Origin of the sequence: Ensifer sp. NM-2 (assembly GCF_003024455.1) — a bacterium.
GTDB classification, from domain to species: domain Bacteria; phylum Pseudomonadota; class Alphaproteobacteria; order Rhizobiales; family Rhizobiaceae; genus Ensifer; species Ensifer canadensis.
Map to the genome: position 1 here is coordinate 57,672 of NZ_PVZR01000024.1, position 50,172 is coordinate 107,843.

Below are 50,172 nucleotides of genomic sequence, written 5' to 3' on the forward strand. Positions count from 1 at the left end.
CGTCGCCGTCGCGTCCATATACCCTCTCGATCACAGTCAAGAAGGTCCCGATGGGATGGATGTCTAATTGGTTGTTCGACAACATGGTCGAAGGGTTCGAGTGCGCCATTAGTGGCCCAGCCGGCAAGTTCACCTGCTTCGACCATCCTTCAAAGAAGTTGCTTTTCATGGCCGCCGGCAGCGGCATCACACCGACCATGTCCATGCTGCGCTGGTTGGTCGATACGGCGTCGGACGCCGATATCGTTTTCATCAATAACGTGCGCACACCAGACGATATCATCTTCCATCAAGAGTTGCTGCATCTGAGCACGCGCCTGTCCGGTAAGCTGAAGCTGGCGATCGTGCCTGCCGCAGCCTCGCCGGCACGGCCGTGGCATGGACCGACGGGCAAGCTCGATGAGATGCTTTTGAGGACATATGTTCCTGACCTCATCGAACGGGAAGCGTTCGTTTGTGGGCCGCCCGGATACATGGCCGCTGCCAAAGCTCTGCTGATGCAGATGGGGCTACCCTCGGAAAAATATCATGACGAGAGTTTCGGCGGTGCGCCGGCCGCCGCTCCAACGGTAGTAAAGGTTTCGGCAGAACCTAGCGCTGCGATGACGCCATCGTTGGTGAAAGACAGCTATGTTTCTAGCAGGCTCGGAACGACTGCGTCTTCCAGTCAAGCGCGGTTGGAGGCAGCGATCGAAGACTTATCGCCGTCATTGCCGCGCGCTGCTGCAAACGCCGCGACGGGCGTGAACGTGAAACCCAAGGCTTTTACCGGGTCGTTGGAACCGTCGCCATCTAATGTGACGCCAATCGCGCGCGCAGTCGCTGCCCCGATATTGGCTTCACCATCCGCCTTCGCCAAAACCGAGATTTCCATCGAGGGAACCTCCAAGGAATTCAGTGCGTCGTCTGGTCAGACGATTTTGGACGCTGCAGATGCCGCAGGTGTGAACTTGCCGCACTCGTGTCGGGCGGGCGTGTGCGGAGCATGCAAGATGAGAAAGGTTTCGGGCGACGTGCAAATGGACAGCCAGACAGCCCTGTCTCCACAAGATCTGAGTGCCGGATTTATCTTGGCCTGTGTCGGAAAGGCGAGAGGAAAGGTGGTTATTGCGTTGTAATCTACAGTTGATCCTTTCTAATCAATCTCAACGACCTTTGCTTGCAATTCGGAACAGCGGACGATTACAATAGGCATGTAGAGCCGACGCCGTAAGCAGATCTCGCATCGGGGATATCTACGGTTGCTAATCAAGCGTTCCCCATTTCGCAACACAGTGTCACGTAACGGAACACTACCGAATTGTGAATGGGAATGACAGTCTCCGTTCATCGTAGAATACTTACCGCCAAAACAATTCAACCTCGCCCCTATAAAGAGCGGAGAATGTATTGATGACCTTTCGCAATGGCCTGCCACGCTTCTGCGTCCCGAAGACCGTGTACTCGAGAACAATTATCGGCCCTACCAGCTCACAAATCTAGACAACTGAGGTCTTCACAACTCCGGTCACCATCTGCAGTTCCACTCAAGTTTTTCCGCCAGCGCGACCATCCTTCTATTTCGGCCGCGATCACGGGCTGAACGGCAACCCGGTGTACATCGACCGAAACGGCGTCGGATTTATAACCCGACGGTCAGGCCTCAGCCTTTGCATAGCTGTTTGACCACAGGACGAGCGCTCGCTTCTTTAGAGATACAGGCAAAAGGCAAGAGATCGGGATGGGAAATAAAAGTGATTCAGGGCATATCGATAATTTACCATTATCGAATGATGGCAACAAAATAAAGCCAGATATGAATCTTAGCGGCGTTGATCTCAATCTTCTCGTTGTGCTGGAAGCAGTTCTGTTGACGCGCAACGTTACGCATGCTGCTCGTCGATTAGGCCAGGCTCAGCCCGCGGTAAGCCGCGCATTGGCTCGATTGCGCGAAATCCTTGGTGACGACCTGGTCGTGCGCAGTTCCACCGGTCTGAAATTGACCAGTCGCGGCGAGCGGCTGGCAGAAACCGTTCCTCTCGCCATGGCGCACATACGCGAAGTTGTCTCCTCGAGGCAGGCCGAGCAGGGTGTGCGCGTGAGCATCAACGCGGGATTGACGCCGGCCCTCCTGCCGCATCTTCTCAAATCTACCGCCCGTGAAAACGAACCGTTGAAGGTCAATACTCACAAGACACCCCGAGAAGGTCTCGGGCAGCTACGCGCGCGCGCTGTCGAATACATGCTTGGCAGTGTACATGAGGCTTGTGACGACATTGAGCATGAGTTGATGTTCTCGGAGGAGTTCGTGACGCTCGTGGCGTTCGAGCGTCACGATCTGGGTGGCGTCCGGCCGAGCGAAAAGGCATTTCTCGATCTCACTCACATTCATCTCGTTGAAAACGGCACGGAAACCTATCCTCAGGTCGTCGATGCTTTGATGAAATATGGGCGCCGTCGCACGCAGTTGTTCGAGGTGCAGGACATCACGTCGGCCGCTTTGATGGTGTCAGAAAGTGGACTTGCGCTCACCGTGCCTCGCTCCATTGCGGGATGGTTGACGAAAACGCTTCATCTTTCAGCGTTGGTCCCGCCTCTTGCGATTAAGCAGCAGGAAGTTTCCATGTACTGGTTGGCGGGAGGCTCTGCCCTGTCCAGACGCCGGGTCATCGGCGATATTGGCGCTGCGGCGAGATCTGTTGTCGAGCAGGAACAGGCCCATGCCAGGTTGCTCCGGCCCATCGCGGAAGCGTGATCTCGATGGCGTCCAATCTCGCCATCGAGATCGAGTACCCGGATCGTAATATTGATCTTGGCGCCTTTGACCTGAACTTGCTTCTTGTCCTCAATGCCTTGCTGCGCTTTCGAAACCTGACGCATGCAGGCAATGACCTTCGCCTGAGCCAGCCAGCGACAAGCCGGGCACTGACGCGACTGCGCGAAATGTTCGGCGACGATCTTTTGACGCGCAGCAACCGGACTTTTGAATTGACACCGCTGGCAAAGGTGCTGGCGCCGAAAGTCGAAGCGGCCATCGGCAATATATCCAACATCTTCGGCGGGCAGGTCCAGGCCCCCGAACGGTTTGCAGTCGCCATGGCCGATCATCTAGCACTTTTGCTGGTCAGCAATCTCACCGGATATTTTCGAGAGGTATCGCCAACCACGGTATTCGTGCCGATGATCGGCCTTTCCAATGTCATCACTCAACTCGAGAGCGGGGGCGCGGATCTCGCCCTCGGGATCACCGACGATACACCGACCGGTTTTTACTGTCGCGCCTTGCCGCCTGTTGCGACCGTGTGCGTGGCCCGCAAGGGCCATGTGGCGGCGAGCGGCAAGACCACCTATGAAGAACTCGGTCGCTTTCTCTCATTGCGTATCGGTAGCACCTATAACACAGGCTTCGGCGAAGCTTACGACGGGTTGGAAGCGCTTCGTCCACGCGGCCGTGAGACACTGACCGTGCCAGATATCCATACAGCCGCGCGACTTGTTCAGGAAACCGATGCCGTTTTGGTTCTGCCTGCTGCGTCTGCGTATTTCCTCGCCGCGCGCTATGGCCTTCAAACCTTCGTGCCCAAGAAAGGTGTGATGCCGACCTATCAGATTTCCATGATCTGGCACGAAAGATGGCATCGAAACAGCATACACGCAGGTGTTCGCAGTATGATTGCTTCCGGTATCCTGGAGGCAGCCTAAGCGTCGCTAAAAGGTGCGGCGCCGGGTCGGAAAGTGGGGAGCATGAACTGTTACACCTGTAATCTTTATATGAAATCTTTACCGCAGCATCTGCTTGAGAATCTGTCTGCGGTACTAAAAGATGCTTGGAGTCAAAAATGCATGATAGTGCAGAAAAGGTACCGAAATGTTGGAAAACCGCCATTGCCGTGCTGAAAAGAAGATGGCCTCGTCGGTCCAACGGGCTCTGCAGCTGCTTGCTGGAAAATGGAAGTGTGTGATCCTTTTCCATCTGCTGGACGGAACCGCTAGGTTCAGCGAACTTCGTCGCCGCGTCCCGGCAATTACGCAAAGAACGCTCACCAACCAGTTGCGCGATCTAGAGCGTGACGGACTGGTGGAGCGCAGGGTTTATGCTCAGGTGCCAGCGCGCGTCGAATATACGATCTCGCCTTTTGGGCAAACGCTCGCGCCTATCCTACGGGCGTTGCAGGGGTGGGGCGAGCATTTTGAAGAACGCCTTTGCGATCTAGAGCCTCAGTCGCCGTGCGGTGATAATCCGCCGGCGCCGAGCTCGGCAGGGCCCCTGCCCCTATTCGATAGTTCACAGACGCGGTGATCAAATGTTCGCAGAGCGCCTCCGGATCACGGAGCGCCTGAATGGCAAAAGAGAAAACGCGAAATGAAGATGAAATGAGAGGACATTAATCCGCAAAAGAAAAAGGCCCCAACGTTTGCCGATGGAAGCCTCATCTCATTCTCTAGCCAAGAACGAGAGTCGCACTTCCACCCCGCATAGTCAAGCGTTTGAACACCTTCGGGTGAACGATTTCTTTTGCCTTTTTGAAAGGTGAGAAACATGGAAGTGGGAAATGTAACGACGCCCTTCGGGCGGCGGGCGGTGACGCTTGCGCAGGTGAAGGGACAGATCGCGGTCGGCAGAGCGCCCGTGCCGCAACCAGTCGACAAGTGGAAGGTGCTGCGTGATGTCTGCGACGCGCGCACGCAACTCGGCCTGCGCGATCGCGCGATCGCTGTTCTGACGGCGCTTCTGTCTTTTCATCCGACGATTGAACTGTCCGCGGACCAGAACCTCACGGTCTTTCCGTCCAACGCCCAGCTCTCCGCGCGCGCCAACGGAATTGCCGCGACCACACTGCGTGAAAACTTGAACGTTCTCGTGCAGGCGGGGATCGTTCATCGGCGCGACAGTCCGAACGGCAAGCGCTATGCCCGCAAGGGCCATGACGGGCGCGTGGAGACGGCCTACGGGTTCAGTCTGGCGCCACTTCTTGCGCGCGCAGGAGAATTGGCCGCCCTTGCAGAAAAAGTCGCCGCCGAACGCAGGCAGATACGAATCCTGCGCGAACGCATCACACTGTTGCGTCGCGATGTCCGTAAGCTGATTTCAGCTGCATGCGACGAGGTTTCCTCCATCGACTGGCCGGGCATCGAAACGGATTTCCGCACGCAGATCACCACGGCTTCCCGAGCCCGATCCATCGAGGACTTGTCGGATGTGGAGCAGGTGTTCTTGAGGATGAAACAGAACATAATCAAACGCCTGGAAAATCATTGGAAAACAGAAAAAAGCGACGCCAATGCCAGCGAAAACCGCGTCCACTTACAGAATCAAAAACCCGAATCTAATTTTGAATCTGAACCGGCTTTAGAGAACAAGCCAGGCAAAGACGAGCGATGGACTGCTCAGCCTAAAATGCCGGCTGCAGAAAAAACGTCGGGTGAAGGAGAACAGAAGATCCCGCCGCTTGGAATGGTGGTGCGATGTTGCCCAGATATCGTCGCCTATGGCCCGCGGGGCCAGGTTTCCAGCTGGCGCGAACTGATGGCGGCAGCCGTCGTAGTCCGATCGATGCTGGGCGTCAGTCCCTCTGCCTATCAGGAAGCCTGTGAGGTCATGAGGCCGGAGGGCGCGGCGACGGTGATCGCTTGCATCCTCGAACGGGCGGGCCAGATCAATTCCGCTGGTGGTTATCTCCGGACATTGACGCGTAAGGCCGCCAGCGGCCAGTTTTCGCTGGTATCGATGGTGATGGCCGTAGCGCAGGAGCGCAAGAACGTTGGCGGTTGCCTGCAAACGTAGCCGAATTTGTGCCGGTCGTCAGGATGAAACGTTAAACGATGTCATCGAGGTGTTCACGTGGTAAAGCCCATGATTCAGTTAGGCAAGAGGAAGCGCTCTGACCAAGGCGTCGAGCAGGGCCGACCTGATACACCAAGCCGATCTCTGCGCCTTGCCGGAAGGGAGTCGAGTATAAGGGGCTGGAGACGCATCGCCTGAAAAGGAAGAGGTCGAGCGCCGATGCCGCCGTTACGGACGACAGTACCGCAAATCGTCCTACTGTGGACCTTGCTGCGCGACCGGAGAGTTGGAATATCTGATCGAAATGGCCTTCATGCGTCTCATCAAGCGCTATGTCGGATGGCGCACCGCCTCCATCAGAGTCTGGCAAATTCGATATTTCCGTGGAGAGTTCCGCGATTGCCTCGTGATCTGCACCTAATACCAACCCTCATTGATCAGAACCCATTGGCCCATTTGCGTCGACCGATGGACATGATCTTCCAGGGCCGGTCCTGCAATGTCCGCCAAGCATGGCAGCAGTGGTCGACGATATCCTCGTAGGATTTGAAGACGCGGTTGGAGAGCCAGTTTTCGCGGATGAACTGCCAGATGTTCTCGACAGGATTGAGTTCGGGCGATTTCGGCGGCAAGGGCAGTATCGTGATGTTTTCGGGGACCGCCAAATTGTTGGACATGTGCCATCCTGCCTGATCCATGATGAGAATGGCGTGCGCATCATCGGCAACGTTTCGGGCGATTTCGATGAGATGCTGGTTCATGGCATGAGTATCGCACCACGGCATGACGAGGGCTGCGGCCTTGCCCTGTTTGGGGCAGATCGCGCCGAAGATATAGGCTGAGCGGGTACGCTGGTCATGCGGTTCGGATGGTCTCGATCCACGCTTGGCCCAACGGCGGGTGATCTTATCTTTTGGCCGATACGCGCTTCGTCCTGGAACCAGACTTCGATTACTTTGCCCTTGGCAGGGCCAAGGGCGATCTCTGCCACTGCGGCGGGGAAGTTTTTTTAAACGCCTCGGCCGCCTCGGCATCTTGCGCATGATGTTTCGGACGAGCCGAGAGCTTGCGATAGCCCATCGAGCGCAATTCGCGGCCCAGGGTCTGCTCGCTCACCGAGACACGGAATTCCTCCCACAGACACTGGACCAGATCACACAGACGCCAGCGCACGACACCATCGAGATAGGGTGTAGGACCGCGCTCGATGGCTTGCGCCAAGGCCGCACGTTGATCGTCATTGAGCAGCGACGGCTTGCCCGGGGCCTTGCCGTTGATCAGACCCTCGGGACCGCGCGCGTTGAACCGCACCACCCAATCGCGCACGATCTGCACGGTGACACTGCCGAGCCGCGCAGCATCACCGCGAGAGCCGCCATCGTAGATGGAAGCAAGTGAAAGAAGCCGCCGCCCATCGCAAACCTCCAGTTTGCGTCATCGATTCAGATTCGTCGGCTCTTGGGAATCCCGAGAGTCAGCTTCAGTGAGGGCTGGTATAAGCCTCAAGGTATGATGAGCGTGCCGCGCATTGCAAATGAAGTCATAATGAACGTTACGCGTCTGCAACATGACGATAGACTTTGGTCTGCAATCCATCGGCTTTTCACTTATGACTTCCTTAATTTATACTAGGTATCTTATGCAAAAAGAAAGTTACTACGAGATGAAATCCGCTCATAAGCCTCAGGCAGAACTATCTCCGCTCACGACCGAAGAAGAAATGCTGCTGGCGTGCTACCGCAGCGGCCAAATCGAAGCTTGGGCGTTTCTCGAGCATCTTGAAGAACATCCTAATTTTCGCAACCATCTTCTATCTGGGGCTATATAATAGCAGGTAATTGGGAAAGGCCAGAAACCTATCTGGCACGCGCCAACTCGGAGCACATCTACTGGTAGATTGAAGCAGTGCCGGAGCTCTACAAACCTCACACCAACGCTCAATGAGCCTGCATCGAAGCAGTGATCGACGATGTCGTCGTAGGATTTAGGGAGTTGATCCACGTTGCTGCCGCGCGGAAACTTGGCGATCCACTCCTCCCCATCATTTTCGATCAGCATCTTGGGGTGGACGCCACCCATGCTGCCCGCGCTAGCAATGAGCTGTCTTTCTCGTTCGCTGAGAGGTTCACGATCGAGGACGCGTGCAATCAGCGCCTCCGCTTCCTGAAGGGAATCCACACTCATGAGTGGCTGTTCATCGACGGGACGATACTCCTCGATGCTGGAAGACATCCCAAGCGCACCGAAACGGCGGTCGCCCGCATACCAGAGCTTGTCGAGGGGACTCATGCGCGACGGTCGTGAGACGACCCTGATCATGCGCTCTCCCCAGCGATCCGGCATGGCGTCTTCGACTGCGCCGGGAGCCACCATGTCCTTTAAGGGGGCATGCACCTTCATGTCATGGGTGAGATCCGGAGAGAGAGGGAATCCCGAACGCCTCCACTCGTCATCCAGTTCAAGAAGGCATCTCCGGTTGCTTGCCTCGAGCTTCACCCGGCCGACGAGGCGCGGCTCGAGCGGATTTTCGAGATACCAGACCGCAAGAGAGTTTCCTCGGAAGTCGTTCATACTATCTTCTCTTTTGGCTCGCCCGGTTCACATCGAGCATCGTGGCATACTCGTCATCGCCAGGTTTGAGAATCTCAGCAAGCTTTTCGGACTTCCCAAAAGTCCAAAGCGCCGCGGCATAAACACCTATCGACACCTTTGCATCGCCCGCCTCCATCCTGCGCAGCGTCGGGATCGAAGTCCCCATCCTTGCGGCCATCGTCTTCAGGCTTTCTCCTCTGCGTTCGCGAGCTGTGCGCAGATGAGAACCAAGCGTTTCCAGCGCAATCACCGTTGCGTCGGTAAGAACTTCAAGTGATGTCGAACTCTTTGACATAAACTCAAGGTTTCTCGCATTGGCGTATGTGTGAACACAATGTTCTTTTCCAGGCCGATACAAGCGTCACTCATCCAGCGAATGTAGACTCATGCAACCGTCATGGAGCCTCGCGGATTGGAAGACGAACCCAGTGATGTTGAGGTGATAGTTGGTGGCAATTGCTACCGATACCGCAATTCAATTGAACAAAGGTGGAGTTGCCCCCAAAAGACCGGACATGCTCAGGTTTGAGATTGCGAGCTGATGAACTCGCGCGGCGATTGATATCCTAAAGCACTGTGCGGGTGAAGATTGTTGTAATGCTCGAACCAGAACGGCAGTTGAGCGATGACGGTTTCAGCGTCGGGGGTTGGATTGACCGAGACGTAATCGCGCTTGAAGGTTTTGACGAACGCCTCGGCCATACCGTTCTTTCAAGTCCAGGACTGCAGTTCGTACTGACACTCAAGCGCGGATAGAGTTTGAAGTCACGCATCCCTTTCATCCCTGGCGCGGCCGGCGTTTCGTTCTCGCGACACGAAAGCAGAACTGGGGCGAAGACCGCGTCATGTTCTACGACGCTCAAGGACGACTGCGTTCGCTGCCGGCCTCGTGGACCGATGTCACCGATGCTGGCGTGTTCAGCCAGGTCGCCGCAGGTCGGTCCTTTTCGCGCCCCGAGGATCTGTGGGCGCTGGCGTCACTGATTGATCACATCAAGTGTCGGCAGGAAGAGTGAGGATGCGTCAAGTAAATTATGCCGCGAATGTCAAGGTAATTATGCCGCTCCTGCAATGTTTTCGGCGGCTTCCTTATGAGAAGCATCATGATAATGCAGATATTTTGGCTAAAGGGTCGGTATAATCCAATTGACACTCAACTTAATCGCGGCATAATTGACGTTACACACAGGAGGCGCCTATGACCAAAGAAAGCAAGCGTGATCGCCTGCGCCAGATGGGCGCTCTCAACCCTAGACCCGACGTCGTCCGCGCCCCCTGGTTCCGGGAAGCAGGTTTCTTCGATCCGCTCGATCTCGTGCAAGTGAAGTACGAGATGCTTCGTCACGCCCGCCAAGACGGCACCAACAAAGCGGATGCCGCCGCGCTATTCGGGGTGTCTCGGCAGACCTATTATCAAGCGGAGGCCGCGTTCGAGCGCGATGGCATTGTCGGCCTCTTGCCGCGCACCCGCGGGCCGAAGTCAGCCCACAAGCTTACTGGCGAGGTCATGCGTCTCGTCGAGCAGCATCTCGATGCCAATGGTGAACTACAGGCCCGTTCGCTGGCGGAACTGGTGCAGACGAGACTGGGCGTCAGCGTCCACCCTCGCAGTATTGAACGCGCAGTGGCGCGTAAAAAAAAAGAACGGTGACGAGCGGACGCACGCATTCGCCATGCCGGCGAACGGCAAGGATGTTTACGAAGCGCTCCGCGCCGATGTTGTTTGTGGCACGGCTTGCGCCAGGCGCATGGGCGCCATCGTCTTTCACGGACTGTGGCGCGGCCTGGCAGTGCTGATCGCGCCACATGAACCCGCGATAGCGCGACAGCAGTCGGCGCCTCGGCTCAAGACAACTTCACTGGTCGCGCACGATCGCCAGCTCGTGCACATGCTCGCCAATATGGTGCTGGCAGCAGAGACAGGAGGAAGCCATGTCTACTGATAATGCCATGAAGATTAGTGCTAATCACCTGCAGCGCGATGCATTTCTCTACGTCCGCCAATCCTCCCTTCGTCAGGTGTTCGAGAACACCGAGAGCACGAAGCGGCAATATGCATTGCGGGACCGGGCGGTGGCGTTGGGTTGGCCGATTGAGCGCGTCCACGTCATCGACAACGACCTCGGCCTTTCCGGTGCACAGTCGCAGGACCGCGACGGATTTCAGCGCTTGGTGAGCGAGGTCGCGATGGGCCACGCAGGGATCGTGCTGGGACTGGAAGTGTCTCGCCTGGCTCGCAACAATGCTGACTGGCACCGTCTTTTGGAATTGGCCGCCATGTCGCGCACGCTCATCATGGATGAAGATGGCGTCTACGATGTGGCGTCGTTCAACGATCGTATGCTGCTCGGCCTGAAGGGTACGATGAGTGAGGCCGAACTGCACATCCTGAAGTCTCGACTGCAAGGGGGCATTCTCAATAAGGCGCGTCGTGGCGAGCTCGAGTTACCGTTGCCGATCGGACTGGTTTACACGCCTGATATGCGCGTGGTGCTCGATCCGGATCGCCAGATCCAGGACACGGTGCGCATGTTGTTCGATACCTTCCGGGAGGCGGGATCAGCCTGCGCGGTCGTGCGCCGCCTGCGTAGCGAGAAGATCCTGTTTCCTCGGCGCATCCGGCGCGGTATCGGCAAAGGTGATGTCCTTTGGAGCGAGATCGACCACTCCCGTCTGCTTCAGATCTTGCACAATCCCCGATACGCTGGCGCTTTCGCATATGGACGCACGCGCACGGGCTATAATGCTAAGCTCAAGTCCGTACAGCAGAAGATGCCGAGGTCCGAATGGCAGGTGCTCATCCCTCAGGCCCACGAAGGCTATATCTCGTGGGCTGAGTTCGAGCGTAATCAATCAAGCCTCCAACAAAATGCAGTCGGGTTTTCTGCGGGCCTGCGGGGTCGTATGCCTCGCCAGGGCAACGGCTTGCTGCAAGGACGAGTTTTGTGCGGCCGCTGCGGCGCCCGCATGCGGGTCCATTATGAACAGTTCGAGGGCAAACTCCGTCCCTATTACGTCTGCAACGAGGCCGTCGTTCGTCACGCTGGAAAGACCTGCCAATGGGCAAGGGGACCAGCGATCGATGACGCGGTCAGCGCGTTGCTGCTCGAAGCAATGGCACCAACGGCGATAGAGGTCGCGCTGGCGGTCCAGGAGGAGATCTCACAACGTGTCGAGCAAGCTGCCTCGCTGCGCGCAAGCAGTTACAACGCGCCCGCTATGAGGCTGAACTCGCACGCCGTCGCTATCTGAAGGTCGATCCCGACAACCGCTTGGTTGCCGACGCACTCGAAGCGGACTGGAATGGCAAGCTACGCGACCTCGATGCGCTTCAGCGCGAACATGAGCGTCAGCACGAGAAAGACCGATCATTGCTGGACGGCCCTACGCAGGAACGGATCCGGGCGCTGGCCGCAGATTTTCCTAGCGTCTGGAGCAACGAACGCACGAGCGCGGTCGAGCGTAAACGCATGCTTGGTCTCCTCATCGAAGACGTGACACTGTTGGTTGATCAGCAGATCAACATACATATCCGCTGGCGCGGAGGTCGCACCCAAAGCCTGGCAGTCGCTCGTCCCCGCCCCATGGCAGTGATCCGCAAGACCCCGGAAGCGGTCGTAGCGCTGATCAACGAACTGCTAGAGACCGACAACGACCAACAGATTGCCAGTCGTCTCAACGCACTCGGGCATCGCAATTGGCGCGATGAGCCATTTACGTTGAAGAAAGTCATGCTCGTTCGTCGAGCATATGGGTTGAAGACCCGGTTCGAACGGTTACGTGAGAGCGGCATGCTCACCGGCGAGGAAGTGGCTCGTCAACTTGGCGTCAGCGCCACAACCGTCCACCAACTCGGTCGCGATGGCGTTCTCAAGCGCCACCGTTATGCGACCAACCATCGTTACCTGTATGAGCCTCCAGGAAACGTCAGACTCGCAAAAGGTATCGGCGGTCGCTATGGTAGCCGCAAACCCAGGCTAATTGACGCTCAACCAATCCAACAAGGTGCACCGTGATGTCTGCTCCTTCGATTGCGGGCTGCGCACCGGCGTCGTGCACGGCTCCATGCCGATGTCGCGCAGCAAGGATGCGGTGTCCTTGGCGATGAAGCAGGAGCCGTTGTCGGTGAGCCATTCGATGGGTTCGGACAGCATGTTGATGCGGCCGAAGCGGTTCTCGACAGCGGTGATCACGAGGTCCTGCACGTCTTCGCTCTTGATACCTTCGGTGGTGGCGACATGGGCGATTGCTTCACGGTCGCAGCAATCGAGGGCGAAGGCGACACGGACCTTCTCCTTGTTGTCGCAGCCGATCTCGAAGCCATCGGAGCACCATCTGATGTTCGAACGTTCGACGGCGACCTGGCCGTCGTGAAGGCGATCATCGACCGCTCCGGTATGACGCACCAACAGCAGATTGTGCAGCTTCATCACCCGGTAGACGCGCTTGGCATTGGGCCATGATCGCCCCAGTTTCCGGGCGTTGCGGCGCAGGATGGCATGCACACGCCGATAGCCGTAGGTGGGCGTATCGGCGATGACGGCCTTGATGTCCTCCACCAGCTCGCGATCAGGTAGTGGCGGGCGTCCTCTGGCTCTGGAAGGGGAGCCTGCGGCACGCGCGGCGATATTCGAGCGGGCGACACCCAAAGTTTCGCAGACGGTCTTCATTCCAAAATCCCCCGCGGAAGAGAGAGCGAGCGCAACAGATGTTTTTTTGGGCCGCCGGCGATTTCGAGGGCTTCCTTGAGGATTTCGCTCTCCATCGTCTTCTTGCCCAACAGGCGTTGCAGCTCCTTCACCTGGGCCTGAAGCGCCCGGTATTCGGAAGCCGGAACGACCTCCTCTTCGGCGGCCGTCGCCGTCAGTGCCCCTTGGGACGCCAGTTTGCGCCACGCGAACAACTGGTTCGGCTGGATGCCGTGCCGACGCGCGACGATGCTCACCGTCGCGTCCGCCTCATAGGTCTCGTGGATGATCGCCAGCTTCTCTGCCGTGCTCCAGCGCCGCCGACGTTCCGGCCCGGAGAGGACTTCCATCTTAAAATTGCTGCTAGTCATATTACCAACATTACTCCTACCCACTTAGTTAAGTGGGGGAGCATGTCCGGGCCTTTCGGGGGCTAATTCAAAAGGCGTCGATATGAGCAAATGCGGGAAATGAGTGAGAGTGGTGGCCGACGAGCAAAAGCGCTAAACCGCTAACTCCGGCCCTCGCCTTGACCATAGCAAAAAATGGGTCGACGCACGCCGTGCGTTCACCGGCGAGTTATCGGACGGACGATCGTTCAGAGGAACGGTCGTCAAGGCGGCGTGGGCTTCGCCCGTTGGATAGGACCTCCCTCGACCAGTTTACCAGGGCTCGAGCAGCGATGCCGGCGAAGGAGTTGATCATTGGGTCGTTACTATCACTATAACCATAGGCGCGGTTAGCCTGATCCTTGGCGGTCTTGATTACATTTGAGATGTCATGAGCCTTTAGGAACTTTGCGTTCTGGGCGATGTCTAAGAGGGTGTTTACCGCCTCGGCGGACTCTGTCCGAACGAAATAACGAAGACGTTCATTCACCAAATCTGTTCGCTGGCCACCTTTAAAATCTCTCAGTTGTTCGTTGAAGTTGTACCTTAGCGCCTCCTCGACGAAGTGCCCCCCTTTAGTTCTGCAGACATGATCGACGTAAATCTGTTTTTCTTCCGGTAAAAGGTCTTTCACTCGAAGCGTCAGGGCGAGGATAACGCCTATCGACTTCTCGTGTATGTCGTTTGGTGCCACATCTGTGGGTTCCTTCGTCTTCAGGGCATTGCCAACGAAATTTCTACGCTGGTTCTCGGACATGTGCGAGATGAGTTGCGCTTGCGCCGGATAGGCTTCCACTTCCTTTTTGTTGAGAATCTTTTCAATGTGGGCTTTCACATCTTGGATATCTTTGTCGTCAAGCAGAATCCTGTGGGATGAAAGGTGATGAACCGCTTCAATCAGGCAGAGCGTGGGCTCAGTATGCCACTGTGACGGGCCTTCGGGGACGTGCTCGCCCGGCGATTGGGAGCGCTCTGATTGCGACTTTGACGGGTCTCCGAGAATGTCCCGTGCGACGCCGAGGATGTCCCGTGTGACCTTCCTGCGCAGAGGTTCGGCTGCTTCGCCGAGATAGCTCAAATTTGCTGCAACCTGGCTCATCGCCCACATCCGACCTGGATCATTATAGGGAAGTTTAGTGATGTTTCTGATCAGAAGGGGTCGATTGTCAGGCGAGAGTTTACTAATATTCTTTGCAAATAATCCAAGGGAGTAGCCCTTACCATCGCCATCTTCGTAGATACGCGAAAGGACGTTTAGCTCATCGTGATGATTTGCCAGAAGGTGCGTCCGGCCTGCCCAGGCATTGAGGCATTCCCGTCGCTTGTTGGCATCAATACCGCAACTCGTCTCGGCGAGGAAGGCTACATCTTCCGCGGTGAGATGCTCTGCCCTTTCAATCAATTTCTTGACCAGATCTTCCGCGCCACCATACTCACGTTGTACATCACATACGTATTTTACAATCCCGGATCCGCTCCTCCTGGGATCGATGTAATCGATGTTGAAAATTAGACTCTCGACAGAGTCACGTTTAATAGGAATATGACTACGCTTTAATACATCACTAACAGTATTGTGGCGCTTGTCCGCCGTTTGAAACGCGATGAAATCCGCGTTCATTGCAATATTCTCTACGATGGATTCTTCTCTATTTCTAGCATATATACGTCGTTCGATTTCATCTACACCTTTAATGCCTTGTCCAAGGCGTTTTATAAGCGAGGTAATCCTCCTGTTTCCTCCGATTACATTGCCTTCGACCTTCTCAGTACTAAATTCGCTTTCTGTAACCTGATGAAGAGGCCGGCTCGTGCGCCGGAAAGCCGCGACATGGCGCAGGACTGTTTGCGGATCGTCCAGATCCGGAATCACCAAATCTTGGAGAATCTTGAGCTGTAGCTCCACGGGTAGGCGCTCAAGAGGTGCCAACGCATCCTTTTCAATTGCGGCATCACTTGACGTTTTCAAGCGCATCCGTTTGGCATCCGGCTCCTCAACGTCGTCCGCACGTCTTTTGTTACTGTCCTGCCGTAAAGGGGGGATGGGCATCTAACTGGCTGTAGATGCGCGATGCTGCAAGGCATTTGACGTTATGGGCGTTCTAGACTGTAATAGCATCTAAACCTCACGATGACTTGGTGATAGAGTGCGAAGGGCGAGTTAATGCGGACACGGATACTTCGCCGACCTTCGCGCGCACTGCGCCTTTTGAACCTCCAGCATTACGCCCGTCATGATGGTATAAATTGCAGGACGAAACAGCAGATTTTCTGGAAAATGAAGTTACATTTGAAGTAGTCTAATTGATGGAGTCTATTTTAAAAGTCGTGCGTGTTCGCAACTACGCGGATGAGCAGTCTCACGGAGCCGAAACGATCAAGATTGAATGCTGCAATGTTCTCCTTGACTGGATCATATTCGATGGACCCGTCATCAAAAGAGGCGCGATTGGACAGGAGAAGTCAGATTATAATGTTTCCGATTTGATAGAGGTGACGGCCGGCATGGGCTCTCACACTGGAATCGGCAACATCCCTAAGCTCCTACTTGCGAGAGTGGATTTGCCGATTTGAAGAGTTCACATTCATTGTGGACGCGGTGTCATTCTCCCTCAATCCAAAGCCGTCTTCCGCTAGCCAGAAGCAAGTGGAACCTTTGAGTAGGCGAAGTAGGCGGAGCTCGTGATGCTTAGGAGGCGATCTGTTGCTAGGCTTGCACTGCATTCGTATGTGATGAGGATGAGACGGTTGATGAGGTCGAACCGAAAAGCATCATGGTTTTTAGGCTCGATCTTGGTCTGCATCGCACGTTTTCTACCTTTCTACCTCCGCTCTCGTGTAAAAAAGCTAGCCAATGCCGCCGTTGCGAGTTTGAAGCCGAATGCGCGGCGGCTCTCCAGGCCGACGGGATCGAAATGCGCTCGCGCGATCGTCAGCAACGATGTCGGCATCATGCGCGATGTTAGCACGAGAGCGTCGGCTTCTTCGCTGCTCTGATAGTTCGCCGGTTGTTTCTGGAATGTGCCATCGCTCAGCATTTCCTCGTAGTCCTCGAGTGCCTTGCGCAGGATCATCTGAAGCGCCTTTTGCGGCGGATATTGCCTGACCAAGATGTCGAAGACGGGCGATGTGTTAGGCGCTGGAACGAGCGCGGAGACGAAGACCTGAACCTTTTTCACCGGCTTGCGCTTCGTTGTGAGCGTGGGCGCAGGCGTGGTCTTGTCTGCTTGTCTCAGCCCTTGCGGCGCAACCGGTCTGCCGGCCTTGGCTTCTTTGTCGCCGGCGGCTGCCTTCAACTTCGTCGAAGGAGGCGGAGCCACGAACGACGTGACGGAATTGTCCGCAGCACCGTCTCCACCGGACATTGTTTCAGTGGCAGTCGCTCGGATGGCGGCGAGGCGCCTTGCTTCCGCCACGGTCAACTCTGGCTTGCGGATTGCCATGCTACTGTCCCAGTGCCTCGTGCATGAAGCGGGAAAGAAGTCTCAGGTCCTCCATGGCAGCATCGAGATTTCGCAGCATTAGCCGCATGCCGGGGTCGACGCGGGCATTGCGCAGGCTCAGATGCAGCATGCCCCGGTCTTTCATCGCGGCAAAGGCGTCGCGCTCGAACATCGGTTGTTTAGTCAAAGGCAGCGCGGTCAGCATATCGGACACCTTGCGCTGCGACGTCGTCAGCCGGCCGATCGGGACACGCTGCTGCAGGATCGCCGTTGGAATGACGAGGTTTTCACTGAGCAGCAATTCGATGATGTAGCGGTAGGTGGCCAGTGCTTCATCGACATCGAGGGGCGTCAGCATTGTCGGCACAAGCAAAAAATTCGAGCTGGCGATAATCGTGTTGTTGAGTTCGCTGGAACCACCGTGGGTATCGGCGAGGGCATAGTCGAATTTACGCGCTTCGGCTTCGTCATAGGCCTTTTCTAGCAGCGGAAGATCGTCGGCCGTGAAGACCTCGCATCGAGGATCCCAGGTGTTCCGCGCCATGGCATTTTCTTTCCATCGCGTCAGCGGACGGTTTTCGTCAGCCTCGAAAAGAGCAACGGTTTTGCCTTCGGTCGCCAACGCCGAACAAAGACCCATGAGTGCGGTGGTCTTGCCAGCGCCACCTTTGAAGGAGCAGCACGTAATCAGTTTCATCAACAACCTTTCCGCCGCCGGTCCGCGGTCTCGGGGATATAAAGTAAACATGTAATAATGTTCATTCGTACAGCGCGAATATTACCGATTCAACGCCTGTTACCTGCTTGCACGAGTGTAACGGGTTTCAGTTGTAATGAGGCAGATTTGCTATGTTGACCATGGGCCCATGGTTCCTGCACCCTTACTGTCATTGTAAGTGAATATGACGTGGTGTTTTTTAAAAAAATGGTTTTGGATAATCATATGTCATACAAAGAACCAATGCTGTTGCCTGAAGTGGTGGCTACGAACCTTGTAAGCGGCCGCAAGCAGCACTCGGATCCGCATGGATACAAGATAGTCAGCGTACGCCTGAGAGAACCCGAATTTGACGCCTTTGCAGAGCAGGCAAGTGCCGTTGGTTTGACCAACAACATGGCCTTGCGTATCGCCGCCCGCAGGATCGGCGGCTTTCTTGAAGTCAATAATGGTACACAAGAAGCCCTTGAGGACCTTATCCGGGTGATCGGCGTGATCTCCGGGCGTATCCGCGATTTAAAAGGCTCATATGCTGAAAGCGGCAGGGTCGACATGCAGGAATTTGCTGCGCTGCATGCCGCTTTCGGTTACGAGTTTGCACGCTTGGACACGACATTGATGTCGATACTGAATGTCAGCCGCCGCCGTCTAGACGGAAGACTTCGGCTCAAGGAAGCCGCGAACGCGTAAGTCCATCGTAAAGGAACATTACAGGAAAGCGTGATGGCGCCCCAGGCGATTGTCCACATTGTGCGCGGCGGCGGCGCCCGCAGCGTCGCGAGAATTTGCTCGCAATGGAAATATCTTACCCGGTTTGGGAAAGAGACCCCGCATGGGAAAGTGAAATTCCGACTCTGCCAGCGCTACGGAAATGCGGTCGTCCCGTACGAGGCGTTGGCGGATTGGGCGCAACGTTGGGCGGGAATGCACGGAAATTATGTCGACGGCGAGTGTGTTTCCGATGGCGAAGAAGCCATGACCTCGCACATCGTGGTCAGTTTTCCCCGGTTTCGTGACATGGCGCCACCAGGATACGATATAGAGAACGATCCAGATAATAGGCGCGAAGCTTACAAGGACGCGGCCGATCGGGCAGGCATGACATGGGCAGCCGAGGTTTTGGAGCCCGAGCTGACGAGGGCGTTGCCAAAGGACGCGGCACGACAGTACTTGGACTACGTCTACGGAGCATTCTTTCACGTGGACCAGGAACACCCTCACATCCATGTGACGCTCAATCGTCGTTCATTGACAAGGGACGTCGCCACGGGCGAGCATCCATTGTCGTGGATTACACCTAGGGTCCTTGACAATTGGCGTGTGGCGCTGGTTAACGCGGCTCACCAAGAGGGAATTGATCTCGAGGCCACCTCGCGGGCGTCGCGAGGCCTGTCCGGCCGATCGACGACGATCGCACAGACCTACATGCGTGCGCGCGAAAGGGACATGAGAAACGACCTGGCGCCGGCGGATCCAGAAGCTCAGGTGCCTGAATGGGAGACGGAAGTCTTCGGGCCGCTGACGCGCGACGAAACGTATGCCCGCGCCCGTGAGGACGTTATTGTCCGGGAGCACGGGTCTCTAAGTGAGATACCCGATTACTTTTTCCCTGACGATCCCGATGACAGCGGCTCTGGAAGCGACGGCTTTTTCGATGAGAGCGCTCCTGATTCCCGGATGAGAGAGCGCGAAATCGCCCGCATGCGCGAACGAATAAGAGCCGGAAAGCAGGCAGCCACATCAGGTGGCGGATCTGGGGCTAGCCGCGCGCTTGAGGGGCGGCAATCAGGCGATAGGGGCTCGATGACGACCCAGACGGCCTGGGATGTTCAAACGCGTCAGGCAACGGCTATTGCCCAACAGATACAGGCCGCTGTCCCCGGCCAGGGCGGCCCGGGTCCAGCCACTATGGAGGCCAGGGCACGCTTGCAAGAGCAACTCATGACTGGCAGCCAGTCCTCCACGTCGGGCGGCGGATCGGGATCCGGTGGCCTCAGCGAGCCCGATCGGCAGCTGCCGCCCGAAACCGCTCGACCGGCCGGACCTGCAGCACCACAGCCGCAGCCGGACGGTGGCTCGGTTGGGGCGGGGACCGTCGCTACGGGCATCACGAGTGAAACGCACCGAGGAGACAGTGCGGACACTCAGGTCGGTGACACTCAAAATCCGGAACAACCAAGCATCGATGCGCAAACTGCCAAAGAGGCGGGAGCGATGCGCAGACAACAACGGAAACGGGAAGCCGAAGCTTTCGACGACGAAGGAAACGGACGAAAGCGCCGGCGTGGACGGGGCAATAAAATCGACGAAGAGCGCAGCAATGCAGCCGAGGCCGCGCGCAGTGCTGGCCGAGCTGCCCGTCGGGCTGCCGAGGTCGATCCAGCGATCGTTGCCGCCCGGAGCATCATCGAGACCCGGGCCCAGCGATCGCGCCGCGAGAATGCCGAGCGTGAAGAGGCGCGCCGCGCAGCCAGAGCGCGTCGGCGTGGCGATGATATCATCGGTCGCGTCGTGAAAACCCGTGGCGAGAAGGCCCGTGAGGCGTTGGCAAACCAGCAGAGCGCTGCGGCAGGCGCGGCCCGTCCCCCCGAGCAGCAGCAACTTGCACTCGCCTTCCCTGCGCAGCCGCTGGCAGGCGCGTCGCAGATCGATGCCGGCCGGTGGCAGGGGCCGGAAACCCGTCTCCAGGTCCGTCAGCGTGCAGCGCTCGACGCAGCGAACCAGGCGCCCGCGCCGACGAACAAATCAACCAACCCAGGCGGCGGCGGAGATACACGCGGTGCGGAAAATGGCGCGACAAAGCGAACCAACCCACGAAAACGCGATCATGACAGCACACGATGATCGTCAACCAGCTGATATCATGACCGGGGACGCAAGAGATGGATACAAAGGGAAAGTTGCAGGCGCTTGTTCTCGCGTTGGTATTCGGGATCGTCCTCGGAGTGTTCCTCGCGACGCTTTATGCCGGGTTCCAGAATGGTTTCAACGCCTCCGTCATCGATAATTTCGATCTGCTTTCATTCTGGTACGAGACGCCTCTCTATAAGGGTTATGCCACGCCGGTCTTTAAACGCGGCCTGTGGATTATCGGCTTCACCACGTTTCTCATTCCGATGGTATTGGCAATCTTTCTTTTCCGGGATGGTCAGCATCACGGCACGGCCCGCTGGGCGCGTTTCGGCGAACTCGTCCCCGGCGGATACATCAAGAAATACGGTCGAATAAACGGCCCGATCTTCGGCAAAACGAGCGGACCGCGAGGCTTCGGCCGCTATCTGACCAACGGCGATCAGCCGCATAGCCTGGTTGTCGCGCCGACGCGCGCCGGCAAGGGTGTCGGTGTTGTCATTCCCACCTTGTTGACCTTCGACGGCTCCGTCCTTGCGCTCGATGTCAAGGGCGAACTGTTCGAAATGACCTCGCGCTCTCGCCTTGCGCGCGGCGATAGGGTCTACAAGTTTGCCCCTTTCGATCCGCAGGGACGCACCCACAGCTACAATCCCGTGCTCGATCTCGTCAACATGCCCGAGGACAGGCGCTTCAGCGAAACACGCCGTCTCGCGCACAACCTGATCGAGGCAAAGGGCAAGGGATCGGAAGGCTTCATCGACGGCGCGAGAGATCTTTTCGTTGCAGGCGTTCTTGCCTGCATCGAACGCGGGACGCCCACGATTGGGGCGGTCTATGACCTCTTCTCCCAGCCCGGCGAAAAATATAAGCTCTTCGCGCAGCTTGCAGGAGAAACACGGAATGTCGAAGCTCAGCGCATCTTCGACAACATGGCCGGCAACGATACGAAGATCCTCACCTCCTACACCTCAGTTCTCGGTGATGGCGGCCTCAACTTGTGGGCCGACCCGCTGATCAAGGCGGCAACGACCACGTCGGATTTTTCAATTTATGATCTGCGACGCGATCCGACATCGATCTTCCTGTGCGTCAGCCCGAACGATCTCGAGGTCATCGCGCCGCTTGTGCGCCTCTTCTTCCAGCAGATCGTCTCTATCCTGCAGCGGACATTGCCGGGTAAGGACGAGACATTCGAAGTGCTGTTCCTTCTGGACGAATTCAAACATCTCGGCAGGCTGGAGTTGATTGAAACGGCGATCACCACGATTGCCGGTTACAAGGGGCGCTTCATGTTCATCATTCAGAGCCTATCTGCCCTAACGGGCGCCTACGAGGAGACAGGCAAGCAGAATTTTCTCAGTAACACGGGCATGCAGGTCTTCATGGCGACGGCCGACGACGAGACGCCGACTTATATTTCCAAATCGATCGGCGATTATACATACAAGGAGCGTTCGAAATCCTATAGCACAAGCAACATGTTCGACACCAACATTTCGATTTCGAACCAGGGTGCCCAACTGATGCGGCCTGAGCAGGTCCGCATCATCGACGACAATACGGAAATCGTCCTCATCAAGGGCCAACCGCCGGTAAGGTTGCACAAGGTCAAATTCTATTCCGACCGTATCCTGAAAAAGTTGTTCGACGCGCAGAAGGGCCCCCTGCCGGAGCCCGAGCCGATTGATCTCAGCCGGTTCGTGGCGCAGCCCCTGCTGGCGGCTGCGCCGATGGAAACAACCCCAGAGTATTCACCTGCGGGGGCATACCAGGAGCCGGCGCCTGCCTTCGAGCCGCCGAATATGCCCGGTCACTCCGGCGGGCCTGTCCCGGGCGGCTGGCCGGCTTACCAGGGCCAGCCGCAGGATGATGCGCCAGCCGGCGGTCAGGGGGACGGCAGCGCTGGGTGGGCCTATGACGAAGTACAGGCGGGACCTGTCCCCGAGCCGTCCTATATCGAGCCGGAGCCGCGGGTACCGAGCGAGGAAGAGCTCCAGGCTCTGGCGGCGCAGCAAGCGCTTCTCGACCGCATCATCTTGCTGCAGACTCGCGATGCAGAAACGTCACGCGAAGCCGCGGACGCATGACAGCACATGTATTACACCTGAAATCGTAACAGGCCTTACCAGCGATGGTATTGTTAAATAGTATTCACGGCAGACACGGTCGCGATAATTCCAGTTGTCGGGATGACAGTTTGCCGGCCGGGCAGATGCAGAGGTGAAACGAAAAAACGCGGACCCTTATGGGGCGCCCACGAGAGGAAACGCAAATGTCGGACTCGTCAGCGGAAGCGACTAAAGGAGATATGGCGCCTGCGAGAGAGTCCGTAGCCCGCGCTTCGCCGCCAGCCGAACATAGCCGCCGCAGCCGCGAGGAACTCCTACTCGAGAGGGATGAAAAGGCGAGGGCCCGAGGACTGGAATCCCGCCCAAAGGGACTAGTTCGCTGATGACGGGACGGGCGTGACGCGATGACCTGGCCGCGCTGGCGGAGACGTCGGAAATCGTAAAAAGCGGGACGATGTTCGATCAGGATCGGAGCCGTGTCGAACCCTCGGCGCAGCCTGATGGGCAGCTGTTGGAGCTCAGGCGAGCAATTGCTTTCTGCCGACCGAAACAGTGACGGACGCGGGCTGGCGATCCCTGTTCGAACAGGAGACGGGAACGGAGTAGCATCCGAGCTGGACGGTGCAGCCCGGATGAGGTCGGGGAAGAATGAAGTATCGCATGGCCTTCGCGATCGAGAGACCTGGCGGCAGGTAGCAGGAAGCGTCAGGAGGCGGTTCTCTTTTAGGTGAAAGGAATTGCCGTCATGGCGGAAGAACAAAGTGGTCTCGGGCGTTTTTTCAAAAGGGTGAGAGACACCCTCTATCGGGCAAATACATTGCCGTCGGAAGGCGCGCGAACGCCGAACCTCAATAAGGAACTACCCCCCCTTCCCGGGGTAGCCGCAGCAAGGGTTCGTCGTACTCACGCCAGAGTCGTCACCAAGGACAAAATCGGCCGTCCGGAAGCAATGGAAGGCTTGGACCATCGCGTGGTCTTTCCTACTCAGCCTGCAGTCCCGGCGCCGTCGGCTCGTGGCAGCACATCGGCTAGGTCGGACGAAACCTCTCCCCGGCTTGGGTCTCGCGGCGACGATTTTAGTAGGTCGAACCGTAATTTCGACGCCAGACCGCAAGGCTCCGTCGATAGGTTGAACGGAGGGAATAATACATCTAGAGTCTCCGATTCCACCGCGAGTAGCGCGAGCAGCTCGGTGTTAAGTTCCCAGGATGGGCATTCGACGCCGGCCACTAGCCTCGCAAGCATGCATGAGATAGCTACCGCGGGACCTAGTATATCCACATGGTCCGATTCCACCGTGAGTAGCGCGAGCAGCCCAGTGTTCAGTTCCCAGAATGGGCATTCGATGCCGAGAACCTCGTTATCAGCCATTAGCCTCGCAAGCATAGAAGACCCGTTCGTGCTGCTCGAGGACCATGCGTCTGTGCATGGCGGTGACCGAATGTCTGTGGATGAAATACGTACCGCGAGACTGGTACGCCAGCCGAAAACCTATTCCACTCAAAAACCAACTCGGGTTGATTACGGAACCGCTTCCGCTCGCTCTGGTTCGCCGGCGAGCACCGAGTTGCTGCGACCGGATGTTTACAATCCGGCGGGGTCGCCCAAAAAGGCGTTGGGCCGGGACAGCGGCGAGATGCTGCAGCAGACAACCGATTCCTCCACATCCTCATCCCAATCCCAATCCCAATCCAGGGCGGATGTGGAGAAAGGGCTCGAAGCCGCGCACTCAGGCGATCGTGATCGTGATCGTAGTGGCAGAAGTTGCTAACAGGCCCTGGTGCGCTCCTTCATACGCAAACCGGAATTGCCAGGTTGTCAACTTTTGGAAATGTGGGCTCCGGACGCCTTCCGCCATGGATGCTATCTTTCCGTATTCTTCGGAACAGGATCGGGCGTGGCGTCATCAATTTGTGCTGTCATGGATGATCCTCGTCCTGCGAGGGCAGATAGATCTCGAGAACGCCGCGCCTGCCGTTGCGGCGGCCGACCTGGATGACAAGGTCGATCGTGCGCTTGGCGTAGGATACGATGTCGCCATGCGACAGCCGTACGCCCGAGCGCATGACCATCAGCGCCAGACGGTCAAAGGCCAGCGCCGGGCTGTCGGCGTGGATGGTCGTGATGGCGCCGGGATGGCCGGTATTGATCGCCTCCAGGAAGTCATAGGCTTCGACGCCGCGGATTTCCCCAAGGATGATGCGGTCCGGACGCATGCGCAGGCAGCTTTCGAGAAGTTTTGAGGGCATGCGCGGCGAGTTCGCCTTGCGGTCGGAGATCAGCCCAACCTGGTTGCGGTGCGGCGGGAAGAGTTCTTGCGCGTCCTCGATGGTGATGAGCCGTTCGTTGGCGTCCATCATCTCGATCAGCGATCGCGCCACGGTGGTCTTGCCGGAGGACGTGCCCCCGGCGATCAGGATGTTGAAGTTTTCATCGATCGCTCGGCGGAAAAGTTCCTGCAGGTTTCCGGCTGCCGCCATGGCGGCAATGTTGCGGTGACGTTGGTGGCGCTCGTCGTCGACGCGGACCTGCCCGCCATCGACAAAGCCGATCTGCTGGCTGTCGAGCGCCCGCGTCAGGTATTTGCGGATGGAAAGCGACACGCCGTGCTCGATTGCGGGCTCCACGACGACCTGTACGCGCTGCGGCGATCCCCACACGTTGACCCGGCCGGAAACGATCGGGTTCAGTGCGCCCAGCGTGTTGCGCGTTTCGCCGGCCAGTTGCGCGCCGAGGCGCTTGATGGCATGTGCCGACAGCGAAACATCGATCTGGTGCATGTGGGAAGCGCCCGACGTCTCGACGAAGATGGAGCCATCGGGATTAATGACGATTTCGTTGACTCGGTCGTTCGTCAGGTAGTCCTTCAGCGGGCTCAGATACTGTTCGACATAGGAAATCTCGCGTGTGCGCGGGGCGTGGTCGTGATGCCGGCCCTCCTCCTTCTTGTGTTCATCATGATGATTGTTATTGCCGTGATGGTGCTGATGATGGCTCATGTGAACAGGAGGTCCCGGCTGACAAAGATACGGATTTCCTCCCCTTGAGGCACGCGGATGATGGGTGGCAGCGAGAGGTATTCGCCCAAAACGTCGCTCGCCTGGTCGCCGATTCCGCTACCGATTTCGCTTGCTGCCTCGCTTCGACCGTTGATATTCAGCGTTGTGCCCGATCCCTCCGAGTCACGGCCCCCACCCGTGCCGGCCTCGATGAGTGTGGGAATGGCGCTGATCGTGCTTATGAGGGCAGCCGCGCCGAATTTCTTCAGGTAGCGGTTGTCGACGTTGCCGAGCGTGCCTGAACGTCCGAGACGATCGGTTCCGATCGAGCCGAGCGCGATCGACTTTCCTTCAGGCGTCACGGCGCGGTTCCAGGCGATCATCACCCGCTTTTGCTCGAGCTTCACGTCGTTGTTGAATTCGCCGATCAGGATGGTGCCTTCGGGCATCATGATCCTGGAGCCGTCGAACGAGTAGACGGGCTGCGTTATTTGTGCACGCAGACTACCCGGCAGGCTCGTATCGATCGCGGTTTCCAGGACAGCTGAGATGATCGTGCCTTGCACGACCATGCTCGAGGGATCGGTGAGGTTCTGCGAAACGGAAGTTTCGACAACACTGTTTGCATTGGTCTTCAGAAATCGCTTGTTGCTGTCAAGCTCATTGGCGAGATCGCCTGTGTCGCCGCCATTGCCAAGCGATACCCCCTCCTTCGCTTCATCGACGATAACGGCATCCGATTCTCGCTGTTTCTGGTCCAGATCCTTCATTTGTTTCAAGGCTTCCTGCTGCAGACGCGCGGCTTCTTCGGCGCGTTTGCGCAGTTCGTTTGCCTGCTCGGCTTCCGCTTTGAGACGGGCGTTCTCCGCGGCCATTTCCTTGCGCTGGTTTTCCAACTGTTGCGCGACGGAGGCGTTGTAGTCGGCCATCATTTTTTTGATTTCCTGGTCGGAGACACCGGGTTGCCGATTGCGTTCCATCTGCAAGATCTGGTCCTGGAGCGCCTTGATTTTCTCGTTCAATGCGCGACTGGGATCCTCTTTCGGCGGCTCGATAGGCTCGGCAGGGACGACGAAATCAAGCTTGACTGTCTCGTTTGCCTCCCTGCCCACACTCAGATCGACCTGCGATGTTCTTTGCGTGTCCACCGACGTGATGCCGAAGATCCGCAGCGCTGCAGACGGGCCGGCGACGACGATAACGAGCGCGGCCCCGGTCAAAAGCAGGGCGCCGGTTATCACGAGCTTCGTATTTCCCGCCTTCCCGTTGCCACCTTGCCGGGCGCGCCGGGCGGCGACCTGCTGCTCGCGATCGGGAGAAGCGACGTCGTCCGGGTTGGCTCCTTGTTCATTGTCCTGCATTGATAACATCCCTCAGGTTGATGAAGCCGCGTTGTTGTTTGACGGCGCTCTTTGCCCCGATGCAGACATATTCGTCGCCGATCCGCATCACCCAGAAGTCGCTTGTTCCGTCCACGATGACCAGATTGCCGCGCGTGCGGGAATTGACGAGTTCCTCCTTCTTGTCGGCGCCGACCTTGAAGATGGCCGGCCGTTGCGCGCCCGGCGGCAGGAAGAATGTCGTCTGCCGGCCGTTGTCCTGAACCCATCCGGGCCTAAACTTGGCGTCGCCCGACACCAAATAGTCCGTATTGATGGGTCTGATGTCGGCAACGTCGTTCGTCTTTGGCTTCGGCTTCTTGTCGTCGGGGTAGGCAAAGACCGTGCGAAAGAGGCTTGCATTCTCCTTGCCAGATGGCAGCTCACCCTGCGAACGCAGATCGAAGGAATAGACGCGCTTGTCCGTGTAGATCGTCATGTTCGTCGTGACCGATGGAATGATCGGCTTTATGCTGACGACATTGCCGCTCTTCAGCTTCACCACCTCCCATGAGGAACTGTCCCCGATCAGGATCGACTGCACCTCCTCGCCATTGGCGAACTGCAATGCCGTGACGGACTTCAGGTGAAGATCGAGCTGATACACTTTCTTTTCGTCGTAGACATATGTTCTAATCCGTGGATCTGCAGCCGCAGCCGGCATTTCAACGGACTTGGTGGGAACAGCTGCCGGCGCCCTCGCATCGCCGGCAGCAAAGGCCGGCGATGCGAGGGCGCAGGCCAGCAGGATTGAGATTGTTCTCTTCGACATGCTGAACTTCCTTGTGCGCAATTATTTGTCGGATGCTTCCAGACGATCTGAGACGACCGAAAAGCCAAGAGCACGGTCCCACCGTTCCGCCTGGACGTTGAGCTTTTGCAGATCGAGAACGGGATTCGGCTTCGGCGAGATTACCGGCAAGGATGCTGTCGGCCGGCGCGTCTCGATTAAAATGTTGCCGGCACAGACCGGGGTGGCGAAAATTAAAAAAAGAAAGGCAACAGTAAATTTTCTAATCATTTAAATCGTCCTGATGTCGTTTTTATCCGGTTGTCTCCGCATCAATGCGGTAGGAGGTTACCGTGAAGCCGAGCGGGTTCTTCCAGATATCGGCGAGTGTCGCCTCGTCCTTTGGCTGGAAAATGTAGCCGACGGTAGCGATGAAGCTGCGTTCTGCGGTCTGCCGGCCCTTCTCCTCGCGGTACTTGGTGATTCTGACGCGGGCGACATCACTCACGCCGCGTTGGGATGAGGGATTAATCGAAATGGACTTCACGACGACGCGAATGCGCGTGTTGTTGCCGTAGATGGTCGGAGGATACTGCTGCGACGACGAAGACCACAGTTGCGACAGCGTCTCTGCGGCGCTCTGTGACGAGCGCCGCATCACATCGGGAACCCGCACCGGGTTGTCGGCCGGATCGTATGTCTCCCGATCGACGACGTAGGACACTAGTTCCGCCTGACGCACGGCGTCCTGCTGATCCAGGGACGCTGGGCGAACCTGCGCGAGTTTCTCGGCTTCCCCCGTCGTCTTGTCGACCATGACGACGAAGGGGACCGTTTCCTTGAGCGGCAGGACCACGACCAGGCAACCCATGGCCAGCAGGCATGTCAGCGCCGATCCGACAGCGACCTTTGCCCAGTCGTTGCGCTGCTGGCGAAGCGTGAAGAACAACTCGTCCTCGAAAGCGTGGTGGGCATCGGTCTCTGTTGCCGGTCTTTCGACAGGAACACGCAAAAAGAGTTTTTCCAGAAATTGCGGCTTCATTCTTCGTCATCCTCGTCATCCTCGGGCCATTCATTTGGGTTTGCCGGCGCTCCATAATTGCCGGAGGGCGGCGGCGAGCTTGCTCGCTTTTCAGCTGTTGAACGGGAGCTCGCGCGCTTGTCGGCCCGCGCCTTGGAGGCCGACGCCCCTTCATAGGAGCCGGATCGCGTTCCCGACCCGACCGATTGATGCGTGCTTTCGGAACCGCTTTCGCCCTTGCCGCTAGCGGTCTCCTTGAAGAGCTGCGAGGCTCTCTTTTGTTCAGTCGCCGTCTTTTCCGCTGTGTTCGCGGCGTTAGCTTCCGTTTGAGCACCGGTTTCGCTGGAGGTTTCTTCCGCCGTCTTGCTCTTCTTCTCGTTGGTTTCTTCTTGTGGTTTGTTATTCGATGACTTGTCGACCGTAGCGTTTTCCGCGGGAGGTTGTCCGTAGCGCGCGAATGCTCTGTTGCCCCGATCTCCCGCCCCGTGCATACGGCCAGCCATACGCTCGTCCCGACGCGTTTGTCTGGTCATTGCACTTTGCCGCATGCCGCTAATGGCCGCCCAGGCGATGCCACCTGGGCTGGCGCCGTTGCTCATGGCCTCTCTGGCCACACCCGCGCCGTCGCGGACGCGTTGACCGGCGCTTTTCGCGTGGCGGCCGACGCGGCGGATTCTGTTGGCGTTGTTCATCATACCTTGTGCGCTTGCTAAACTAGCTCCGACAGCTGCGACGGATGCGCCAGCCAGTGTGCTTGCCATGGTTGGCACTTGCGACAGCATGATAAGCGCGGCGACCATCATGAATATGAAGTAAAAATATGCGGCCTTGTTTTCGCTGCCTGCGTTTGACTGGGTCAGCATGTCGCTCGCTATGAAGAATACAAGCGCCATCAACATTCCCGTGATCAAAGGGATGCAAATGAAGCTTACCGCGAGCCTTGCCCAAGTCTCAAAATATTGCTTTGTCTGGTCCATCATAAGGAACACGATGGCCAGTGGTGCCATCCCTACAGCCACTGCAAATCCTATCTTACTGAATGCGACAATGATTGCCGATATTGCTGTAAACAATCCTCCGATGATCAATATTACGAGACCTGTTAGTAAGTTCCTTAGTGTCAATCCTAAGTTTGAAAGCGCTATATCGCGAATGAAGTCGTATGCAATCCACCTCAAGGCGTGCGCGAATTCGTCCATTGCTGAATAAAGATCGTAGATGCGTCCTGGATCGAGTATATCAGTCCTGTGCGTCGTTATTTTTGTTCGGAAGTAATCCATAACAACCGATACATAATCGTTCGGTAGCGATATCAATGCGTCGTAGATCAACTTAAAATTTACCCAAATAGTAGCGAAGCTGTATATTAGTGCAAATCGCAGCGCCCATTTCATGTATTCAGACATGCTTATAGGCCTAAACTGCATGAGCGTGTTGACCGCTATGAATAGGAGCCCAACCAGCCCCATGCCCTGGAGCAAGGATCGCATTGGAACGGCCACCGCGGTGAAAACCTCTTCTGTGAAGGCAATCACCTTGTCGTCAATATGCGTCATGACGTCGACAATCAGCCCCATGGAATCACCTATCGAAGTTGACAAAGTTGGACCAGCCATCGTCGCGGCCGATTTCTCCCCCGAGAATCATGAAATAGCTGCTTGCAACCGCCGTCATGGCCGCTTGCGTGCGCAAGCTTTCGTTCAGTTGCTGCGTCATCTCGATCATAACGCGGGTGTTCAGATCGACGCTCGTTTTCAGGTCGGCACTGTTTTCCAGGCTGTTTAAGTAGTCGCCGATGCGCTTCATGCTGTCGTTTGCGCGCTTGTAGGCCTCCTCGGCGGTCGACGCCGCGATCGCACCATGTGCGGATGCTCGGGCCGCAAAGCCACGGCTGATGGCAGTGTCGTCCTTCATGGCGAAAGCGTCGTCCAGCTTGTAGTTTGTCCGATAGGTCTCGAGCGCAGCTTGAACGCCAGCGGGTGCGTCGACCGCGCCGTCGAGTGCGCTGGTTGCCATTTCGAGAAGCCCCTTGCCGCCTTCGCGCGCCTGGACATCTTCGGCGGTGTTGTGGAGAGGGATGTTCCGCTTGCCGATATGCGCGTCACGAATCTTTTCGATCGAAACCGTTTGCGCTATCACGGCTTCGACAAGCTGGGTGATGCCACCGCCCATGACCTTGGTCAACGCAACCACCTTCATCAGCTGCTCGATCGCGCCCGCGTCATGGGAATTCGTCGCATCATCCGGCTTATCCGGAAGGGGGCCGACGACAGGATCGAGCAATGGATCGATAATGCTCTGAGCGTTTGCTGGGCCTGCCGTCACCAGTGCAGGCGTCGTGCAAGCGGCACCCAAAAGCAAAGCGATTTTGAAGACGCGGTTCATACTGCAGTTCCTTCAAGTACGTTGACGTATCCAGGTTCCTGCCAGAGGCAGGCACAGTTGTTCTTTCGCTCGGCAGGTACGGACTGGCAGGCGGCCAGCGCCGACAGCATCAACGCAAGCGCGATCCATTTGAGTTTCATTGCAGCATCTCCATCTGAAAATCGGGGCGATCACGCCAGCCGGCGGGTGCTTTCTCGCCACGTCCGCCGCCCAAAATGCCCAGTCCCTTGCCCAAGGCTCCCAGATCGAAATCGAGAACCACGCTGTCGCTTCCGGATTTCAAGAGAACAAGATGGTTGTCGACGTTGCTGATCTGCAGAAACGCGCTTTCGGCCGGCGTGAGATTGAGAGGCGCAAGCTCCGCTGTCGTATTGAAAGAGCTCGGATAGACGAGGCGGGTGACGGCACTTTCGAGAATTGCGTCGCCGGCGCGACTATTCTTGATATGCGAGACACGTTGCGTCAAAAGCACGACGGCAACGTTCTTCTTTCGCATCGTCAACATCCAATCCTTGAGACGGGACTCGAAATAGGGATCGTCCAAAAGCTTCCAGGCTTCATCGAGCACGATCAGTGTTGGTTGTTCGTCTTCGACCAATCGTTCGATGCGGCGGAAGACATAGCTGAGCCACGCGGTGCGCACGATGTCGTTGTCGAAGATCTCGGTTAGATCGAACGCGGTGATATGGCTGTTGAAAGCCAGCGGGTCCTTGCTGCGGCCGCCGAATAGCCAGCTGAATTGCCCGGTGTCGTCCCAGCGGCCGAGACGGGTATATAGGTCGCCATCGTCATCGGTCGCGCGCAGTTGGCTGCGAAACTCCTCGAAATTCTGCAGGCGGGGATCGGCCGTGGCATTGGCGTTGGCGGCATCACTGAGCGCCTGCAATTGGACCGGTGTCAGCTTCGGACCATCGTTTTGCGCCAGCGCGGAGAGCCAGTCGATCAGCCAGGCGACGCCACGGGCGTCGGACTCAGCCCGCATCGGGTTGAAGTTCGTGTCCTCGCCCATACGCACAGCGTCATAGTGGCCGCCCATGGCGCGCACGGCCATCTCGAAGCCATTGTCCTTATCAAACAGGATGGTTCGAGCATTCAGGCGTTGCGCCTGGCTCAGAAGAAAGGCCGTCCCCAGTGTCTTGCCAGAGCCAGTCTGGCCAAGCACGAGAGAATGGCCGACTGTTCTCTGGCCGTGGCCGCCTGCAAGATGGAAATTGAAGCGGAACGTTTCGCCGCGCGCGGTGGGAAGGATCGTCACGGCGTCACCCCAGGGGCTTTTTTCCGGAGGGTTCCCCTTCGAGGCCCCGTGCATGGCGCAAAACTGAGCGAAATTCTGTGATGAGATCATGGCCGGACGGGTGCGATAGGCAAAATTGCCGGGGTGCTGGGCGAAGAAGACGGCGCGGGACGCGAAACTCTCGCGCACGATCGCGGCGCCCGCATCCTGCATGGCTCGGTTGACCTGGCTCATCGCGTTTTCAAGTTCTTCCAGGGTTTCGCAGAATATGGCGATACTGCAATGGTGATCGCCAAAGGTGACGCGGCCGGAAGCCACATCGTCTTCGGCCTCCTCAAGTTGCGCCAGCAGCGAGATCGCGGCGTCTTCGGCTGCACGCATCTGTTTGCGAACGCGTGCAATCTTGCCTTGGGCGGCGATTGGATCGATTGGTGTAAAGCTCTGGCTGACGACCGTATCGTATGGCAGATTCAAGCGGTCGAAGATGCCGGGATAGGTCTCGCTCGGGTAATCCTTCACCGAAACGATCGTGCCGTAGCGCTGTGTCTCATGGTCGGTTCCCTCGTACTTGAAGACACGGCCCTGGAAGGCGACGTTCGATGAGGCGAGAAGATCGGCGACAGGCAGGAATTTTCGGCCAGGAACGATGTGGGCGTCGCTTCCGCAGATCAGTGTCTTCAAAAGGCCGAGCCAGCGGCCGTCGGAAACGTTCAGGCGCGTCGGCTTCGCCTCGCTGAGGCTGACCATGAAGCCGGACACCATCTGGTCGAGGCGCGCCGAACGCAGATAAAGTTCTTCGCGACTTTGAAAGTCCTTGCCTCGGACTAGCGAGAAAAGCTTGGCAAGTCTGCGTGGAGGACGCACGACGAGGGTCACCATCGTGATGCGGTTCCTTAGGCCGATCGTTTTGAGATAATGTTGCCACCGACGATCGATTTCCGCTGTGAAGGGATCCGTCGTGACTGGCTGCATGCTTGGCCGCGTTTCCACCGAAATGCGATGAATGTAGTATGCGACGTCGGCACGCTGCTGGGCGATGAAACGGGACACGGCGTTGGACAGATCAAACGTATGGCGGCTGTCGATCGTATCGGCGTTGATGCCTTCGACGATGAACGAGGCCATTAAGTCGCCGTCACGCAGCAGCAACGTTTTGTCATCGACAATGCCGAGATAAGGCAAGCCACCGACAAGCAGCTCGCTGTTGTCTCGCCGTTTCTCCTTGGAACTTCTCGTTGCGCGTGTCGCCGGCGCCTCAAGCACGATACACCATCCCCTCTCCGCGCAGGATGCCTGGATTCAAGCGGGTTTGCTGCATGGCGCAGATATAGGCGCCGATAAGCTTGGAATCGTAAGCTGCGAGTGCCCTCAGCGCCGTGTAACCAATGCCCGAAGCGACGATGAGATAGACGAACGATCCGCTTACGATGAATCCCAGCATGGAAATCATCATCAGAACAATAAGGTACATGACCGGCAGGCCGGCAAATGTCACTTCTCTGGTGAGGCCGATAAAAAGTGGTGTTCTCATTCTCGTATCTCTCTGTTTTTTAATATGTATTTCTTTGGATCATAGTTTCGTCAGCGTTGAGGTGAACGTGGCGGCGCCAAATACGATCGCGATGCCGAGGACAATGGAAACCGCAAATGTCCAGTCCATTCGTCCCGTCATGAACGAAAAGCCGACTGCCATCACTGCAATGCAGGAAATTGCAATGCCGATTGGGCCAGTGATGGCGTCTACGATGTTTGTTAGGAAAGTTTGGATCCCGCTGAAATTCTGGGCGTAGCTTGGTTCTGTTGCTGCAATGCTGAAAAGTACTGCTGCGATAATGATCTTTGCAAAATTAATATCAGCTAAGTATTTCTTCATCGATTCCATTTATCTGCCCTCAAAATGGTGCGTTGTTAACGTTTTGTCTTATGTTTAGTTTGCTAATGCGAGCCGATTGGCGCGCCACGGTGGACGCAGGGTTGGGGCATCCTGCGTCGTCTTCGGTGGCTCCTGCCCGGCAAAGCTCGGCGTGCGACCGACGGCGTGGAAGATGTCGATGATGTATTGCTCGGTCTCTCTGTAGGGAGGGACGCCGCCATATTTCTGAACGGCGCCAGGCCCCGCGTTGTAAGCTGCAAGCGCGAGTTCGGCGGAACCGAACTTGTCCAGCATCGACGTCAGGTAGCGAGCGGCGCCGTCCAGATTCTCGCTGGCTGAAAAGGCATCCTCGACACCCAGTTCACGCGCCGTGTCCGGCATCAACTGACCCAGCCCCTTCGCCCCGACCGGCGAAACGGCCTTGGGGTTGAAGTTGCTTTCGCGATGGATCATCGCCGTAAAAAGGGCCGCAAACAGTTTCCGGTCAATCTGCGCGCGTCGCACACTTTCGGCCCGAGAGTAATTCAGGCCGACTGCAACTGTCATGCGGCGCATCTGCTGCTGATGTGAGGTGAAATTCATGGACATGCGTCGGGGAATGCTGATGCCGAGCCTCTGCCGACGCTGCGAGCGAACGGTTTTGTCCCGATCGGCCGCGGCCCGTATGGCTGGAGCGGGGCTTATGTCGAAGAGGACCGAGCTCGACCAGTCGGATTGGCCTTGTGCCCGCGAGGCGATCTCGCTTTTCGAAAGTGACGAGGCTGTATCGGGCGCCTGGATGTGGGGCGGCGCTGCATCCGTGGATGCGTCGTTGACGAAGGCAACGACTTGGCTGTTTGCAAGCTCTTCCAAGACGGTGGCATAGGCCGGGTCAGGTTGAGCAACGACCACAGCGGCGGATGTGAAAATCGACGCATAGGTTAAGTGCGAAAAACAAGAGGTCTCCCTCTGAGTATAAAACCTGAACACGAGCGCGCTCCGCAATAATATGTAGTATATAATGAAATATTGCACACTTATAAATCACTTCTATTATGCCAAGTAGTCATTTAAGGCGTCGATATGTCAACGTTTACTTGTGTTGCAAACGTAATGCGCAGGACATCCGGCTTGGCCGTCCGCGTCCCTTCAGCGACGATCAGAACTTCAGGAAAAGGATTTAAAAAGAGATGGTTGGCGGAACGGCTCGAATGTTTCGGCAGCGAGTTGCGGCTTCCTTTGCGTCGATATGCAGGCGCAAAAGGGCACTGCGTTCTTACAAATGAAATCTCATCCTGCCGCACCGAGAAAGGACGCGCCCGCTCGACGGCCCTTGCCATTGTGCAGCCCCGCGACCATGAGCCTCCAAATGCGTGAAACGGTCAGGTCGCGCATGCGTCAATTGTGCTTCGTGCTCATTCTTTTGCGTTATCGTGCCATGCGCCGGATGAACGTTGTCGCAAAACGGGCCAGTCCGTAACCTCTCGATCGTCTACCTGCGAACCTGCATACGATAAAGGAGTGGTTATGAAGAACATCCTCGTTGTCGACGATGACTCCTCGATGAGAAGTCTATTGGTCGATTATCTCTCGCAAAATGCATTCCAGGCAAAAGCGGTCGAGAATAGTCGGCAATTGACGCGGCAGATGTCGTCGGAGGAGGCTGACCTGGTGATCGTGGATCTTAATCTCGGTCAGGAGGACGGCCTGCATATTGTCCGCAACCTCAGCGCAAAATCGGATGTCCCTATTATCATTATCAGCGGCGATCGTCTCGATGAGACGGACAAGGTCATCGGTTTCGAACTCGGTGCGAGCGACTATATCACCAAGCCTTTCAGCCTCATGGAGTTTCTGGCTCGCGTCAAGGTCGCCCTTCGCGAGAAGCCGGAAAGGCGGGGATCTGCGCCCAATAAGATCTATACATTCGACGGCTGGCGCGTGAACACGCGGCATCGCCGGTTGACCGACCCTTCGGGCGAAAACATCAAGCTGACGGCAGGCGAATTCAACCTACTGATGGCCTTCATCAATGCGCCCCGGCAGACACTGTCGCGAGAGCAGTTGCTGCTGGCGACGCGCATCTACGATCAGGAGATCTACGATCGAAGCGTCGATGTGCTGATCCTTCGTTTGCGGCGCAAGTTGGAGCAGAGCGCGTCAAGCCCAAGATACATCCGCACGGAGCGCGGCGCGGGCTATGTTTTTGATGCGGACGTCAATGTGGAAGGGCCGCGGGTACGGCTTCAATGAAACCGTCCCGCTGCACAATTGTCGCGGCGACGGGATTGTTCCTTGCTGCATCCGACCCGTCGCTCGCTTTCGATCGCAACGGGCCCTTCGCCCCCTTACCGGATATCGAACGTCCCGATTCCGGCAAGGTCGCCCTTGGACAGGCTCTGTTCCACGATCCCATTTTGTCGGCGGGAAACGACGTTTCCTGCGCCAGTTGTCATGATCTCAAAACAGGCGGCACCATGCGCGTGCCGCGGCCGTTTGGAAAGGTGGATGGAAAACCACTATTCAATGTGCCCACCATCTTCAACGTCGCAAACAATCATGCGCTCGGCTGGCGCGGCGCGATCAGGTCGTTGAGCGCTCAAAACGAGAAAGTTTTGCTCGACCCCAATCTCATGGGCGCGCAATGGGGTGATCTGCTGGCGAAGCTCGCAGGCTCACCGACCTACAGGGATGCCTTCGCCCGGGCCTATGCCTCGCCGCCAACGAGGGAGGCGGTTCTGGACGCCCTCGGCTCCTACGAAATCTCGCTGCGAACGCCTAACTCGCCATTTGACCGCTACATGCAGGGCGATATAGCCGCGCTGACGGCCCGGCAGATCGAAGGGTATAGGCTTTTCAAGGATTACGGGTGCGCGTCATGCCACCAAGGCTCGAATATCGGCGGCAATATGTCCCAAATGCTGGGAATATTTTCCAACGAGGACCGTTATCTCCCGGAAAGCCCTACCGAAGAGGGGGAAGGTGGGGACGAAGCTCAGTGGCCGTTCCGCGTTCCAAGCCTGCGAAACGTGGCGCAAACGGCACCCTACTTCCACGATGGTCGCACTGCGCATCTTCCCGAAGCCGTATCCCAAATGGGCCGGCTTCAACTGGGGCGCCGCTTGTCGCCCGAAGATGTCGCGTCGATAACGGCGTTCCTGGAAAGCCTGACGGGCTTTTACGGCGATGAGCATCCAGCGGGTGAGGAAAGTGGCCGCAAATGAGGATCGCGGTCCTGCTGGTCGCTGGCCTCCTCTCTATGGTCCTTGCTCTCGGACGCGGGCCGAATGAGGAAAGCCACCGAGCCATCCTCAACGCGCTCAGGGATATCGACATCGCCTACGCTGCCATGCAACGCGACATGCTGCAGGCGCGATCCGGGCTGCTGACGAACTACGATTCCCTTGGGGCGGCGATCGACCAGATGCGTAAGGAACTGCAGCATATCAACGCGCTGGCCGATACCCTTCCGCTGCGCAATTCGGCGGAACCACGCAAAAAGCTCGACGCGGTCGCAAATGCGATCGATCGGAATTCCACCATGATGGAAACCTTCAAGTCTAGCAACGCGCTTATCCAGAACTCGCTTAAGATTTTCATTCAGGCGCTGAAGGAAATGCGCCTGCGCGAGGAGGCCTCGGGGGGCACCCTTTCAGCCGACGTCCAGCAACTCGGACAGGAAATGTGGCAGTATCAGACCTCCACGGATGAAAGACTGGCCCTAACCATCCGCGGAAGCCTGATTGCACTGCGTGAAGCGCCCTCCCCGGGAACCGAAGATCTGAAAAAAGTGCTGCTGGATCACGGTTTCCTCGTTCTCAAGCTGTTGCCGACGGTTGACGATATCGTTGGCCGTACGCAATCGTCGAGCGCGCTGGAAGGCAGCCAGGAGTTGCGCGGGGAATATCTTGCCCAATTCGGCAGGATCAATGCCTGGGTTTCGGACATACGGCTCGTCCTGGCTTTGATATCCCTCGCCTCCTGCGCCTATGCCATCTATCTTGCGGTCCATCTCAAGATCAGCGCCGACAATCTCGGCTGGCGTCTTCACGTTGAGCAGACGGTCAATGATGCGATGACCCGTCTTTCCCTTGAGCCGGAGCGTTTCCCGGCCGTCATGGATGACGCTCTCATGCGGATGGCGGAGGTCTTGGGGTTCGGAGCGGTTTGCCTGGCCAGTCTCGACCCGGTGACTGGATCGGTGGACCGTGTCTATGGCAGCAAATTGTGCCGTGGAGCCGAGGGGTTGCTTCTCCAGGGGTTCATTGCCGATTTCCGCGCTCAGCCTTCTACGCCCGCCGATCTCGTCATGTGGCGCTACGGCGAGCTGCCAAAGGGTCTGGCACGACTGCGCCATGCCCGCCGCCGGCCGCTTGCCGTCGCGTCTATGGTCAGCCTGCACGAGCGTCGCGCAATCATGCTGGTGGCTGAATGCCAGCCGGCCGACTGGAACCTGAGAACGGATGCGCAGCTGCTGCGGATCACGACGGACCTGCTGGCGCTTGCGATCGAGAAACACGACCGCCTCGCCGAACTCGAGGAGCTTGACCGGCGGCTAGAGGAAACGCAGCGCCTGGAGGCTGTCGGAACGCTCGCCGGTGGCGTCGCACACGAGTTCAACAACATCCTGATGGCGATGATGGGCTATGCGGAGATGGCGGCCGCCGATCTGCCGCCTGGCTTGCAGACGCGCCTTTACGTCGATCATATCATGACGTCGGGCAAGCGTGCCAAACTGGTGATCGACCAGATGCTAACGTTTAGCCGCATGCGCAAGAACCAGCCCAAGCCGTTCGATGCCGTCTATGCTGCGGGCGAGATGCTGCCGATCATCGAGATGTGCATCGGCCCTGCGGTAACGCTGCAGACCGCGCTACCCAACGCGGGGTTGATCATTTCGGGCAGCGAAATCGAACTGCAGCAGGTGATTGTCAATCTTTGCAAGAACGCAAGCGAAGCAATCGCGGGCGAAGGCCGCATCAAGCTGGCGATCGACGACGTCTTTGCCGGCGCAACCTATTCCTTGTCTCACGGCCACCTTGAGCCCGGTCGCTACGTGCGCATCAGCGTCACGGATACGGGGCCGGGGATCGCACCCGCTGAGCTCAAGCGCATTTTCGAGCCGTTCTTCACGACGAAGGGCCCAACCGGTGGGACGGGACTGGGCCTGCCCGTCGTACTGGGGACCGTACAGTCGCTGAACGGTGGCATGCACGTCGCAAGCATCGTCGGCAAGGGTACACGTTTCGAACTCTATTTTCCGCGCGTCGACAGCAATGTCGTTTCACTAACGGTGCCCGAAAAGGCGATCGAGATACTGCGAGGCAACGGCGAACTGGTCGCGGTCGTGGACGCCGACGAAGAATCGCTGGCAATGTGGGAAGAGAAGGTTGCTGCTCTTGGATACGAGCCAGTCGGCGTTACGTCGGTTGCCGAGATCAAGCGGCTTTTGACTGCCGGCGACGTGCCCGACGTGGTGGTCATCGTCACGGGTGATGAGGATAAGATCGTAGCCGAAGCGGCCCGTCTCCCCCCTACCCTGCCGGTGCTTTATCTTTGCGAAGGCAAGGCAGGCGTTCCTGCCGGCCCCGTGAAGAGCGGCGCGCGCCACGTACTCAAGAAACCGATCAATTCACGTCGTTTTTCCGTTGCCATTGCTGATGCGCTCAAGAGCGCCAGCGTAGTGATGCCTGTTGCGCTCGCGCGCGCCGATGTCTGAGCGCAATTAATGTTTCATCCGTAACGCCCGACGAATATTGGTGTATTTCGCCTTGATATCGAGATCATGATGAAAATATTATGGATGGTGAAGACTATTAGGTAGTCGCACTTCCTCATGAAATGAAGCGAACACATATAACTATAATGACGGAGCGAAATAATGTTTCAGGATAATAATAGCAAACGTGTTAAACATCGTCGCTTGAATGATGATAAAAATAATCACGAAGTTGAATCTATCTTAGATGAAGAAGAGAATATTTATGACGATGTATTGCAGGAAGAAATTGCATTCATGAAAAAGCAATACGATTCTGTGTACAAAAAGTAATATTATTTTTAATTTGGGGGTATATAACCCATGGATGAAGATGCTGTAAGAAGAATGCGGGAGATGGCCATTGGTGGCTCCAAAACGGAGGACGTGCCGGGTTTCATCAACGAAAAATATATGAAGGTTTTCATTTCAAGACCTTCTGCCGATGGAAGCCCTTATGTAGGGGTGCGACCCAGCGAATTTGGCCCGGTCTCGGAGACGCAAGCGAAAGATCTCCAGATCGAGTTTCTGGACAGGCGCGGCAATCTTATCCCCGCGCCGTTCCTTGATAAGCACATGTGGTCTCGCAATGGCCAACACAGACTGCCTGACGAAGAGGCAGTTCCTCTCGCACGCAAAATTCTTCGCGAACAAAATATCCCGGTCGACATATGGCCGAAAAAAGTCGCCCAGGAGCAGTTCAGGGCGAAAGACGGGAAGTGGAAGAACCGCACAAAATTGCGTGGCGATGAACAGTTTCAGCCGATGCCGCACGGCACGAAGCGCATACAGATGGCCCAGTATGAAAACCCAATCGCAACCGGAAGCCACAAAGGCGATTACCAGGTAATCTTCTCAAACGCCGTCTATTACGGCTGGCGAAATAGGGGCGATCAGGTAGATATCAAAGCGCTGCGCGATCACTACACGGTAACGGACGAAAAAGGCAACGTCACCGGCAAGCCGCAGTTCATTGCAGTTACCTCCAGTTCCAATGTCAGTCATTCAAGTGAGTTCATTGAAAAACACAAGGAAGAGTTCGGTTCAGCAGACAAACGATTGAAGGGGCGGACGAGCGAATCCGTCAGCGACAAAATTCCGGAGGTCTACGTCACGTTCCCAAACGGTTGTCAGTTCGACGCTGAAAAAGTGCTGCGTTACCTGGCGGATACAGAGGAGGCCGCGAAGCTAAGGGAGGGGCCGAACGAAGACAACATGCACATTCCGATTAATGTCCGCAATGCGCCTGGACACAACAACTGGGATGCGATCGAAAACGTCCATGCCGAATATCCCAAGTATCTGAGGGAGATTGCCGGTAAGTACGGCATGTATGCGGGGCCCTGGGCCTCCACAGAGGCCGGAAATTCAGGAGAGCTCAAACTGACGGGGTCGGAGAAAAAAGCGCTCTTCGATCGCTATCGAAACGATGCTCCGGCGCGAGTCGCCTTCAAGGGGGCTTTGGTGCCGATAGATAACGAGGACCTGATTGCAGAGACGGCGAGCATGTCTCCTCAGGATCGCATGAAAAACTTTCCTAAGTCGCACATCATGCTTACGGTGATCGGCGAGAAGGGGGGGAAAAACGGGTCCCAGCGCGTCATGTCTTCCTACGGCGGTAGTGAAAAAATACCCACGCATGGCGCCGAGCAAGTTCGGGCTTTCTATACGGGCGACTATTCGAGAATTGCGCCTGCCCTGACGAAAGACGAGAACGGTGCGGCCATGCCGGCTCAGTTTCGCACGGGGCATGGTGTCAAACTCGAGAGTATCGACAGAGCGGAGACGCCGCCTCCCTCCTGGGGACCAAATTCGCCCACCCACGGTTACGAAAGCGAACATGGCACTGATGATGAGGCGATGCATGATGACCTGCCATCTGGCGCTAAGGGAATGGTGAACACGTTCCAGATGACGCCAGCGCCAACGCCAGCGCCAACGCTGCCCCATAATCGGGGATACGATCCCGACCGGCCGCGGTCTTCTGGCGGCAACTCCGTCGGTTAGTAGCTCTTGCCCACTCAAGCGCGAGGCGGCTCCGGCGGGTGCCGCCTGTACTCCAGCATTAACAAGAAGGTAGCGTGATGTCGCAAGAAAATGGACGGTGGCGCGACAAGCCAATAAAACCTCACTTCACTAGAAGGGCTGCGCTAAAAAATCAGATCAAAGAATTGCGGGCCGCCTCCCAGGAAGAGGATCGGGCGCAGGAGGTCATCGGTCGTTACCGTCGCCCCAAAAAGCAGCGCCGCTACGACGCGGATTTGGAAGTGTTCCGTGACCTTTCAGCCAAGGATCGCGACGGTGTCCTCTATCGCAGCTTCTGGGGAAATAGAGAGCACTTTGGGTCACGGGACGATCCGGATGCGCTGGTGCGTCACAAGCACCGGCCCAACGGCGATACCTGGAAGGTGCAAAAGTGGACGACCGGCCCCGACGGGAAGCCGAAATCCTATGTCGCGAGGCAAATCAAACTGCGTGGCAGAAAACTCACCGACCGGGAGTTCGATGAGAAAGGACGCTTGGTCAGGAAGACTAAGGAGCGCTTCCCACACTATAAGGAAGTTTGGGAACGGGATACCAACGGTAACCTCATCCAGACCGAGCTCAGGCGCGGATCGCTCAATGTTACGCTTTCCGGCGTGGATGAACACGGCAAGCGCAAAAAGACAGTGCAGCGCGGCAAGCGGATCGATGTGTTCGAACGCGACGAAGCAACCGGTGCCCTGACGCAACTTTCAAGCACAGGGCATCGCTTCCGGTCGAATATAGAGACGACAATATCGGGTGACCGACGCACCTCCAGTACAACAGTCAAACAACTTGGCCGCAGGGCAAGAAGGTACAGGTCCGAGCTCGACGAAAGCGGTGATGAGATCGGCCGTCAAGAGCTCAAACGCCAAGGTTTCTTCACGAGGAACGACGACTCACGTCGGAGTTTCACGAGCGCCAAAAAAACCACGCTTCTCGGCAACGATCATGTGCGGGTCGAAACACCGGGTTTCGGCAAGCCCCAAGTGAAGATCAGGGAAGCTAAGGATGGGGAGCGGACATATCTGGACCGACCAAGCGATTACGGGTGGCACGATTCAAACGTCAGCACTTCGACCAGATTTAACGTTGCGGGTCCGTCCGTGCCGGCACGGACGGAATTGAGGAGTCCGGTTGCAACCAGAGACGGGCCTCCGGACAATGTGGATGTCAATGCTGTTCGGGCGCTTGCAGGGCTGAATTCCCCAGCCGCGCCACCAGTGGTTTCGGTGCAGCCCCCGCCGAATGGTTCCCGTGGCAGCGCTTCGACCAGATCCAACGTTGCGGTTCCGAGCGCGCCGGCACGGGCGCAATTGAGGAGTCCGGTTGCAACCAGAGACGGGCCTCCGGACAATGTGGATGTCAATGCTTTTCGGGCGCTTGCAGGGCTGAATTCCTCAGCCGTGTCGTCGGTCGTCGATCGGTCCCGTGGCACAGGTCGAGTGCCTCCGTCTCCTCCAGCGGCTGTCGGCGCCAGGCCAAACCCGGCAATTGTCGGTGGGGAAACTGCGGGATCGCGGCGGGTTGCAGCCGCGCCGCCTCAGGTTTCCGACAAGCCCTCGGCGGGCGATCAGTCGGCGTCGAGAGAGTGGACAATGGATGAGTTGATGGCAGATCTCGAGCAGACGTCGCAGGGGGACAGCACAAGTCAGAGTTCATCTCAAAAACAGCCTTCAGTCAACCAAGCCAAAGGCGTTGCTGCCAGGCAATTTTCGGATCGTGTCCCTGGACGTGGCGTTGATCGCAGCAGCTTTGGGATTTAAGAACAAGCGTCGGAAGCAAGGCCAGCGCTACTAAGCGACCGTGCCCGACGTTCGATAGTCGTTTGCAATGCATACCTGGCGACGAAGTCTGGTTCGTTGGCGAGCGGCGGTCGACCGGAAAGCAAAAAATTCTACGTGTCAAATTTGCCGGCCGATACCCCACTGAAGGCGCTCGCCGCCACGAATAAAGCGAGATGGGTATGCGAGCAGGCACACCAGCAAGGCAAGGAGGAGCTTGGGCTTGACCACTTCGAAGGCAGGTCCTGGACGGGGTTACATCGAAATGCCTTGATGACGATGATCACCTATGCCTTTCTCCAAGCCCACTGCCTCAAGGCCGCGGGACGGAAAAAAGACTCACAGGTCCGCCGCCACAACAGAGCGTGCCGGACGTCAGGAAAGCGATCCTCGACATCTTCGCACGGCCACCGCCGCTACGATGCCCTCACGATGAGATGCTCTTCACAGAACGCCTCAAGCCAAAAGTGCCCAAAGTAACTCTAGTTACGGGGATGAGGGCGATGATATTGCTGCGGCAGCCGATCACCGCCTGGTCGATATGGCCGAACATTCATCCGGCTTCCGTCGCCGGATCGATCGTGGACACCCCGATCACCAGACTCGAGCAATTGCTCCCGTGGAACTGGGTGGCAACGTCCGCAAAGGCCGCTGCTGCCTAGGGGTCAATCGATGGCTGCTAAAACCAACAGAGATCAGTCCGACAATAACCGCGCTCTTGTTCGCGGCTGCGCAGCTACGCGATTGGGATCCAATCGGCATATCCGATATTCCGGAAGCGAAGGACGAATATGATGCCTACGCCGGCGTCGTGCTCGGTATGCTCATCAACCAGAACGCAACATCGCCAACTACCTCCTCAAAATCGCGAGAGGGCTGCAGCAGCGATCGTGGCGCTCCGATCAAACAGGTGAAGATCAGCTTCGTGCTACGGTGTTCACCGGATGGATACGCTAATTTTGGACCTACGCTCGTTTGAAGCCGACTACAATTGCACACGGAATCGATCACTGATAGCGGTGCGGCCGCAGTATCGATTTCAGTTGTAGCCTTTGACTTTTTGCGTGGGCACGGTTGCAGGGCTATAGGATGGACAGCGCATGCTTCGTCCGTGAAGTGCGCTGGTAACGTGCTCTGATGTCGCGCCGGTCATGTCGCGCGGTACCGGAGCGGCTTTCCCTCGGGAGAATTTAATGTCGCGTGTCTTAAACGATTGCCTTGGCAGTGAACTCGGCCTCGACGGCTGCTACGCAAACATGCGAGCGGCAGAAATCGTCAATAATGCCCGTGCTCGCTTCATCTCGCTGTCGTCCCGTCTGACCGCCATACAGAACGGGGCCACAGGCGCAGCTATCGCTACAGACCCAGCGTGGCCAGGCATACTCCAGGAAATTGACGGCATGCTTGCCAGGTTTCCGGCGATGGCAGACGACGCGATCGTCGCTGCGGCTTTTTCAGATGAGGTCCTCGATCTCGAAGAGGAGATAGACCACATTGTCGCAGTGGCGGAAAGAACGACCGATGAGCCTTGACACGTTCTCCTTCACCGGCTCTCTGGGATTGACATGAGATTTTCGGGTCTGGTCGCCGGCCCGATGCCTCCAGTTGCGGCCTTCGAACCGCATTCGCTACATCGCGGGCAGTCGAGAAGTAGGCGGCTCGCAGTCGTTGCGGGAGCGGCATGTCGCCCCTCCAGAGCGCTCAGGCGCCGCTGCCAGCCGTATGCTGTCGAGACTTCGCGTCACGAGAGTTGGAGGCGCGTCTTCCACCCCTCCGAATGCGTCCTTCAGGCTAGGCACATGGGCACGTCAAGGACTTCGTCGCCTTTCCCCTCGCAGGCTACGGCAGGAGATCGAAGAGCATCTTACTCAAGATCCCGACCGGCAACTTCACCCGAGTGCACTTCGATAGACAGCGGCACGACGCTGGATACTTTCTCCGGGCGGAGCGACTGGGACGATCGCGCCGACACGCCCCTTCTCGTCACGTTTTATGGATCTCGATGTGCGACCGCGACGCGTGCCCACTTCATCTCGTATCGACTGCGATCGAAACAGACACCAACGTTTGCGGGTGTTTGGTTTCCTGCGGTTTTTGCAAAATTGGGGCATGAGGTGAGAGGGCAACGCCCTTGAACGCCCCTCGCCCACAATTAATAAAATGTAAATCCAATGATGCTCTTCATTGTTTGCACTCCATCGGCAATTCAACGCGGATGTACAATAATCATGTTTCAGATGTATATAATATATGTGCGCGCTCAAAACAAAATACGCGAATAATGAGAGTTAGTATTTCACCTGTAAGCTAAATTCTCCTGTCATATGGCGGAAAATATACTAAATTAATACACGTGGTCTTCCGTGGTTCTGTTTCATTCGACAGCAGAAGGCCCAGAGCCCCGCGATGGGGAAGAATGATTTGACGGATGAGGATAAGGAAGTGATTGAAGCTCAATTGCGAGTTCGCTGAGGTCACCATCAAGTTCGTAGCTTTGTTCCTTTACGCCGCCGCTGTGATCCTCCTCCTCCCAAGATCGCACGGCGCCATGAATGCGAAGGTGGCCCCAGGTTGAAGTATGTGGTTCTTGTGCCGGAGCAGCGGCATCCCGAATATGATAGTTTTCTACCCATTTTGTTTTCAGCAGCGAAAGGTCTTGCGGCCAGAATTGTCACGCGCATTGACAGCGTCGCGGCAGACGAAACCCCGGTGGTCTCGGCTGCCTGTGGTGGCGCAGAGCAATTGCGTATAGCCGAACTTCCCCAATTGCGGGAAGGCAAGTTTGTGCTGATTGACCACGCATTTTTCGGGGACAGCGGTGTGCGTGGCCGCTATTTCAGAATAGTGGCGGGCCGCTTCCAACCCGATGCATTGATCGACGACGAACCCGACTGGCTCCGTTATCAGCGGCTGAACCTTCCGAGCATTTCGCAGTGGCGACGAACATCAGGTGACGTTCTGGTCATGCCGCACACGCGAGAGTTCGGTACGCTTGTAAGGGTATCACCGTCGCAGTTTTTAAATTGGGTTCACAATAGTCTTCCGGATCAAGTGGATCAATCGGAGCTGGAGATCCGTGGTAGGCATGCCAATGGTCCGCGGATAGCGCCGGAAGAAGCTATCAGACAAAGCCGGGTCGTTATCGGTTTTAATACGGAGCTTTTATTGCGTGCCCTTCGCTTGGGCGTGCCAGCCATTGGGCACCCGGAAGGTAGCGTTGTTTATGCCTTTAATCACTTGACACCCTATGACGTTGATAGTCCATGCCTATTTGAGAAGACGGTTGCGGAACGCGAGCATTTCTGTGCAAGGCTGGCTACATTCTATCAAGCTTCAAGTGATGAGCTGGAAAACCCTGGCTTCATCCAGAGCCTGCTGGAAAGACAGCTTGATCATGTACACCGCCGGGTATGCACAAGTCCTCCCCGTCAGGAAACGTGGGAACATTATCAATCGATTGTCGACGGGCGGCGGTGACCACTCTTGCCGGGGTTGACCTTATGCTGATGGAGTGGAATGCTTCGCATAAACCGATCGGCTTTCAATTGAGAGCTGTTCGCAAGCCGTTTCCAGGTCTTGTCGAGCCAATCAATTTGAGCGCGGCTCAGTCCTCGATGGCGTTCGAGTAACAGAACTTCCAGGCCTTGCGGCCTATTCACCCATCGCTTGGCGCTATCGCGCTCTTCTCTTTGGTTGTGGTACATCACCGTGCCGTCACGTCTAGCAATGACGATGCGATCAAACTGCATGTCGCGCTCCGCATCGAAAACAGCGCGCGGCCAAGCTGCATACCTCTGACTGTGGCCGCTATCCGAAACCATGGCGCTCGTCCCGATATGGCCACTCTTCAGCGCTTTGTCCGTGCGGTCAACAACCGCCGTCCAGCTTATTTCTCTTGGCTCGGCAATGAGATAAAGTCCCGTCTCATATCCCCGGCTCTCGGCAAATTCGATGTCCTCCTGCATACCTCCCGGCAAGCTGCATTCAATTAAGATGTGAGCTCCTTTCTTCCCGGCGTCATCACGGAGCCTATCACACCACTCAGGCGTAAAATCGCGGGCCTCCTCTTGCGCTAGTGCTGGATTCTTTGCCGCAAGATCATGATAACCATCCACGTACTTGACCAAGTTGTCTGAGCTGATTTTTTGCGTTGGGCCTTGCAGTTGGACTGCAATCCTGTCCATGCCGGTTGTCTTGCCGATGCCGTTCTCGCCGGCGACTATCCAGAATTGGGGCCGACCTCGGACTCCTTCCTTGACAAGGTTTTCGGGCGCAATTCTGTGATCATAAATGTAGGCGCAGCGCTCGTCGGACATGAGGAGGCTGTCTTCGTCCTCGGAATGATCTTCGCTTTCGCTAAGAAAAGAGGCGGCAGAGCCACGAGTTGACGCTTTTTCTGAGATATCACCATGCGAGGTCATGGATCGTTTACAACGTATCTGCTCTTTAAATGGATTTAAGCATTGGATCGATATTCACTTAACTTGAGCCAGTAGCTATCAGTCAAGTGCGGGTACGAGCAGAGTAGTTACAACTGAAAGAGGTTGCCGATTTCTTTAAACGGAACGTCCATGCTTGTGCCCTCGTATGGAGCGCCATTAACGGCGTCTACGACGTCCGAGTTGAGGCGTGGAAAGTATGGCGTACAGTCGACAAGAGACGGGATCGGAAAACGAGGCCCGAACAGATGTCAGCACCCGACTCCGCGAAAGCACTGACCCTGGAAAAATTCTCTTGAATTTACGGGGTGTCCACAGATGTTTACGGTCTCTTGCTCGCCTCCGTGACAGTCGCGGTCGTGAGCAAAGTGATCTGAGATCGAAAAAGGCCCCAGAATCCCACGAGGATGATCTGGAGCCTTCTGTCTGAGCGTTCGACTTCACAGACGCGCCATTTATGGCAAGAAATTCGTGGGTTGCAAGCCGGTCAACGTCAATTGTTCTCTGGCGGCCACTTTACATGAACGGCCTGATCCGCGGGTCGGCGCGCCAAATGCCACCCTCTGCTCATGCGAAGATCGGCTTATGCTTAGTCCCGATCCAGATCGTTACTGTCGTTGGCCAGTCGGGAAAGGTGTTCCTCACAGACCAACTTGACGAGGCCGTGGAGAACAGTTGTTCGCTCGATCAGGAACGCGAGCGCTTCGTCGCTGATCTGATAGTGCTTGGAGTACCGCGCCTTCACGTAGGCTTCGTTGATCGTGTTGAACCAGGCGACGTAGCGCTGCCGGTCGTGAGGCCAGGCCTCTGTCAGCCGTCGGTCGTGCTCTTCGGCAAAGCCACGCAACGAACGCAGATTGTGCGTCGGTGGGCCGTAATTCTTCAGGACGAGAAGCACGGTTGAATAGGCGTGTTCAATCGCTTGATGCAGTTCGAAGGCGGCATGGTTGGGGCGGCCACCCTTCCAATGAAATGCCGCGCCTATCACGAAGCCCTCTGCATGCGGAAACCGGCTTTCATAATTGTCGCGCGCGATCTCGAGCTGTTGCTTCGTACTGATCGGCCTTGGCTCAGCTAGCGGCTCGCTGTCGAGCTCATAAAGCACGATGCCTTGCCGGCGGATATCGCAGAAGAAACCGTTGCCGCGTTTCAACTCGTCATTCACCTCGCGCCTGGAATGCACGATGAACGAAACCTGCATGCCCTTCAGCAACCGGTCGCTCAACAGTCGGTCGGCGGCGTTGTTCCAGTAGCTCGTAAAGTTGGTCAGCTTGCGATTGTTGACGACGACGAGAATATCGTAGTCGGAGCGGTAGCCTTTGCCGGTGTGCTCCTCGTCGACCCAGTCACCCCGCGCGTGTGAGCCGAACAAAATGACCTTGAGGATCCGGCCTTTTTTCTTGAACTCCGCCTGGCCTGCCGCCAGCGCATCCTCGAACTCTTCGCGCAGGATCTCGACCGCTCGCGCAAGCTGCTGGCGCTTCGTCTCCGGCAGGTGATCGAGGCTTGTCTTCATCATCGTCTTGGGCGTGCTTTCAAATCAGAACGGGTTGGTCGATTCTATACGCTCGATGCACGAACGCAACCCAAACGGGTTTCTTCCCTACTGCGTTGCTGGCCCTGCAGGCTCGACCAACACTGACATCGCCGTGGTGGTCTATACGGCCCGTCACGCCTCGCCCTCCGGTCATTGATATTCGGAACGCATCGGCCGGGGCAGTCGGTCCCGCTTCCCCTTCGGACCACTGACGTTGAAGCTCCTGCGGCGGCCCTTTTTCGTCCTCTCGCGTGGCGCGAATTCCCGCTTTCCCGCGCTCGCACGTCGCGATGCTGAAAGCTCCGATACGCTTCTTTCTTCATGGATCGATGCCTCCATGGCAATGATCCGCAGGCGGGGCGCATTTTCAATGGCGCCACCGCGATCTGGCGTGCGGATAGATCGTGGGTTTCCGCTGGCGTTTCGCCCACGACGATCCGCCGGATAGGGAAAGCCTTCAACCAGCGGCCCCATCTCACTGAGACGTTCAAGCTTTCCAGGAATCCTTGTTCG

The 50,172-nt window shown here is 57.0% G+C and carries 41 protein-coding genes and 5 pseudogenes (1 of these 46 cut by a window edge); 23 read left to right on the forward strand and 23 right to left on the reverse strand.

The genetic code is table 11. The features are described from left to right. The 5 genes from C6558_RS32085 to repC all read left to right on the forward strand — a co-directional run. Positions 1 to 1,118, forward strand: partial view of a hybrid-cluster NAD(P)-dependent oxidoreductase gene (locus C6558_RS32085; RefSeq protein WP_158268975.1) — the 3' portion only. 739 nt of this gene lie to the left of the window's left edge; the window shows 1,118 of its 1,857 coding nt (coding positions 740-1,857); the start codon falls outside the window, past its left edge; the stop codon is at positions 1,116 to 1,118. Between the two features lie 602 nt (positions 1,119 to 1,720). Continuing rightward, complete coding sequence (locus tag C6558_RS32090; RefSeq protein ID WP_107028187.1) at positions 1,721 to 2,734, forward strand: LysR family transcriptional regulator; 1,014 nt, start codon at positions 1,721 to 1,723, stop codon at positions 2,732 to 2,734. 5 nt (positions 2,735 to 2,739) lie between these two features. Beyond that, entirely contained in the window at positions 2,740 to 3,681 is a 942-nt protein-coding gene (locus C6558_RS32095; RefSeq protein WP_107028188.1) for a LysR family transcriptional regulator, read from the forward strand. A 202-nt stretch (positions 3,682 to 3,883) separates the two neighbouring features. After that, entirely contained in the window at positions 3,884 to 4,279 is a 396-nt protein-coding gene (locus tag C6558_RS32100; protein WP_199197081.1) for a helix-turn-helix domain-containing protein, read from the forward strand. Between the two features lie 240 nt (positions 4,280 to 4,519). Further along, a complete protein-coding gene (gene repC, locus C6558_RS32105) occupies positions 4,520 to 5,764 on the forward strand; it encodes a plasmid replication protein RepC (RefSeq protein ID WP_107028190.1) in 1,245 nt (414 codons plus the stop codon). A gap of 437 nt (positions 5,765 to 6,201) precedes the next feature. On the opposite strand, the pseudogene C6558_RS41120 reads toward repC, so the two are convergent. From C6558_RS41120 to C6558_RS32130, 4 genes and pseudogenes are all read right to left on the reverse strand, one after another. Beyond that, positions 6,202 to 7,174: pseudogene (locus tag C6558_RS41120) on the reverse strand (IS630 family transposase); the annotation flags it as partial. Positions 7,175 to 7,498: 324 nt separating this feature from the next. Then, positions 7,499 to 8,335 (reverse strand): HipA N-terminal domain-containing protein, encoded by an 837-nt coding sequence (locus tag C6558_RS32120; protein WP_107028193.1) that lies wholly within the window; start codon positions 8,333 to 8,335, stop codon positions 7,499 to 7,501. A 1-nt stretch (position 8,336) separates the two neighbouring features. Continuing rightward, positions 8,337 to 8,651, reverse strand: coding sequence for a helix-turn-helix domain-containing protein (locus C6558_RS32125; protein WP_107028194.1), 315 nt, complete (start codon positions 8,649 to 8,651; stop codon positions 8,337 to 8,339). 224 nt (positions 8,652 to 8,875) lie between these two features. Next, a pseudogene (locus tag C6558_RS32130) lies at positions 8,876 to 9,064 on the reverse strand (integrase core domain-containing protein); the annotation flags it as partial. A 44-nt stretch (positions 9,065 to 9,108) separates the two neighbouring features. Here C6558_RS32130 and C6558_RS32135 point away from each other — a divergent pair. From C6558_RS32135 to C6558_RS41795, 4 genes and pseudogenes are all read left to right on the forward strand, one after another. After that, entirely contained in the window at positions 9,109 to 9,372 is a 264-nt protein-coding gene (locus C6558_RS32135) for a DUF5372 family protein (RefSeq protein WP_107028195.1), read from the forward strand. A gap of 182 nt (positions 9,373 to 9,554) precedes the next feature. Continuing rightward, entirely contained in the window at positions 9,555 to 10,007 is a 453-nt protein-coding gene (locus C6558_RS41125; RefSeq protein WP_107028196.1) for a helix-turn-helix domain-containing protein, read from the forward strand. Positions 10,008 to 10,029: 22 nt separating this feature from the next. Next, a complete protein-coding gene (locus tag C6558_RS41130; RefSeq protein ID WP_025428948.1) occupies positions 10,030 to 10,299 on the forward strand; it encodes a hypothetical protein in 270 nt (89 codons plus the stop codon). Continuing rightward, positions 10,289 to 12,372 (forward strand): annotated as a pseudogene (locus C6558_RS41795) (recombinase family protein). The gene C6558_RS41130 and the pseudogene C6558_RS41795 overlap by 11 nt, the downstream one beginning before the upstream one ends. Here C6558_RS41795 and C6558_RS32155 read toward each other — a convergent pair. Next, positions 12,337 to 13,415, reverse strand: a pseudogene (locus C6558_RS32155) (IS3 family transposase); the annotation flags it as partial. The pseudogenes C6558_RS41795 and C6558_RS32155 sit on opposite strands and share 36 nt — an antisense overlap. Positions 13,416 to 13,623: 208 nt before the next feature. Then, positions 13,624 to 15,408 (reverse strand): hypothetical protein, encoded by a 1,785-nt coding sequence (locus C6558_RS32160; protein ID WP_107028197.1) that lies wholly within the window; start codon positions 15,406 to 15,408, stop codon positions 13,624 to 13,626. Positions 15,409 to 15,737: 329 nt separating this feature from the next. On the opposite strand from C6558_RS32160, the gene C6558_RS32165 reads away from it, so the two are divergent. After that, positions 15,738 to 16,007, forward strand: coding sequence for a hypothetical protein (locus C6558_RS32165; protein WP_146160929.1), 270 nt, complete (start codon positions 15,738 to 15,740; stop codon positions 16,005 to 16,007). 248 nt (positions 16,008 to 16,255) lie between these two features. Here C6558_RS32165 and C6558_RS32170 read toward each other — a convergent pair whose 3' ends face one another. Both C6558_RS32170 and C6558_RS32175 read right to left on the reverse strand, forming a co-directional pair. Further along, positions 16,256 to 16,876: a VirC2 family conjugal transfer protein gene (locus C6558_RS32170; RefSeq protein WP_107028199.1), complete on the reverse strand. Its 621-nt coding sequence runs from the start codon at positions 16,874 to 16,876 to the stop codon at positions 16,256 to 16,258. Position 16,877: 1 nt separating this feature from the next. Next, positions 16,878 to 17,573 (reverse strand): conjugal transfer ATPase VirC1, encoded by a 696-nt coding sequence (locus C6558_RS32175; protein WP_107028200.1) that lies wholly within the window; start codon positions 17,571 to 17,573, stop codon positions 16,878 to 16,880. Positions 17,574 to 17,819: 246 nt separating this feature from the next. Here C6558_RS32175 and C6558_RS32180 point away from each other — a divergent pair, with 246 nt between their 5' ends. From C6558_RS32180 to virD4, 3 genes are read left to right on the forward strand one after another with little or no spacing between them, the layout of a single operon-like run. Continuing rightward, positions 17,820 to 18,284, forward strand: a complete 465-nt coding sequence (locus C6558_RS32180) for a DNA mobilization endonuclease VirD1/MobC family subunit (protein WP_158268977.1) — start codon at positions 17,820 to 17,822, stop codon at positions 18,282 to 18,284. A 33-nt stretch (positions 18,285 to 18,317) separates the two neighbouring features. Next, complete coding sequence (locus C6558_RS32185) at positions 18,318 to 20,438, forward strand: hypothetical protein (RefSeq protein ID WP_107028202.1); 2,121 nt, start codon at positions 18,318 to 18,320, stop codon at positions 20,436 to 20,438. 38 nt (positions 20,439 to 20,476) lie between these two features. Further along, the gene (gene virD4, locus C6558_RS32190) at positions 20,477 to 22,534 is read left to right on the forward strand and encodes a type IV secretion system ATPase VirD4 (RefSeq protein WP_107028203.1); all 2,058 of its coding nucleotides are present in this window, start codon (positions 20,477 to 20,479) and stop codon (positions 22,532 to 22,534) included. A gap of 1,901 nt (positions 22,535 to 24,435) precedes the next feature. Here the strand turns inward: virD4 and virB11 are convergent. From virB11 to C6558_RS40100, 13 genes are read right to left on the reverse strand one after another with little or no spacing between them, the layout of a single operon-like run. After that, complete coding sequence (gene virB11, locus C6558_RS32200) at positions 24,436 to 25,515, reverse strand: P-type DNA transfer ATPase VirB11 (protein WP_107028205.1); 1,080 nt, start codon at positions 25,513 to 25,515, stop codon at positions 24,436 to 24,438. Next, positions 25,512 to 26,876, reverse strand: a complete 1,365-nt coding sequence (locus C6558_RS32205) for a TrbI/VirB10 family protein (protein ID WP_107028206.1) — start codon at positions 26,874 to 26,876, stop codon at positions 25,512 to 25,514. Before C6558_RS32205 ends, virB11 begins: the two co-directional genes overlap by 4 nt. Then, positions 26,863 to 27,666 carry a TrbG/VirB9 family P-type conjugative transfer protein gene (locus tag C6558_RS32210; RefSeq protein ID WP_107028207.1) on the reverse strand — a complete coding sequence of 268 codons (804 nt, stop codon included), beginning with the start codon at positions 27,664 to 27,666 and terminating at the stop codon, positions 26,863 to 26,865. Before C6558_RS32210 ends, C6558_RS32205 begins: the two co-directional genes overlap by 14 nt. 21 nt (positions 27,667 to 27,687) lie before the next feature. After that, a complete protein-coding gene (locus C6558_RS32215) occupies positions 27,688 to 27,915 on the reverse strand; it encodes a hypothetical protein (RefSeq protein WP_107028208.1) in 228 nt (75 codons plus the stop codon). Between the two features lie 22 nt (positions 27,916 to 27,937). Then, entirely contained in the window at positions 27,938 to 28,666 is a 729-nt protein-coding gene (locus C6558_RS32220; RefSeq protein ID WP_107028209.1) for a virB8 family protein, read from the reverse strand. Further along, the gene (locus C6558_RS32225; RefSeq protein ID WP_158268978.1) at positions 28,663 to 30,222 is read right to left on the reverse strand and encodes a type IV secretion system protein; all 1,560 of its coding nucleotides are present in this window, start codon (positions 30,220 to 30,222) and stop codon (positions 28,663 to 28,665) included. Before C6558_RS32225 ends, C6558_RS32220 begins: the two co-directional genes overlap by 4 nt. Positions 30,223 to 30,226: 4 nt before the next feature. Beyond that, positions 30,227 to 31,030: a type IV secretion system protein gene (locus tag C6558_RS32230; protein WP_107028211.1), complete on the reverse strand. Its 804-nt coding sequence runs from the start codon at positions 31,028 to 31,030 to the stop codon at positions 30,227 to 30,229. Next, a complete protein-coding gene (locus C6558_RS40095; protein WP_158268979.1) occupies positions 31,027 to 31,170 on the reverse strand; it encodes a hypothetical protein in 144 nt (47 codons plus the stop codon). Before C6558_RS40095 ends, C6558_RS32230 begins: the two co-directional genes overlap by 4 nt. Next, positions 31,167 to 33,527, reverse strand: a complete 2,361-nt coding sequence (locus C6558_RS32235; protein WP_245449244.1) for a DUF87 domain-containing protein — start codon at positions 33,525 to 33,527, stop codon at positions 31,167 to 31,169. The genes C6558_RS40095 and C6558_RS32235 overlap by 4 nt, the downstream gene beginning before the upstream one ends. Then, on the reverse strand, positions 33,520 to 33,795 hold the full coding sequence (locus C6558_RS32240; RefSeq protein WP_107028212.1) for a VirB3 family type IV secretion system protein: 276 nt from the start codon (positions 33,793 to 33,795) through the stop codon (positions 33,520 to 33,522). Before C6558_RS32240 ends, C6558_RS32235 begins: the two co-directional genes overlap by 8 nt. A gap of 39 nt (positions 33,796 to 33,834) precedes the next feature. Continuing rightward, complete coding sequence (locus C6558_RS32245) at positions 33,835 to 34,146, reverse strand: TrbC/VirB2 family protein (RefSeq protein WP_107028213.1); 312 nt, start codon at positions 34,144 to 34,146, stop codon at positions 33,835 to 33,837. Between the two features lie 45 nt (positions 34,147 to 34,191). After that, on the reverse strand, positions 34,192 to 35,151 hold the full coding sequence (locus C6558_RS41145; RefSeq protein WP_245449245.1) for a lytic transglycosylase domain-containing protein: 960 nt from the start codon (positions 35,149 to 35,151) through the stop codon (positions 34,192 to 34,194). Positions 35,152 to 35,186: 35 nt separating this feature from the next. After that, positions 35,187 to 35,456: a hypothetical protein gene (locus C6558_RS40100; RefSeq protein WP_158268980.1), complete on the reverse strand. Its 270-nt coding sequence runs from the start codon at positions 35,454 to 35,456 to the stop codon at positions 35,187 to 35,189. A gap of 64 nt (positions 35,457 to 35,520) precedes the next feature. Between C6558_RS40100 and C6558_RS32255 the strand changes: the two genes are divergently transcribed. The 10 genes and pseudogenes from C6558_RS32255 (at position 35,521) to C6558_RS39790 (ending at position 47,160) form a co-directional block, all read left to right on the forward strand. Continuing rightward, complete coding sequence (locus tag C6558_RS32255; protein WP_371412318.1) at positions 35,521 to 36,369, forward strand: response regulator; 849 nt, start codon at positions 35,521 to 35,523, stop codon at positions 36,367 to 36,369. Beyond that, positions 36,366 to 37,340 (forward strand): cytochrome-c peroxidase, encoded by a 975-nt coding sequence (locus tag C6558_RS32260; RefSeq protein WP_107028215.1) that lies wholly within the window; start codon positions 36,366 to 36,368, stop codon positions 37,338 to 37,340. The genes C6558_RS32255 and C6558_RS32260 overlap by 4 nt, the downstream gene beginning before the upstream one ends. Further along, positions 37,337 to 39,835, forward strand: coding sequence for a DAHL domain-containing protein (locus tag C6558_RS32265; protein ID WP_107028216.1), 2,499 nt, complete (start codon positions 37,337 to 37,339; stop codon positions 39,833 to 39,835). The genes C6558_RS32260 and C6558_RS32265 overlap by 4 nt, the downstream gene beginning before the upstream one ends. A 162-nt stretch (positions 39,836 to 39,997) precedes the next feature. Then, on the forward strand, positions 39,998 to 40,168 hold the full coding sequence (locus tag C6558_RS40105) for a hypothetical protein (RefSeq protein WP_158268981.1): 171 nt from the start codon (positions 39,998 to 40,000) through the stop codon (positions 40,166 to 40,168). A 30-nt stretch (positions 40,169 to 40,198) separates the two neighbouring features. Then, positions 40,199 to 41,881: a hypothetical protein gene (locus C6558_RS32270; protein ID WP_146160931.1), complete on the forward strand. Its 1,683-nt coding sequence runs from the start codon at positions 40,199 to 40,201 to the stop codon at positions 41,879 to 41,881. Between the two features lie 77 nt (positions 41,882 to 41,958). After that, positions 41,959 to 43,665: a hypothetical protein gene (locus C6558_RS39785; RefSeq protein ID WP_146160932.1), complete on the forward strand. Its 1,707-nt coding sequence runs from the start codon at positions 41,959 to 41,961 to the stop codon at positions 43,663 to 43,665. Positions 43,666 to 43,718: 53 nt separating this feature from the next. Further along, a pseudogene (locus C6558_RS41150) lies at positions 43,719 to 44,119 on the forward strand (IS701 family transposase); the annotation flags it as partial. Between the two features lie 105 nt (positions 44,120 to 44,224). Then, positions 44,225 to 44,662 (forward strand): hypothetical protein, encoded by a 438-nt coding sequence (locus C6558_RS41155; protein ID WP_245449246.1) that lies wholly within the window; start codon positions 44,225 to 44,227, stop codon positions 44,660 to 44,662. A gap of 172 nt (positions 44,663 to 44,834) precedes the next feature. Beyond that, positions 44,835 to 45,215: a hypothetical protein gene (locus tag C6558_RS32290; protein WP_146160933.1), complete on the forward strand. Its 381-nt coding sequence runs from the start codon at positions 44,835 to 44,837 to the stop codon at positions 45,213 to 45,215. Between the two features lie 1,039 nt (positions 45,216 to 46,254). Then, positions 46,255 to 47,160 carry a hypothetical protein gene (locus C6558_RS39790; protein ID WP_146160934.1) on the forward strand — a complete coding sequence of 302 codons (906 nt, stop codon included), beginning with the start codon at positions 46,255 to 46,257 and terminating at the stop codon, positions 47,158 to 47,160. Here C6558_RS39790 and C6558_RS32295 read toward each other — a convergent pair. Continuing rightward, complete coding sequence (locus C6558_RS32295; RefSeq protein WP_107028220.1) at positions 47,133 to 48,104, reverse strand: zeta toxin family protein; 972 nt, start codon at positions 48,102 to 48,104, stop codon at positions 47,133 to 47,135. The genes C6558_RS39790 and C6558_RS32295 overlap by 28 nt on opposite strands. 607 nt (positions 48,105 to 48,711) lie before the next feature. Beyond that, a complete protein-coding gene (locus tag C6558_RS32300) occupies positions 48,712 to 49,638 on the reverse strand; it encodes a nucleotidyltransferase and HEPN domain-containing protein (RefSeq protein ID WP_107028227.1) in 927 nt (308 codons plus the stop codon). Positions 49,639 to 50,172 lie beyond the last annotated feature (534 nt).

Coding starts and splice junctions, on each gene's coding strand:
- C6558_RS32090 (WP_107028187.1), top strand. CDS start 1,721: ATGGGAAATAAAAGTGATTCAGGGCATATCGATAATTTACCATTATCG.
- C6558_RS32095 (WP_107028188.1), top strand. CDS start 2,740: ATGGCGTCCAATCTCGCCATCGAGATCGAGTACCCGGATCGTAATATT.
- C6558_RS32100 (WP_199197081.1), top strand. CDS start 3,884: ATGGCCTCGTCGGTCCAACGGGCTCTGCAGCTGCTTGCTGGAAAATGG.
- repC (WP_107028190.1), top strand. CDS start 4,520: ATGGAAGTGGGAAATGTAACGACGCCCTTCGGGCGGCGGGCGGTGACG.
- C6558_RS32120 (WP_107028193.1), bottom strand. CDS start 8,335: ATGAACGACTTCCGAGGAAACTCTCTTGCGGTCTGGTATCTCGAAAAT.
- C6558_RS32125 (WP_107028194.1), bottom strand. CDS start 8,651: ATGTCAAAGAGTTCGACATCACTTGAAGTTCTTACCGACGCAACGGTG.
- C6558_RS41125 (WP_107028196.1), top strand. CDS start 9,555: ATGACCAAAGAAAGCAAGCGTGATCGCCTGCGCCAGATGGGCGCTCTC.
- C6558_RS41130 (WP_025428948.1), top strand. CDS start 10,030: ATGCCGGCGAACGGCAAGGATGTTTACGAAGCGCTCCGCGCCGATGTT.
- C6558_RS32160 (WP_107028197.1), bottom strand. CDS start 15,408: ATGCGCTTGAAAACGTCAAGTGATGCCGCAATTGAAAAGGATGCGTTG.
- C6558_RS32170 (WP_107028199.1), bottom strand. CDS start 16,876: ATGGCAATCCGCAAGCCAGAGTTGACCGTGGCGGAAGCAAGGCGCCTC.
- C6558_RS32175 (WP_107028200.1), bottom strand. CDS start 17,573: ATGAAACTGATTACGTGCTGCTCCTTCAAAGGTGGCGCTGGCAAGACC.
- C6558_RS32180 (WP_158268977.1), top strand. CDS start 17,820: ATGTCATACAAAGAACCAATGCTGTTGCCTGAAGTGGTGGCTACGAAC.
- C6558_RS32185 (WP_107028202.1), top strand. CDS start 18,318: ATGGCGCCCCAGGCGATTGTCCACATTGTGCGCGGCGGCGGCGCCCGC.
- virD4 (WP_107028203.1), top strand. CDS start 20,477: ATGGATACAAAGGGAAAGTTGCAGGCGCTTGTTCTCGCGTTGGTATTC.
- virB11 (WP_107028205.1), bottom strand. CDS start 25,515: ATGAGCCATCATCAGCACCATCACGGCAATAACAATCATCATGATGAA.
- C6558_RS32205 (WP_107028206.1), bottom strand. CDS start 26,876: ATGCAGGACAATGAACAAGGAGCCAACCCGGACGACGTCGCTTCTCCC.
- C6558_RS32210 (WP_107028207.1), bottom strand. CDS start 27,666: ATGTCGAAGAGAACAATCTCAATCCTGCTGGCCTGCGCCCTCGCATCG.
- C6558_RS32215 (WP_107028208.1), bottom strand. CDS start 27,915: ATGATTAGAAAATTTACTGTTGCCTTTCTTTTTTTAATTTTCGCCACC.
- C6558_RS32220 (WP_107028209.1), bottom strand. CDS start 28,666: ATGAAGCCGCAATTTCTGGAAAAACTCTTTTTGCGTGTTCCTGTCGAA.
- C6558_RS32225 (WP_158268978.1), bottom strand. CDS start 30,222: ATGGGGCTGATTGTCGACGTCATGACGCATATTGACGACAAGGTGATT.
- C6558_RS32230 (WP_107028211.1), bottom strand. CDS start 31,030: ATGAACCGCGTCTTCAAAATCGCTTTGCTTTTGGGTGCCGCTTGCACG.
- C6558_RS40095 (WP_158268979.1), bottom strand. CDS start 31,170: ATGAAACTCAAATGGATCGCGCTTGCGTTGATGCTGTCGGCGCTGGCC.
- C6558_RS32240 (WP_107028212.1), bottom strand. CDS start 33,795: ATGAGAACACCACTTTTTATCGGCCTCACCAGAGAAGTGACATTTGCC.
- C6558_RS32245 (WP_107028213.1), bottom strand. CDS start 34,146: ATGGAATCGATGAAGAAATACTTAGCTGATATTAATTTTGCAAAGATC.
- C6558_RS40100 (WP_158268980.1), bottom strand. CDS start 35,456: ATGGCAAGGGCCGTCGAGCGGGCGCGTCCTTTCTCGGTGCGGCAGGAT.
- C6558_RS32260 (WP_107028215.1), top strand. CDS start 36,366: ATGAAACCGTCCCGCTGCACAATTGTCGCGGCGACGGGATTGTTCCTT.
- C6558_RS32265 (WP_107028216.1), top strand. CDS start 37,337: ATGAGGATCGCGGTCCTGCTGGTCGCTGGCCTCCTCTCTATGGTCCTT.
- C6558_RS40105 (WP_158268981.1), top strand. CDS start 39,998: ATGTTTCAGGATAATAATAGCAAACGTGTTAAACATCGTCGCTTGAAT.
- C6558_RS32270 (WP_146160931.1), top strand. CDS start 40,199: ATGGATGAAGATGCTGTAAGAAGAATGCGGGAGATGGCCATTGGTGGC.
- C6558_RS39785 (WP_146160932.1), top strand. CDS start 41,959: ATGTCGCAAGAAAATGGACGGTGGCGCGACAAGCCAATAAAACCTCAC.
- C6558_RS41155 (WP_245449246.1), top strand. CDS start 44,225: ATGGCCGAACATTCATCCGGCTTCCGTCGCCGGATCGATCGTGGACAC.
- C6558_RS32290 (WP_146160933.1), top strand. CDS start 44,835: ATGTCGCGCGGTACCGGAGCGGCTTTCCCTCGGGAGAATTTAATGTCG.
- C6558_RS32295 (WP_107028220.1), bottom strand. CDS start 48,104: ATGACCTCGCATGGTGATATCTCAGAAAAAGCGTCAACTCGTGGCTCT.
- C6558_RS32300 (WP_107028227.1), bottom strand. CDS start 49,638: ATGAAGACAAGCCTCGATCACCTGCCGGAGACGAAGCGCCAGCAGCTT.